Raw genomic sequence first — 56,052 nt, 5'->3', positions numbered from 1 at the left:
GCCGTACAGGAAAGCGATGTGTGCGCCGTGGAAGGCCGCGAGCAGGGCCATGAGCGCGCACTGGACCCACAGGGCCGTGAGGAGAAGGCGCCGTCCGTCGAACCGGTCCGCCGCCGCGCCCGCCGAGAGCGAGACCAGCAGCCAGGGAAACGTGCCGAAGAAACTGACGCCGGCGATCAGCTTCGGATCCTGGGTGAGCGTGGTGGCGAGCAGCGGAAGCGCCGCCAGGAAGATGCCGTCCCCCAACGCCGAGATGGCGCTGCCGCCCCACAGCAGGTACCAGTTCCGCCCCATGCCGCACCTTACGTGCCGCACCGAAAACGCCCGCAGCTCAGGCCCCGCCCTCCCAGGGGGCTGACCACCTACCTCCACCCAACCTAACGACGATTCGGGCGTGTCAACCCACCGCTCACCGATCTGTGGACAACTCGCCGGGGGAACGGCGAAGTCCCCTCCTCAAGGTGGAGGGCTTCCCAGGAGAGAGCGGCCTGGCTCGCACACGGCAAGGTCGTCTGTCCGGAATGGGTAGGCGGTGTGGCCCATCATGTCGAGGTCCCCCGACGCGGAGCGGTCGCCATGCGCTGCGCGTGGACAAGGCGGGTTGTCAGTCGTGGAAAGGCGGCCCGCGCGCATGGCGAAGAACGTTCTTCCGCCGTGAACCGGTAGCCATGCACGGCAAAGGCTGTCGAGGCGCCCCAGCGCACGTTTGCCCAACACCGTCCCCGCAAGGAGACGACCCGCGCGGCAAAGGCCGACTTTCCGGCGCGAGGAGGCCGCCGAAACCCCGCACACGGCGAAGGCCGCCTCCCCGAAGCGGGGAAGCGGCCTCAACCGTCGATCAGATCAAGCTCAGTGCTGCGGTGCCGCCCGGCGCGGACGACCCGCGCCGCGCTCGGTTCGACCGAACGTGCGACCACCCTCGGAACGCTCCGAACGGCGCGGTCCACCGCGGAACTCGCCGCCCTCGGTGCGCCGGCCGGAGCCACCGCGGTAGCCACCGCCACCGCTGCTGGCCGCGGCGGGAGCGCCGAAGCGGCGACCACCGGAGCCGCCACTGCGGCGGGCTGGCTTCTCGCGTTCGATGATCGGCTCGCCGCTCGGGATGCGGGCGCCGGTGATGCGGACCAGGTCGTCGTCGCCGGGGCGCACCTTCGTGCTCTCCGGACGGATGCCCGCGCGTGCGGCCATGCCCTGGACTGCGCGGCGCTGGTCGTGCGTGACCAGGGTGACGACCGTGCCGGACTGCCCTGCGCGGGCCGTGCGGCCTGCGCGGTGCAGGTAGTCCTTCGGGTCGGCCGGCGGGTCTACGTGGACGACCAGTGAGACGTCGTCGACGTGGATGCCGCGCGCGGCGACGTCCGTGGCGATCAGGACCGGCATGGTGCCGTCGCGGAAGTCGCCGAGCACGCGGGTGCGCGCGCTCTGCGCCTTGCCGCCGTGCAGCGCGCCGGCGTTGACGCCCATCGAACGCAGCTTCTTGGCCAGGCGGTCCACGTGGTGCTTGGTGCGCACGAACATGATCGTGCGGCCCTCGCGCGCGGCCACCTCGTTCACCACGTTCTGCTTGTCCTCAGCGGACACGAATAGCAGGTGGTGCTCCATCGTCGTGACGCTGGCGGTGGCCGGGGCCACCGAGTGCGTCACCGGGGAGTGCAGGTACTGGCGGACCAGCTTGTCCACGTCGCCGTCGAGCGTCGCGGAGAACAGCAGGCGCTGCCCGTCCTGCGGGGTCAGGTCGAGGATCGCGCGGACCTGGGGCATGAAGCCCATGTCGGCCATCTGGTCGGCCTCGTCCAGCGCGGTGATCTCGACGGAGCCGAGGTCGCACGTGCCCTGGCGGACGTGGTCGGACAGGCGGCCCGGCGTCGCGATCAGCAGGTCGACGCCGCGGCGCAGGTGTTCGATCTGGCGCGGGAACGACGTGCCGCCGACGATGACGCGGCACCACAGGCCCAGCGAGCGGGCGTGCGGCGTGAGCGCCGTCTCCACCTGCATCGCGAGCTCGCGGGTCGGAACGAGGATCAGGCCACGCGGCTTGTTCGGCATGGAGCGGCCGCTCGCGAGGCGGGTCAGCATCGCGAGACCGAACGCCAGCGTCTTGCCGGAACCGGTCTGGCCCCGGCCGAGAATGTCGCGGCCGGCCATGGCGTCGGGAAGGGTGGCCGCCTGGATCGGGAACGGCTCGGTGATTTCGTTGGCGACGAGCGACTTGATCAGCGCGTCTGCCAAGCCGAGTTCAGCGAACGAGGGCAGCGGGCCTTCCGGCAGCGTGCTCTCGAAGACCTCGGCGACGATCGGTTCCTCGACCCGCTGCTGCGGACGCGAGGAGTTGCCCTGGCGACCCGAGCGACGCCGCGGTGCCCTGCGACTGGTGGAACGCTCGGAACGGCCTTCGGACATTGATGGCAAAACAAACCTCCGGGACATGGCACGTCTCGAGGCTGCCCCGCGAGCTACCGCGGTGCCGATCACAAGGACGGGCCCGGCGTGATGGTCACGCCGCTGATGAGTGGGTGGAAACACCGGTCAACGGCCGTCAAGCCTGCATCGGTGTACAGCACAGTCTAGCTGATCTATCGCGAAGCCTTGCGCGCCCGGCAGTGTCGTTGGACACGGCCGGGCACGCAACGTGGGTCAGGCCATACCCGCCACGTCCAGCAGCGTCGTCACCAGCGCGGACGGGTCGCCGATCTCGTGCGGCAGGCCGCGCGAGGCGAACCAGCCGCAGATGTTGCGGACGTCGCGGTCGAGAAACTCCGGGCCGCGGGGGTTCGCGACCAGGTCGACCACCTGCGGCAGGTCGATCATGACCAGCCTGCCGTCGTGGACCATCAGGTTGTACGCCGAGAGGTCGCCGTGCGTGATGCCCGCCTCGGCGAGCGTCATCAGCGTCGCGACCAGCTGGCGCCACAGGTCGAGCAGCTCGTCCTCGTCGGGACGGGCCTGCGCGAGCCGCGGTGCCGCGGTGCCGTCGGCGTCCCCGATGAACTCCAGCAGCAGCTCGGTGCCACTGCGTTGCACCGGATACGGCACGGCTGCGCCGATCTGCCACAGCTGGGAGAGCGCGGCGAACTCCGCGACCGCCCACTGCTCCGCGATCAGGTTGCGCCCGAACGCGGTGCGGTTCGCGATCGCCCGCGTCTCACGGGACTTCTTCATGCGACGACCCTCGAGGTACCCCGCGTCGCGGTGGAACATCCGGTGGTCGTTGCTGCGGTAGCGCTTCGCGGCGAGCAGGGCCGACCTGTCGCCGATGGCACGTTCCAGCAGGAAGACGTCCGCCTCCTTACCGGTCTTCACGATGCCCAGCTCGCGGTCGACCGCGGCCAGTTCCGTGATGAGCCAGTCGGGGTGCGGTTTCGGGCCCTGGTCGGCGTCGCCCCACGTGGACCAGCGGTCGCCGTCCTCGGGGGTGTCCGCGGTGCTGAGCTGGTCCTCGCGCAGTCGCGAGACCCGCAGCTTCTCTTCCTCGGTCATTCGGCCGCGACGCGTCGGTCCCGCGTCGTCGGCGATCCGGTTGGTGCGCTTTCCCTTGCGCCGCATGGTGTCGTCGGCGCCATCGAAAGCAGATTCGTAACGTTCGAAAAGATCGTGCTCGCGCACGGTGGGGTCTCCCAAAGGATGAAGGTGACCGCCCCACTGGCGCTCTGCGATCAAACGGTGCTGATCAGGCGCGAGAGGCGGCTGGACGGGTCGCGAACGCGGTGCCACGTCCAAAGACAGGCTCTGACATCACGCACCTCCTCGATCCAGCTTCGTCGTCACGCTTCGAAGGAAAGCTTGCCCTGCGGGTCCGGAGTCCGCAACCGAATTAACCGGTGATCAGGTCCGCCGTCTTCTCGCCCGTCGGCACCATCGTGAGTCCGGCCTTCTGCGCGAGCCTGACCAGGCCTTTCAGGTCGCCGGGCTCCGTGCTGGACGTCGCGATGGCGCGCGCGAGCAACCCCTTGTGCGCCTTGTTGAAGTGGCTCACGACCTTGCCCTCGCTCGTGATCACCCGGATGACGACGGCGTGCGGGATCCGCGCCAGGCTGGAGTACGCACCGGAACGCAGGTCGACGACGAACTCGCCGGTGTCCTTGAACAACGGCTCCAGAGCGGGCTTCCACAACGTCCGCAGGCTGCCGTGGCCGGGCAGCGTGCTCCCGCCGGACAACCGGTACGCGGGCACGGGATCGCCGCCGCGAACAGCCCCGAACAGCGCCGACGCGACCGCGAGCCGCTGGTAGGCGCGTTCCTTCGCGGCTTTCTTGAGCGACGGGAAGTCCAGGTTGTCGTAGAGCACGCCGGTGTAGCGCAACAGCGCGGGCGTGGTCTCCGACGTGCGCAGCGCCGCGTTGCGATGCACCTCGTCGACCTGGCGTTCGGAGATGTCGAGCGCCTTGAGGCTCGCCGGGACGTCCTGCGCGAGATCGGCCAGCGCGGACACCAGCTTGTCGCGCACCGGGTTGAGCTCGGGGAACGACAGCGCGTCGAGGTCGAGCGGCGCGCCCTCGCCGCCGATCGCCTTGGTCTCCGACGGGGGAAGCAGCACCAGCACGGTTGAAAAGGGTAGGGCAAAGCCGGAAAACAGCTGGACAGGGCGTGGCGATCCGGAAGGCGTGGACGCACTCGACCCCCTGTACCGTCGAGCGGCAGGCGCTGCCGTCGCTCAAGCGACGCGAGCGTGCGGTGATCAACGAAGTCGCGGCGCACGCGTCCCGTTGGCACGGCTTCTCCGGGATGAGCGACGACCACGCCCGCCCGGTCGGCGCCGCGCGGCAGGTCGCGGCCACTCGTCGCACGTTCGAAGTGGACGACGCGGTCGACGCCGAGGACCCGCTGCCGGGCTGGAGTTCGCGGCGCCGGCCGGTGCCGGCATCGGCTTCGACCCGGAGCACGCGGACTTCCTGGCGGACCGGCTGAACCGCGACGCCCGCGCCGCGGCGGGAATCGAGCTGTCGAAGCGGCAGTACAACCGCCGCTTCCGCGTGCTGCGCAGGCTGTCCGCGCAAGCCGATCGGCTGGGGCGCGCCCAGGAACCGCGCCGCGCGACGGTGCTCGCGTCAGCGGGGCTCGTGGGTGTGATCGACCGCGACCGCTTCCGGGCGGACCCCGCTGCGGCCTGCTTCGTCGCGTACTTCACGGCACGACGCAAGCTGCGCCGCGAGTTCAGCCTTGCGGGCCGCGAGAGCCCGTTCGACCAGGTCGCCGACGTCCTCTTCGAACGGTGCCGGAGCCGCGTCCGGCACCGACTGGGGCGATGATCGCGCTCGCGCACCCGGCGTGGGAGGTCCTGCGGCACCTGTCCGCCGAGCAGTTCGGCGAACTGCTCGGCCGCTGGCCCGCGGTGACGAGGTCGATCGCCACCGTGCTCGCCGGGCTGTGGCGGACGTCCGACGTGGACAAGACCGCGATGATCGTCCGCTCCGGCGTCGACTCGTCGACCTGGAACGCCTACGCCGCCGCCTACAACTCCGCCCGCCCGGCGTGGATCGCCTGCCTGCACGCCGCAGGCCTCACGTCGTTGCTCGACGACGCCTGGCCGGGCAAGACGATGCGCGTGATGGCGGCGGACCTGGCGTGGTGGCACGAGCAGACCGGTGGCGGGCCGCACCCGGACACCGCGTGTGGGCGAGCGTGCCGCTGCCGTGGGAGGTGCTCGACGGCACCGCGGCGTGCACGCGTTCGCACGTCGAGGACGCATGCCTCTCGCAGGGCGTGGACCCGGAGCGCGCCGGCTGGACCGCGCCTCGCAAGCACGGCCTGATCGCGCGCTTCCGGCCGACCCCGGAACTCGTGCACGGCGTTGCCGTGTCGGATCCGTTGTGGGCCATGGCTTTGTGGCGTGCGCACGCGTTCAGCGGCATGCCACTGCGCACCGAGGTAGTCGGTGGACAGAACCTTCCGGCTGAGCAGGCTGTAGCGCGTCCGGCGGCAGCTCAGTGGGTAGAGCGCCCGGCCCTGGGACCGGGTGGACGTCGGTTCGAGCTCGGCCCGCCGAACGCACTGGGAACACGTAGCTCAGTGGTAGAGCTCCGGCTCTTGATCCGGAGGGACGCCGGTTCGAGCCCGGCCGTGTTCCCCGGCGGAGGTACGGTGCGCGTCGGCCTCGTCCGTGACTGTCGCGGACGAGGGTCACCGGACACGGTCTAAGGCGCCTGGAGCGTCAGGTAGGCCAGGCCGAGCGTGCCGCGCCACCCCCGCAGCCGGTAGGTGCGGGCGGTGTCGGCCTTCGCCCTGATCTCCGGTGCGTGCTCGGAGCCCGGGTTGTCGCGCAGCCAGCGTTCCCAGGCGAGGCCGTGCCCGTTCTCGAACACGTCCCACTCGTCGAGGCTCGCCTGTTCGACCGCGAGCATGCGGTAGCCGTGAGCGTGCGCGAGGTCCACCAGGCCGGCCACCGAGCCGTACTGGTCGCGTGGCACCGGCATCGCCGCCAGCTGGTCCTCGGTGGGCTCGCGTTCCCAGAAACCCTCGCCCAGCAGGAGCCTGCCGCCCGCGCGCAGCAGCTGTCTCGCCGCCGTGAGCGCGTTCGCCGTGTGCTGCAACGGGTCTCCGCCCCACACCTGGCTGGCGCCGTTGACGATCACGACGTCAGCCGGCCGGTCCGGGTGCCATTGAGCGACATCCGCCACCTGCAGACTGACGCGGTCGGTCAGGCCTCTGGCCTCGGCGTTGGCCTGGCCGTGCGCGATGTCCGCGGCGTTCAGGTCGACTCCGGTACCGGTGGCCGTGGGAGCGGCTTCCAGGGTCCGCAGGAGGAACTCCGCCCAGCCGCAGCCGACGTCCAGCACGTGGGCGTCGTCCAGCGGCAGGAGTGAGCGGATGAGGCGGGCTGCTCGTTGTTCGGACAGGGGCCCGTGGAACGTCAGGTCCTCGTGCAGCGGTGCGATCTCTGGTGGCGTCATCGCTCGCAGGATGGCCCCGGTGGCTCATCGCGGGCAACGCGTTATTCGGTTGTTGGCGGTATCCCCTCCCCGTAGCGTCGTTCGACGTGGAACTCGTGTGGCGCCCGCTCACGACAGCGGACATCCCGGCGGTGGCCGCGCTCTACAACGCGGCCGAGGCGGTCGACGACACCGGCGAACTCTTGTCCGAAGAGGACTTCGCCGGGTCGTTCGGCAAGGCCGACCTGCCCGGTGGATCGCTGGCCGTGCTCGTGGGCGGAAGGCTTGCGGCCTACGGGCTGGTCGCGTTGCGCGACAACCCCGTGGGAACGCACCGCGTCCGGCTCGACGGAGCGGTCCACCCCGAGTTCCGGCGCGAGGGCATCGGGCGGCAACTGCTGCCACGACTCGCCACCCTGGCGCACGACCTCCACGTCGCTCGACACCCGGACCTGCCGCTCGCCGTGTGCACCATGGTCGAGAGCCGTGTCGAGGGACACGTCGCGCTGGTCGAGAAGCTCGGCTTCGGCGCCGACCGCTACTTCTACGAACTGGAGGTGGCACTGGGCGAGTCACTCGCCCAGGTCCCGATCCCGTCCGGCTACGAGATCGTGCCGTTCTCCGCGGCCCGTGACGAAGAGGTCCGCCTGGTCTGCAACGCGGCCTTCGCCCAGCACTGGGGGTCGGTCGAGCGCAGCCCCGAGGAATGGGCGGCGTCGTTCACCGACAGCAAGCGGTTCGTTCCGGAGTCCTCCTTTCTGGCGCTCTCCCAAGGCGCCGTAGTCGGGTTCGTGCTCGCACGGCACTACCCGGTCGTCGAGGAGATGACGGGCGTCCGCGAGTTGTGGATCGGGGACGTCGGCACCCTGGAGGAGCATCGCGGGCGTGGTGTGGCCGCGGCCTTGCTGAGCCGCACGCTGGCTCAGGGCAGGACGCAGGGCTACCACCGCGCCGGGCTCTCCGTGGACTCGGCCAACTCGACCCGTGCGCTCGGCGTGTACGAGCGCGCCGGGTTCGAGGTGGCGCGGACCTGGGTCGACTACGGGCTACCGGTCGCGCTGTAGTGGCGTGCCCAGGCCCGCCGGCGAGCGAATCCACGCTCAGCGGGGCACCACGACGCACCCGTCTGACCGCGAATCCGCCCGGCGACGTGCCGAGCCACTGGTCGTGATGTCCAGGGAGGCCAGCCATCACCCGGCCGACCAACCTCCCCGGACATCACAACTAGAGCTCTTCGCCGGCCTGACCGACGCAGAACTCGTTGCCGTCCGGGTCGGCGAGCACGGTCCAGACGAGACCGGGAACGCTGTGCACCGCGACCTCCGTGGCGCCGAGCGCGACGAGGCGGGCCACCTCCGCCAAGCGGTCCGGCACGTGCGAGTCGAAGTGGACTCTGTTCTTGCCCGGCGTCACGTCCGGCACCTGCTGGATGCCGAGCGCGGGACCGGACTCGGTGTTCGGCGCGAGCACGATGAACTCACCCCAGTCGTTCTGGATCGTGGTGCCCAGAGCGGCAGTCCAGAACTCCGCGAGCTTGCGCGCGTCGCCCGTGTCGATGGTGATCATGGCAATGGTCAGAGGCATGGATCGGACGCTACTCAGGGGGTCTGACAATTCCGGTCGCCGCAGGTCAGAGCCCAAACGAAGCACCGCGCGCGATTTCGGGGAACGCCCAACCAGTACGCTGTTTCAACTGCCCGTGAACGAGGAATACCCACCGTGATCACCAGGAGGACGCCTTCGGCGCGCAGGAGATCCAGTTCCCCGCGCTGCTGCCCAAGGAGCCCTACGAGGCGACGAACCGGTGGGAGGAGTACGGCCCCAACCTGTTCCGCCTCAAGGACCGCAAGGGCGCCGACTACCTCCTCGGCCCCACGCACGAGGAGATGTTCACCCTCACCGTGAAGGGCGAGTACAGCTCCTACAAGGACTACCCCGTCACGCTGTACCAGATCCAGACCAAGTACCGCGACGAGGCGCGTCCCCGTGCGGGCATCCTGCGCGGCCGCGAGTTCCTGATGAAGGACTCGTACTCGTTCGACCTCACCGACGAGGGCCTGAGCCAGTCATACAAGGACCACCGCGACGCCTACATCCGCATCTTCGACCGGCTCGGCCTGGAGTACGTGATCGTCTCCGCCACATCCGGCGCGATGGGCGGCTCGGCGTCCGAGGAGTTCCTCGCCGTCGCCGAGACGGGCGAGGACACGTTCGTGCGCAGCACCGAGTCCGGTTACGCGGCGAACGTCGAGGCCGTCGCGACGCCCGTGCCCCCCGCGCAGTCGATCGACGACAAGCCCGCGGCGCAGGTGCACCACACGCCGAACACGCCCACCATCGAGACGCTGGTGGACTTCCTCAACGCCAACACCGACCGCAAGTTCACCGCGGCGGACACGCTGAAGAACGTCCTCGTGAAGGTCAAGCAGCCCGGCAAGGACTGGGAGCTGCTCGCGATCGCCGTCCCCGGAGACCGCGAGGTCGACTTCAAGCGCCTCGAGGCAGCCCTCGAACCGGCCGAGGTCGCGATGCTGGAGGCGGCCGACTTCGCCAAGAACTCGTTCCTGGTCAAGGGCTACATCGGCCCGGGAGCCGTCCAGGCCAACGGCATCCGCTTCCTCGCCGACCCCCGCGTCGTCACTGGCACCGCCTGGGTCACCGGCGCGGACAAGGCCGACCACCACGTCGTCGACGTGGTGGCGGGCCGCGACTTCACCCCCGACGGCGTCATCGACGTCGCCGAGGTCCGCGAGGGCGACGCGTCGCCGGACGGCAAGGGTGTGCTGGTCGCCGCGCGCGGCATCGAGATCGGCCACATCTTCCAGCTCGGCCGCAAGTACGCGGACGCGTTCTCGCTCGACGCCCTCGGCCCGGACTCCAAGCCCGTCCGCATCACCATGGGCTCGTACGGCGTCGGCGTCTCGCGGCTCGTCGGCGTCATCGCGGAGCAGTCGCACGACGACCGCGGCCTGATCTGGCCCCGCAACGTCGCCCCCGCCGACGTCCACGTCGTGGTCGCCGGCAAGGACGAGACGCTGATGAACGCCGGTGAGGACTTCGCGAAGCAGCTCAGCGCCAAGGGCCTCAACGTCCTGCTGGACGACCGCAAGGCGAGCCCCGGCGTGAAGTTCGCGGACGCCGAGCTCGTCGGCATCCCGACGATCCTGGTGATCGGCCGCGGCCTGAAGGACGGCACGGTCGAGGTCAAGGACCGCCGCTCCGGCGAACGCGTCGAGGTGCCGGTCGCGGAGGCCGTCGACCACCTGGTGCAGGTCGTCACCAGCTGAAGCAGGGACTGAACGCCGGGCAGCGCGCTGGGGGGTGGGGCGCGCGGCCCGGCGTTCAGCGTTTCACCAGGGGAGCGATCAGCCCGCCCGGCGGTCGGTGAGGTCCAGCGCCGGCTCCTCCAGCCACGCCTGCGCCCGTTCCCGCCTCACCGCACGTTCGGCGCGGGGCAACTGGTCGGCCACGACGTCGCGCACCAGCAGATGCCGGAACCCGTACTCGATCTCGCCCGTCTCGCTGTTGCGGCCCTGACGGCGCAGGAAGTCGCGCTGTTCCAGCAGTTCCAGCGCCTTGGCGACCTCGAGCGCGTCACGCTGACCCGTCGCGGCCACCGCTCCCGGTGACACCAGATCACCCGCGACAGCGGCGTCCTGAAGCACCGCCTTCACCTCGAACGGCAGCGAGTCGACCTGAGCGGTCAGCACTCCACGCACTGAAGGCGGGACCGGAAGCGAAGCGTCGTTCTGCAAGCACGGCATGCGCGGGTCGGCGACCATGCGGGCGTACTCGGTGGCGAACAACGGGTTGCCACCGACGCACGTCACGAGTGCCTGCCACAGTTCGGACGACAGCTCGCGAGTCTGCAGCAACGAGTTCAGCATGCTGCGCGTCCCGTTGTGGGACAACGGCTCCAGGCTGATCGTGGTCGCGTTGCGCTTGCCGCCGAACCACGCGGGCCGGCGCTGCAGCAACTCCGGCCGCGCGGTGGCGATCACCAGCAACGGCACGGAACCGGCGTGCTCGCTCAGTTCCTCCACGAAGTCGAGCACCACGTCGTTCGCCCAGTGCACGTCCTCCAGGAAGACGACCAGCGGATCGGACTCCGCGACCTCCTCCAGGAACCGCCGCCACGCCGGGAAGTCGGCCCGCACACCAGGGCCGGGGTCGGCCAGGCAGGCGAGGCTCCCGTGCAGCCGATCCGCGAGCTCACCGACGCCGACCAGCGACGCGAGTGCGGCCCGCAGGGTCTCGAAGGAGGAGAAGCCACTCACGACGTCCGACAGCGGCCCATAACCGTGGTCGTCGCCGAAAGCCGTTGCGGTTCCACGGAATGCGGTCGAACAAGAAGACGTGAGTTCGTTGACGAGCCGTGTCTTGCCCACGCCCGCCTCGCCGAGCACGGTCACGAAGTGCGGGCGTCGGCGCGTGCGGACCTCGTCGAGAAGCCCTTGCAGCACCAGCAACTCACGCTCACGTTCCACGAACGGCACGGCGGCCTGTGAACGGCGGGTCGCACCGCGCGGTGACACGCACGAGACCGCCTGCCAGCCACCGGTCGGGGCGCCATCGGCCTCCCATGTCACGGAACCGGCGGCCTCACGGGTCGCGGAGCAAGCGCGAACGGCACCCAGCGGGGACAACGCCATGAGCTGACGGCACTGGTCGAGCAGCACGCCCGTGGCAGTGGGCGCACCAGACGAAGGCAGACGCACGAGAGAGTCGCCGGTCGCCACGCCGATCTGCACGTCCGCGACGGCAGCCAACCGGTCGCGGATGGCCAACGAGGCACGCACGGCACGATCGGCGTCGTCCTCGGCGGTCTTGGGCACACCGAACAGAGCCAGGAACACGGAACCGACGTTGCCGCCGACGACGCCGCCCAGGCGGGAGACCTCGGCGGAGACGACGGAAGCGACTTCCTGGTGCACCGCGTCGACGTCCTCCGGGTCACCGTCGCCGGCCGCGAGACCGGGCTGGGCGGACACCATCACGACGCTGACGAGCTTGCGTTCCACCGTCATCACGTTCATCGCGGCCACCGGAGCGACGGGTTCCGCCACAGGTGGCGTGATCACGACGGGAGCGGACACGGGAGAGGCCTGGCCGACGGAGAGCAGGTGCCTGCGCTGCACCGACGGCGGAAGGTCCAGCACGGGGGCGTGGTCGAGGATCGCGCGCTCCAGTTCCTGGAGCTCGCGGCCCGGTTCGAGGCCGAGTTCCTCCACCAGCGCCGCCCTGGTACGGCGGTAGACGCTCAGCGCGTCCACCTGCCGGCCACACCGGTACAGCGCGAGCATCAACTGCCCGTTGAGTCGTTCGCGATACGGCTCCACCTCGATCAGCGACTCCAGCTCGCCGATGATCTCGTAGTGCCTTCCGCAGGCGAGTTCTGCCTCGAAGCAGTCCTCCTGCGTCGCCAGCCGCCCGTCTTTGATGGCGGTCAGCTCCGGCCAGTTGATGCCGGTCTCCGCAAGATCCGCGAGCACCGGGCCGCGCCACAAGCTCAGCGCCTTGCGGAGCACGATCGCCGCGGCGGGCCAGTTGCCGGTGGACAGTTCACCTCGTCCCTGTTCGGTCAGCTGCTGGAAGCGCGACAGGTCGAGGGAGTTCTGGTCCACGCGCAGCAGGTACCCCGGCGCGTGGGTCAGCAGCAGTGCGGACCCCTCGGGGTTGCTGCCGTGGGGAGTGAGAACGCCTCGCAGCCCTGAGACGGCGTTCTGAAGCATCTTGCGCGCCGTGGGCGGGACGTCCCGTGACCACAACGCCTGGAGCAACTTGCTCGTCGCCACCACTCGGTTGGCGTGCAGCAGGAGGAAACCCAGAGCCGCGCGCTGCTTGACGCCGCCCAACGGCACGGGCAGGTCGTCGTCGAGGACTTCCAGTGAGCCCAGCAGGTGGAATCGCATGGTTCTGGCCTCCTTGGGTGACTATCCGGACGGAGGGGGGAGAGATCAGCCCCAAGGAGTGTCGTCGCCCCACGGGGTGTCGCCGTCGGCCGGAAGCGTCGGGAGCGTGATGGACCGTCCCCACGGGGTGTCGTCCGAAGTGACTGTGCCCCAAGGGGTGTCGCCGTCGTTGACGATCTGGCTCCAGGGGGTGTCACCGCCCACGCCCTTGCCCCACGGGGTGTCGTCGTCGGCCTGTGCGGTGCCGGCGAAGAACGTCATCGCCAGGGCCGCCGGGATGGCGGAGAGAACCAGAGCGGCAGCGGTCGTCCTGCGGATCATGTCGGCCTCTTTCTTCTTGGTCTGTCCTTGGCTTCGAGTTGTGCTTCAGACACCTTCGAGCGGGTCTGAGAACGAAGTTAGAAGTGCCGCCCATCGCCGCTCTATCGCGCACCCACCGCGTATCAATCGGCCGCGATGGCGGAGCCGGCGCAACCAATTGAGACGCTTCAATAGCTGACCCACCAGTCAGCACACAGCTGTTACTACGCAGGGTGGCCGCTTATCCGGAGAATTAGGTGCGGTGTACCGCAATGGTTGGGTGCGGTTAGCGATCCGAACGAACGGCTTGTGCCGCTCGGAGTAGTCCCGATGAGACGTTCAGGCTGCTTGGCGGCATGCCGTAGGATCGTCGTGAAGTCCGCCGCCACTACGATGAATTCTCGGGTTCACGTACTCGTTGATCTGCCATGATGCCCCGGATCTGATCATCTCCAAATGAGATGCCTATTGAGATCGAGCGCATTATGGTGGATCGTGTAGTCATGCACAAGAAGGATCTTGACAGTTTTCCCCGCCGAGGCTAACTTCGGAGATCATCACCCATCGGAGTAGCCGCCTGCAGTTGATGCAACCGGAGGTCAAACACGAGATGCGAAGGATTTTCATCTTGAACCGATCTTGAGATGACGTCCTGGAAGTGCCTTTTCCTCGTCTTCGGCAAATGTGATTCGGTAATGGTGAAAACGACCGGGGCGTGAGGTGCAGGGGCATTGCGGGAAATAGAGGCGCGAGGGGTCGTCCGTCATGAGCTCCGCCCCTGATGAGGAACTGATTTTCAAACTGCTCGGTCCGATCGAGGTGATCGGAGCGGAGGAGCAGGTACAGGTGCCGCCGGGACGTCAGCAGACGATCCTGGGCGCATTGCTGCTCGAAGCCAATCGCGTTGTCAGCATGGACCAGCTGATCGACCTCGTTTGGGAACACACCCCGCCGTCGACCGCACGGGCGCAGATTCAGATCTGCGTGTCCGCGCTCCGGCGGGAGTTCGCGAGAGTCGGCGTCGACGCCCAGATCGAGACCCGTCAGCCCGGCTACCTGCTGCGCGTCGCCGCGGACAAGATCGACACCTTCCTCTTCGAACGCCGCGTGGCCGACTCCGACGCCGCCGTCCGGCAGGGCCGCATGGAAGACGCGTCGACGGTGTTGCGCGCGGCATTGGCGTTGTGGCGCGGACCCGCACTCGGTGGCGCCGGAGCCACGTTGCAGAACAAAGCGTTGCGCCTCGACGAGAAACGCCTGTCGGTGCTGGAGAACTGCGTCGACATCGAGTTGTTGCTGGGCCGCCATCACGCACTCATCGGTGAATTGCAGAGCATGGTGACGGAACATCCGCTGCGAGAACGCCCGCGCGGCCAGTTGATGCTCGCGCTCTACCGCTCCGGCCGGCAGTCCGAGGCGCTCGACGTTTACCGCGCCGGCCGCGATCTGTTCATCGAACACCTGGGCCTCGAACCGAGCGACCAGTTGCGCAAGCTCGAGACCGCGATCCTGACCGACGACGAGGTGCTGCGCCTCGATCAGGAGAAGCCGGTTCCGGTCACCGTGCAGAACGTCGTGTCACCGCACCAGCTTCCGGCCACCATCTCGGACTTCATCGGCCGCCAGGACGTCGTGGCGCGCGCCGAGAGCATTCTCGCGGGCGACCACATGACCATGCCGGTGGTGAACATCTCGGGCAAGGCGGGCATCGGTAAGAGCGCTCTCGCGGTGCACGTGGCCCATCGCGTCGCAGCCGAGACCTACCCGGACGGCCAGCTGCACTGCGACCTGCGCGGTACCCAGGCGAAACCGGCCACACCCGCCGAGGTGCTCGGCCGGTTCCTGTCCGCGTTGGGCGCCGTGGGCTCGACCTTGCCCGACGGCGTGGACGAGCGCGCGGACATGTACCGCAGCATGCTCGCGAACCGCCGCGTGCTCGTCGTCCTGGACGACGCGGGCAGCGAGTCGCAGGTGCACCAACTGCTTCCGGGCTCTCCCACGTGCGGTGTGGTGGTCACGAGTCGCACCCGGCTGACCGGTCTCGCCGGATCTCATTTGGTCGACGTCGACTTCATGGACTCCGATGATGCGCTGGAGTTGTTGGGGCGCATCATCGGCACGCAACGCCTGCAGGGCGAACCGGTCGCCGCGGCCGCGTTGGTGGACGTCGTGGGAGGGCTCCCACTGGCGTTGCGCATCATCGGCGCCCGTCTCGCCGCACGCACGCACTGGAGCCTCGCGTCGATGGTCGGCCGCCTCGCCGACGAACGGCACCGCCTCGACGAACTGGTGCACGGCGACATGGTCGTGCGCGCCAGCCTGTCGCTGACCTACGACGGCCTGGAGCCCGACACGTGCCGGGTGATGCGGCTGATGTCGTTGCTGGAAGCGGAAAGCCTGCCCGTCTGGACGGCCTCCGCGCTCACCGACGACGACCGCCACCGCGGCTTCGACCTGCTGGAGCGCCTGGTCGACGCCCAGTTGCTGGACGTGGTCGGCAGCGACATCACCGGCCTGCCCCGCTACCGCTTCCACGACCTGATCCGCCTGTTCGCCAAGGAACAGCTCGTGGTGCACGAGGCCCCGGCCACGCAACTGGCCTCGGTCGAACGCGTGGCCGGCGGCTGGCTCGCGATGGCCGAACAAGCCCATCAACGCCTCTACGGCGGTGACTTCACCGTGCTGCACGGCACCGGCCGGCGCTGGCAGCCCAGCGCCCCGTACCTCGACCAGGTGCTGCAGGACCCGTTGGGCTGGTTGGAAAGCGAACGCCCGAACATCTGCGCCGCCGTTCTGCAGGCAGCCGACGCCGGCCTGGACGAGCTGTGCTGGGACCTCGCCACGACGCTCGTGACGTTGTTCGAGACCCGCAGCTACCTCGACGACTGGCAGCAGACCCACGAACGAGCCCTGGACGCCGTGCGCAGGGCGGGCAACAAGCGCGGTACCGCGGCCCTGCTGTGCTCGCTCGGGTCGCTGCACCACAGCCAGCGCCGCATGGAGGCGTCCCGCACGGCGCTGGAACCCGCTCTGGAGCTCTTCATGGAGCTCGACGACACCCACGGGCTGGCGTTGGTGCGCCGCAACCTCGGCCTGCTGGAGTACAACGAAGGCCGTCCGGAGATCGCGCTGAGGATCTTCGAGCAGTCGCTGGCGGGCTTCAAACGCGTCGGCGACGTCGTCGGCCAGGCCTACGTGGTGTCGCAGCTCGCGCAGTTGTCGCTGGACCGCGGCGAACACGAGCTGGCGGTCGGTCAGCTGCGCGGCGCCCTGGGCATGTGCCGCGAGATCTCCAGCCCGCGCGTCGAGGCCCAGGTCCTGTACCGGCTCGGCAGCGCGATGCTGGTGCAGGGCCGGTACGAGCAGGCGCAGCAGCTCATCACGTCGGTGCTCGGCATGGTGCAGCGCTCCGGCGACACCGTGGGGGAGAGCTACGCGCTGCACTCGCTCGGCCTGATCCACGGCCGCATGCGCATGTTCGCCGAGGCGGGGCGGCTGCTGCGGCGCGCGATCCGGCTCTGCGAGGAGAACCTCGACCGGGTCGGGGCCGCGCGGATCCGGCTCGACCTCGCCCAGCTCGTGTCGCAGCGCGGGGAGACGTTCCACGCGATCGCGATCGTGGAGCAGGCGATGATGACGTTCCAGGAGCTGCGGCTCGAGCTGTGGGAGAGCAAGGCGCTGGCGGTGCTGGAGAAGATCACCGCCGAGAACCCGTTGCCCGCCGCCGTCACGTCCAACGGCGGCGCACGGTAGATCCGCAGAGCCTGGGGTCCTAAGACGTCGGCGTCAGCGAGTCGACCATCTTCTGCAGGTCGGACTCCTTGAGCAGCGGCGGGTTGGTGCCGCCTCCGCCGCCCTCCAGGTCGCCGTTCACGGCCAGCACGTGCAGCTTGTTGCTGCCGTTGAGCACCACGACCTTGACCATGCCCTTGCTCGCCAGGCACTTGTTGCCGGTCTGGGTGACCGTGGCGTCGATCTGCACGCCGTCGACGACGACCTTCTTGCCGTCCTTCTGGGTGTGCTGGATCTTCACCTGCTTGGGCTCCGCGGTCGTCACCTTGGGGTCGCCGCCCGACGAGTAGTACTGCGCGGCGAGGGCCTTGGTGAAGTCGGTGGCCGCCTTGGTGATGTCGCCGCTCTTCGGGAGCAGGGTGCCGCCGTTGGTGCCCTTGGTGAACGGCTTGCCCTCGCAGGTGTAGTCGCCGTAGGTGGTGATGCCGGACAGCTGGACGCCCTCGAACCCCTGGACCGGGATCTTGACCTCGGCGATGACGTCCCAGTTCTTCGGGACCACGTAGTTGTAGCCGAGCCCCGTCTCGATGCACTGCTGGCCCTCGTTCTTCGGGCACGCGGTGTCGGTCGGTTGCGCGGAGGTGCTGTTCGAGGTGGACGGGTCGGGCTGCGCCGTCGTGTTGTCCGGGCGCGTGAGCAGGAACCAGGTGAGGCCACCGCCCACGAGCAGGACGAGGACGACGGCGCCCATCACGAGCCAGAGCGTCTTCTTGTTCTTCGGCGGCTCGTTGTCGAAGCCCCCGTACACGCCGAGGCCGCCGTACCCGCCGTAACCCTGCTGCGGGAACTGACCTTGCTGCGGGAACTGGGGCTGCTGCGGGAAACCACCGGTCTGCGGGTAGCCGCCGGTCTGGTAGCCGCCGGTCTGATAGCCACCGCTGGGGTGGTCACCCTGTTGCTGCTGGCCCCAGCCCTGCTGGTCGTTCCAGCCGCCCTGTCCGCCGCCACCTGGGTAAGTCACGGGCAAACGGTACCTGGTGGGTCCGACAGAGTCTTAATTCATCACGCGTTGACTTCCAGAGCGCGTGAGGCGTAGCGTGCCCGTTAAATTCAACGGACGATGAACTTCGAGGAGCAGATGATGCGCACCGCGCTGGTCACCGCCGTCGCAGGCGCGGTGGTGGCGTTTCTCCTGGGCCTGCTGACCTTCGGCGTGCAGGCGACCGTGCACCCGCACGACGTTCCGCTCGCCGTCGTCGCGCCTCCGCCGATCGCGGAGAAGGTCGGAGCGGCCGACTCGGCCGAGGTCGACATCCGGGTCGTGTCCGCGGACGAGGCGCGGAACCTCCTGCGGGACAAGGAGGTCTACGGGGTTCTGGAGATCGCGCCCGGCCAGGCGACGATCCGGCTGAACCCCGCGGTCAACCCGTCCGGCACGCAGGTCGCGCAGCAGGTGCTGACCGGCGTCGCCCAGGGTGCCGGGCTGCCGGTCAAGGTCGACGCGCAGACGCCGTCGGCCGCCGAACGCACCGCGCCGCTCGCCGCGTCGGCACTGCTCTGGGTCGGCGGGATGATCGCCGGACTGCTGTTCGTGGTGCTGAAGGGCAAAAAGCTGAGGTGGCTGTCGGCGCTGGCCGCGGCCGTCCTGGTCACCGGCTCGACCACGGGGCTGCTGGCGTGGTGGGGCGTCACGTTCACCGCCGAGGCGCTCGCGTTCATGCTCGCCGTCGCCGTGTCGTTCGCGCTGCTGCAGGCCGGACTGTTCAAGCACCTCGGCATCCGCGCGATGGGCGTCCTCGGCCTGCTCTACCTGATGGCGCCCGCCGTCGCGGGACAGGTGCCGGAGCTGCTCAACCCGGCCTACCGGGCCGTCCTGTGGTCGTGGACGCCGTTCCGGTTCTCGGCGGAAGGACTGCGCAGCCTCATGTACGACGGGTCCGTCAGCACCGAGTGGTGGGTGTTCGGCGGGATCGCGCTCGTCGGGCTGGTGCTGCTGGCCATGAACAAAGCTGGACTAGCCGGCAAGAAAGCTCAGACGGACCGTGCGGACGGGGTTGTCGACGTTGGTGTCGACGAGGCAGATGGACTGCCACGTGCCGAGCGTCAGCACACCGCCTAGCACCGGGATCGTCGCGTAGGGCGGCACCAGCGCGGGCATCACGTGGTCACGGCCGTGGCCAGGGGTGCCGTGCCGGTGCCGCCACTTCACGTCGCGGGGCAGGATGCGCTCCAACGCGGTCAGCAGGTCGTCGTCGCTGCCCGCGCCCGTCTCGATGATGGCGACGCCCGCGGTCGCGTGGGGCACCCACACGTGCAACAGGCCGTCGCCGTTCTCGCTGTCGAGGAACCGCTGGCATTCCCGGGTCAGGTCGTGCACGACCTCATCGGCACCGGTGCGGATCTGGATCTCCTCGCTGCGCATGACTCAGATCTTACGAACGACCCGTGCCGGGTTGCCGACCGCGAGCACGTGAGCAGGCAGATCACGCGTCACGACACTCCCTGCGCCGACCACCGTGTTGTTGCCGATGGTGACGCCGGGACAGACGATCACGCCGCCGCCGAACCACACCTCGTCCCCGATGACGATCGGCGCGGTCGTCTCCCAGCCCGCGATCCGCGCGTCGTGGTCCTCGATGGGGTGCAACGCCGTCAGCAACTGCACGTTCGGACCCATCATCACGTGATCGCCGATGGTCACCGGGCCGCAGTCGAGGATGACGCCGCCGTAGTTCATGAAGCTGTTCGCGCCGACGCGGGTGTTGTAGCCGTACTCGATCTGCAGGCGCTGCATGAACGTCGAGTTCTCGCCGATCTCCGCCACGAACCCCTTGAGGATCGCGTACATCCCGTCGAGGTCCTCCGGGTCGTGCGCGTTGAACCGGGCCATTTCACGCCAGCCGCGGCGCCTGTCCGCGTCCAGTTCGGGGTCCGCCGACATGTAGGGCTCGCCGTTGATCATCTTCTCGCGGTTGGTTCCCATGAGGACTCAGTATCGTCAGATCATGCGCGTGCTCTTCGCCAGCATGGCCACCGTCGGCCACACCTATCCGTTGATCCCGCTGGCGTCGGCCTTCCGCGCCGCCGGCCACGAGGTGCACTACGCGGTCGGTGAGGAGATGCACCCGGTGCTCGGGAAGCTCGGGCTGCGGCCGTTCCGGCCTGGGCTCGTGTTCGGGGAGATCTACGCCGAGGACATCGCGCCCGAGTTGGAGCGGTTGCTGCCCGACCTCGTGATCGGTGAGTGGGCGGTGCCCGAGGTCGTGTCCGAGGCCCGGCGCCGAGGGTTTCCGGTGCTGTGGCACGGGTTCGGGCGGATGTTCCCCGAGGGCATCGGCTTCGTGCGGCCCACCGGCGGACGGCATCTCGACATCTGCCCACCGTCGTTGCAGGACGCCGCCTTCCTGAAGGAGGGCCGGATCTCGCTGCGGCCGGTGCCGTTCTCGCCTCCCGGTGACGTGCCGGTGCGCACCGCGGGGAAGCTGATCTACCTCACGCTCGGCACGGCGTTCGGCACGCGCGAACTGCTCGCCGAGGCGGTCGTGGGGCTCGGCAAGATCTCCGAAGCGCAGGTGATCGTGGCCGCGCCGCGGGTGGGACTCCGCGACGTGCCGCCGAACGTGACCGTGTACCCGTGGCTGCCCCAGGCGGAGGTGCTGCGGTACGCGGACGTCGCCGTTCATCACGGCGGCAGCGGCACGATGCTGGGCGCGCTCGCCGCGGGGGTTCCCCAGGTCCTGCTGCCGCAGGGGGCCGATCAGTTCGGCAACGCCGACGCGCTCGTCGCGGCTGGTGCGGCGCTGCGTCCGGCCGCGTTCAGTGCGGGGCCGATCGCGGACTGCGTGCGGCAGCTGTTCGCGGACTCCTCCTACCGCGAAGCCGCTGGTCAGATCACCCGGGAGATACGTCACATGCCCTCGCCGGAGGAAGTTGCGGACAGTCTGGCGAGTGTTGTGTAACACTGTTTTTTATGAAGGCAAGCCGCCTGCGCTTCGGGATGAACCTGTGGCCGCCGTTCCTGTTCGCCGGCATCCGCGTCGTGGAGATCTCACCGGACTACCGGTACGCACGGGTGCGGATGCGTCTGCGCCCCTGGAACCGCAACTTCTTCGGCACCCACTTCGGCGGTTCGCTGTTCGCGATGACCGACCCGTTCTGGGTGTTGCTGCTGTTCAACCAGCTCCAGGGTGACCACGTCGTGTGGGACCAGGCGGGCGAGATCGAGTTCGTCGCTCCCGGCCGTGGCACCGTGTACGCCGAGTTCCGGCTGACCGACGAGCACGTCGCGCAGGTGCTGGAGCAGACCAGCGGTGGCGAGAAGGCCTTGATCTGGTTCGAGACCGACGTCGTCGGGCAGGATGGGACCGTGATCGCACGGGTGAAGAAGCAGGTCTACGCGCGACGTAAGCGCGGCAAGCAGCTCGCGCATGCGTGAGGCCTTCGGAGCGGTCTTCGACGTCGAGCCCGGTTATCTGAACACGGCGTCCATCGGTGTGCCCCCGCGACACGTCGCCGACGCGGTGACGGCGTCGCACGAACGGTGGCGGCGCGGCCAGGACACGTCGTCCACGTTCAACGAGGCCGTCGAGACCTCGCGCGAGGCGTTCGGACGGCTGATCGGGGTGCCTTCCGCGTCGGTCGCCTGCGGCGCCACGGTGTCGCAGTTCGTGTCGCTGGTCGCGCAGTCATTGCCGACCGGCTCGAAGGTCTTCGTGGACCCCGGCGACTTCACCAGCGTCACGTTGCCGTTCGTCGCCGCCGGGCACCAGATGGTGTCCACAGTGGACGAGTGCGACCTCGTCGCGATGAGCGTGGTCCAGTCGGCCGACGGGAAGATCGCGGACCTCGAAGCGTTGAGGGCGTCCGGCAAAGCGATACTGCTCGACGTGTCGCAGGCCGCCGGGTGGAGGCCGTTGTCGTTGGCGTGGGCCGATTTCGTCGTCGGCGTGGCCTACAAGTGGCTGATGGCGCCGCGCGGCGCGGCCTGGATGGCCGTGCGGCCGGACCGGATGCCGTCGCTCAAGCCGTTGGCCGCCAACTGGTACAGCACGGGCGAGAACTACGGAACCGATCTTGTGCTCCGTTCGGACGCACGGCGGTTCGACCTCTCGCCGACGTGGTTCTCGCACGTCGGTGCGGCGGCCGCGCTCCCGTGGGTGGCCACACTGGACCTGGAAGCCGTGCGCGCGCACTGCGTGAAACTGACGGATCGCCTCCTGAATGGACTGGGCCTGCCGCCCAACGGCTCGGCGATCGTCTCAGTCGGCAGGCCACCCGTTCAGGGTGTTGTTTCCTCGGTTCGTGCAGGTCGCACACGGTATGCGTGTCACATGTACAACACGATCGAGGACATTGACCGGGTGCTCGAAGCGCTCGCGTGACTGCCGTCCGTTACCGTGGGTCCTTGTGTCGGAACCACGCCAGTCACCTGAAGAGGTGACCCAGAACATGCCTCGCTTCCCACCGAGGCCCACCGACACCGCGCCGTTGTACCCGGCCGACGAGCTCGTGAAGCTGCAGTCGATCATGGACAACCGCCAGGGGCACTTGCCCGCGCCGCCGCCTCCGCCCCAGCGCAAGTCGACCTGGGTGGGCAAGGCGCTGGCGCTCGTCGGCGTCGCGGTGGTGTCAGGGTTCGTGTGGTGGGTGCTGCAGCCGTCGGACCCGATCGACCAGCAGGTCGCGCAACCGCAGAAGACCGCGGGGGAATTCGAATTCACCACCGTGCCGGAGTTGCCGGAACCGGTGAAGGACAGCGACTGCGCGGCCCACGCGACGAGCCAGACGCAGGCCTTCTTCAAGACCACGCCATGTCTTCAGCTGACGCGTGCCTTCTACACGGCCAAGCTGCCCAGCGGCAGCACCGTGTACTCGTCGGTGTCCGTGGTGAAGATGAAGACGGCGGACGAGGCACGGCAGCTGCGCGAGCTGACACAGAAGGACGGCACCGGCAACGTCAAGGACCTGGTGCTGGACAAGGCCATCAACGTGCCGCCGCTGACCACGCTGGCCAACGGCGGGTACGCCTCCGAACAACGCGACCAGCTGGTCGTGATCGTCGAGTCCGACTCGCCGACCAGGGGCGCCGACGCGCTCGCGCACAACAAGGAGATGAAGCGGGTCTCCGCGGACGCGATCAGACTCGCGTCCTCCTTCGGCGGATAGGGGCGTGGCTCGGAACCTCGGTTGGTTGGTTCACGCTCGGCGGGGCACCCGTCTGACCGCGAATTCGCCCGGCACCGTTCCGAGCCGCGCCACCGGCTCCGTCAGCCAGAGGCGACGCCCGGCATCGTGATCGACGCCGGGGTCGTCCCCGCGGTCCGGCGCCAGCGGGTCGCACGGACGGCGGCCGTCGTCAGGGCTTCCAGCGCCGACGTGCGCAGCCCGGGGTCGTCGGTCCGCTCCAGCACGCCGTGCCACGCGGCACAGGTGTCCTGCTCGACGGCCACCAGCGCGGCGAGCGCCGACGGCCCGTCCGAGACCGGCGCGGGCGGCAGGTAGGCGGCGGCGGGCGGGTTCGGGGTCGAGCCGTGGTCACGCAGCCACCGCTCGGTCGTGTCCCGGCGCGCCCGGTGCAGGTTCGCGCCCTCCGCGACGGCGGCGGCCTGGTCGCCCAGGAACGCCGACACCATGCCGTAGGTCCACAGCGCCGCGTGCTCGGTGCCGAGCGCGGTCTGCACGGATTCGACGCTCATGCGAGCACCTCCCGCAGCGAGGCGCAGCCGGCGGCCACCGAGCCGACGAGGCCGGCGCGGTGGGCGGGCAGCGAGGCGACGGCGGCGGAGGCCTCCCGGACGGACTCGTCGAGCGCGGTCCGCAGCGCCGCCAGCGGGTCGGGAGGCGTGGGCGGCGAGGTCGGGGCGGGCGGCGCCGTGGACGACAGCGGCGGGCGTTCGCGGTCGACCTCGGCCTGCAACAACGTGGCGTGCGTCTCGCGGGCCTTCGCGATCTCCGCGGCCGCGGGCACCGTCGTCAGCGCCTGGGCCAGCTTGGCGTCGGCACGCGCCTGCGCCGCGAGGGCCGACAGCGGGTCCGGCGGTGGTGGTGGCGGAGGTTCTGTGGTGCACGCAACGGCGAGCGGTGCGGCGGCCACCGCGAACAGCACACGGCGGCGGCTGACCGATTCGGAGATCACGCGAACCCATATTGCCAGCAGCCGTGCGGCGCGGTGGGAGCCGGGCGAACGAGATAGTCTGGTCGTCCACGGCCGCCGAAAGTACCGTCGGCCGGGGTTTTCATGCGTTCGAACTGAAGGAGACACCACGTGTCCAGCCCGCCGCGCGGAGAGCTTTCCGCGCAGCTAGCACCCGTTGTGCGGGAAGCTCTCGAAGCCGCCGGCTTCGACCTCGACGCGCTCGACGTGAATCAGGCTGGGCGCCGCCGTCTGGTCAAGGTCGTCGTGGACGGTGAGGACGGCATCGGGCTCGACGAGGTCGCCGAGGCGAGCCGTGTGGTCTCCGCCGCACTCGACGAGCACGACCACATCATCAACGGGCCGTACACCCTCGAGGTCACCTCGCCGGGTGTCGACCGCCCCCTGACGCGCCCGCGCCACTGGAAGCGCGCTCACCTGCGTCTCGTGAAGATCAAGCAGCCGGAGAAGGCCGAGTGGTTCGGCCGGGTCGGCGAGTGCGACGAGACCGGGGTCGAGCTGCTGCACAAGGACGAGCTGCGGCGCGTGGAGTACCGCCATATCGAACGCGCGGTCATGGAGATCGAGTTCAAGCAGCCGCCGGTCGAGGAACTGGCTCGGCTCACTCGGAAAGCACCGAAGGAGGAGCCGAGGTGAACGTCGACATCGCCGCCCTGAGGGCGATCGAACGTGAAAAGGACATCCCCTTCGAGACGGTCCTGGAGGCGATCGAGTCAGCACTGCTGACCGCCTACAAGCACACCGACGGGCATGCCACGCATTCGAAGGTGGAGATCGACCGCAAGACCGGTGTCGTGCGCGTGATCGCGCAGGACATCGCGCCGGACGGTGCGATTCGGGAGGAGTGGGACGACACTCCGGAAGGCTTCGGCCGCATCGCGGCCACCACGGCGCGGCAGGTCATCCTGCAGCGCCTGCGCGACGCCGAGCACGAGCGCACGTTCGGTGAGTTCGCCGCCAAGGAGGGCGAGATCATCGCGGGTGTCGTGCAGCGCGACGCCCGTGCGAACGCCCGTGGCATGGTCGTCGTGCAGGTGGGCGACACCGAGGGAGTGCTCCCGCCGGCCGAGCAGGTGCCGGGCGAGCAGTACAACCACGGCGAGCGCATCAAGTGCTACGTCGTGAGCGTGTCCCGCGGTGCGCGCGGGCCGCAGATCGCTCTCTCGCGCACCCACCCGAACCTCGTGCGGCGGCTGTTCGCCCTCGAGGTCCCGGAGATTGCGGACGGCACCGTGGAGATCCCCGCGGTGGCACGTGAGGCAGGTCACCGTTCGAAGATCGCGGTGAAGACTACGGTCGCCGGAGTGAACGCCAAGGGCGCCTGCATCGGCCCGATGGGTGCCCGTGTGCGCAACGTCATGCACGAGCTCGGTGGCGAGAAGATCGACATCATCGACCACTCGGACGACGCCGCCACGTTCGTCGGGAATGCCTTGTCCCCGGCCAAGGTTGTGTCTGTGCGAGTGCTCGACGAGCGCGCCAAGACGGCGCGTGTCGTGGTGCCGGACTTCCAGCTCTCGCTGGCGATCGGCAAGGAGGGGCAGAACGCCCGCCTGGCCGCCCGTCTGACGGGCTGGCGCATCGACATCCGCAGTGACGCGGAGGCTCCGGCAGCCGGTGCGGTCACATCCGGTTCGGCTGAGTGAGCTCCAGGGGATAGAATTATCAACGGTTCAACGTCGGGATCGGTTTCCCAGCACATCGGCCCTGTTCGTACGTGCATTGGATGCCGTACCCGGACGTTGCCGTCTGAGCTGCTGCGTGTGGTCGCGGTGGACGGTTCGGTGGTTCCGGACGTCCGTCGGCGGCTTCCTGGTCGAGGTGCTTGGTTGCATTTCGATCTCGAATGTCTCCGCAACGCCGAGCGGCGACGGGCGTTCTCGCGGGCCTTCAAGGTCCAGGGAGCACTCGACGTCGCTTCGCTGCGCGAGCACGTGGAGCAGCAGCAAGGGAACTTGGCCTCGGGACAGCCCCGCGGCCAACAAGCAACAAGGAAGCAGGTCGACCCGTCATGAGTCAGCCGTGAAGCTGAAGACATGAACGCGCGACGTTAAGACGAGGTCGATGGGACTTGCCCGCCGGCCTCACGACCTAGGAGACCAGTGGCAGGCAAGGCCCGCGTGCACGAGCTCGCAAAAGAGCTCGGCGTCACGAGCAAGGAAGTTCTCAACAAGCTCGCCGAACAGGGCGAATACGTGAAGTCCGCGTCCTCGACCGTCGAGGCCCCCGTGGCCCGGCGGCTCCGTGACGCCTACGAAGCCAAGTCTTCGAAGCCGGCTCCCAAGCCGTCCGCTCCGAAGCCCAAGGCACCCGCACCCGCTGCAGCAGCGCCCGCCGCACCGGCGGAGCAGAAGCCCGCAGCTTCCGACAACCAGTCCGGCGCGCAGAAGGGCTCTCCCGGACCGCGTCCGGCCGCCCCGCGCCCGCCGGCGCCCAAGCCCGCTCCGGCAGCTCCTGCCGCGCAGGCTCCGGCTCCCGCGGCTCCCGCAGCCGCAGCGCCCGCACCTCAGCAGCCCCAGGCTCCGGCCGCCGCACCGGCACCCGCCGCGTCGGCTCCGGCCGCCCCCAAGGCTGCCCCGGCTCCCGGCGGCTCCAAGCCGGGTGGCGGTCCGCGTCCGGGCCCGCGCCCGGCTCCGCAGCAGGCGCCCCAGCAGTCCCCGCCCCAGCAGCCGCAGGCTCCGGCCGCGTCCGCTGGTGCGCAGTCCCCGTCCGTGGTTCCGCCGCGCCCGCAGTCTTCCAAGCCTGCCGGCCCGCGCGCCCCGCGTCCGGGCAACAACCCCTTCGGCGTCGGTGGCGGCAACGCTCCCTCGCCGCGTCCTGGGCCTCGTCCCGGCCCGCGTCCGGAGCAGGGCGAGCGCCCCTCCGGCCCGAAGCCCGGCGACCCGCGCCCGGCGAACCCTCGTCCGAGTGGTGCGCCCGGCCAGGGTGGTCAGCGTCCGGCTGCCGCACAGGGCGGTCGTCCCGGCGGTCCCGGCCAGGGCGGTCCCCGTCCCGGTGGGCCCGGTCAGGGCGGTCCTCGTCCCAACCCGGGCAACATGCCCCCGCGTCCGAACCCCGGCATGATGCCGGGCAACCGTCCGGCCGGTAACCGGCCTGGTCCCGGTGGCGGCGGCGGTGGCGGTCGTCCTGGTGGCGGCGGCGGTGGCGGCGGTCGTCCCGGTGGGGGCGGCGGCGGTGGCGGCGGCTTCCGCGGAGGCGGCGGTGGCGGTGGCGGCGGTGGCGGCTTCCGTCCCGGCGGTGGCGGTGGCGGCGCTGGTGGCGGCTTCCGTCCCGGTGGCGGCGGCGGTGGCGCTGGTGGCGGCTTCCGTCCTGGTGGCGGCGGTGGCGGTGCCCCGGCCGGTGGCGGCGGTTTCCGCGGTCGTCCCGGTGGTGGCGGCGGCGCTGGTCGCGGCGGTACCGCTGGTGCCTTCGGTCGTCCGGGTGGTCCGGCGCGTCGTGGACGCAAGTCCAAGCGGCAGAAGCGCCAGGAGTACATGGACAACATGCAGGCGCCTTCGGTCGGTGGCGTCCGCCTGCCCAAGGGGCAGGGCGAGACGATCCGCCTGCCGCGCGGTGCCTCGCTGACCGACTTCGCCGACAAGATCAACGCCAACCCGGCGTCGCTCGTGCAGGTGCTCTTCCACCTGGGCGAGATGGTCACGGCGACCCAGTCGGTGTCCGACGAGATCTTGGAGCTGCTCGGCACCGAGATGAACTACGTCGTGCAGGTCGTGTCCCCCGAGGAGGAGGACCGCGAGCTGCTCGAGACGTTCGACATCACCTACGGCGAGGACGCCGGTGGCGAGGACGACCTGCAGATCCGTCCGCCGGTCGTGACCGTCATGGGTCACGTCGACCACGGTAAGACGCGCCTGCTCGACACCATCCGCAAGGCGAAGGTCGCCGAGGGCGAGGCCGGTGGCATCACCCAGCACATCGGTGCCTACCAGGTGCAGACCGAGCTCGAGGGCAACCCGCGGCTCATCACCTTCATCGACACCCCGGGTCACGAGGCGTTCACCGCCATGCGTGCTCGTGGTGCGAACGCGACCGACATCGCGGTCATCGTCGTCGCCGCTGACGACGGCGTGATGCCGCAGACGGTCGAGGCCATCAACCACGCGCAGGCAGCTCAGGCGCCGATCGTGGTCGCGGTCAACAAGATCGACAAGGAGGGTGCGAACCCCTCCAAGATCCGTCAGCAGCTGACCGAGTACGGCCTGGTCGCCGAGGAGTATGGCGGCGACACGATGTTCGTCGACATCTCCGCGAAGCAGGGCATCAACATCGACAGCCTCCTCGAGGCCATCCTGTTGACCGCCGACGCCTCGCTGGACCTCCGGGCCAACCCGGACATGGAGGCCCAGGGTGTCGCGATCGAGGCTCACCTCGACCGCGGTCGCGGTCCGGTCGCCACGGTGCTCGTCCAGCGCGGATCGCTCCGCGTGGGTTCCTCGATCGTCGCGGGTGACGCCTACGGTCGCGTCCGCCGCATGGTCGACGAGCACGGCGATGACGTCACCGTCGCGACCCCGTCGCGTCCGGTGCAGGTCATCGGTCTGACCTCGGTGCCGCGCGCCGGTGACTCGTTCCTCGTCGTCGACGAGGACCGCGTCGCCCGCCAGATCGCCGAGCGTCGTCAGGCCCGCACCCGCAACGCCGCCAACGCGGCGAAGCGCAAGCGCGTCAGCCTGGAAGACCTGGACGCAGCGCTCAAGGAAACCAGCGCTCTCACCTTGATCATCAAGGGTGACAACTCGGGTACCGTCGAGGCCCTCGAGGACGCGCTCATGAAGATCGAGGTCGGCGACGACGTCGAGCTGCGCGTGATCCACCGCGGTGTCGGTGGCATCACCGAAGGCGACATCAACCTCGCCGTGGCCGGTTCCGCCATCGTCCTGGGCTTCAACGTCCGGGCCGAGGGCAAGGCGACCGAACTCGCGAACCGCGAAGGTGTGGACGTCCGGTACTACACGGTCATCTACTCGGCGATCGACGAGATCGAGGCGGCCCTCAAGGGTCTCCTCAAGCCGGAGTTCGAAGAGGTCCAGCTCGGCCGCGCCGAGGTCCGCGACGTCTTCAAGTCCTCCAAGGTCGGCACGATCGCGGGTTGCATGGTCCTGTCGGGCGAGATCCGCCGCAACGCGCGTGCTCGCCTGATCCGTGACGGCAAGGTGATCGCGGAGAACCTCCCGATCAGCTCGCTCAAGCGGTTCAAGGACGACGCCACCGAGGTCCGCGAAGGTTTCGAGTGTGGTCTCACGCTCGGCAACTACAGCGACCTGAAGCTGGAAGACATCATCGAGACCTTCGAGATGCGCGAGAAGCCGCGCGCCTAGTCGGTAGGTGAAGGGTGCGGAGCCGTTTAACCGATGGCTCCGCACCCTTTTCTTCTGGAGGATCTTGCCCATGTACGTGGGTGCTCTGGAACTGGACGTGCTCTTGGGCGACGTCCACTCGTTGAAGGAGAAGCGCTCGGTGGTGCGGCCCCTCGTGGCCGAACTGCGCAAGCGCTTCGAGGTCGCTGTCTCCGAAGCCGGTCATCTGGACCTGCATCGGCGCAGCTTGATCGGGGTCGCGGCCGTCGCCGCAGACCTGGAGCACGTCAGGGACGTTCTCGCCGGCTGTGAAAGGCTGGTCGCCGGACGTCCCGAACTGGAACTGCTTTCAGCACGGACAAGACTGGTCGGGCCCGAGGACGAGTGACCGCGGCTCGAACTGGCACTGCACTGTGCTTATTGCCTTTCGGGCCCGGACGCGTTTCGTCGGGCCGGAGGACGACTAGGAAGGGGAGGCTCGTGGCCGACACGGCACGTGCCCGCAAGCTCGCCAAGCGGATCTCGCAGATCGTGGCTTCGGCTCTGGAGCACGAGGTCAAGGATCCGCGGTTGGCTCGGGTCACGATCACCGACACCAAGGTGACCGGGGATCTGCACGACGCGACCGTCTACTACACGGTGCTCGGTGAGCGCCTGAACGTGGAGCCCGACTACGTCGGTGCCGCTCTGGCACTGGAGAGCGCCAAGGGTGTGCTGCGGTCGATGGTCGGAGCTCAGACGGGGGTGCGTTTCACGCCCACGCTGACGTTCATGACCGACACCGTGCCGGACGAGGCTCGGAAGATGGAAGAGCTTCTCGCCAAGGCGCAGGCCTCGGACGCCGAGGTGGCTCGGCGCGCGGTGGGAGCTGCTCCCGCCGGCGAGGCCGACCCGTACAAGGCTCCTCGTGAGGACGAAGACGAGGACTGATGAGTGCTGACCAAGGCGGGACACGTGCGAACGTGTCCCGTTTTCGTGTTGCCCGGCCGTTCGTCCACATGGCACACAGGCGCGGAAACCGGATGGAAACTGTCTTGTCTGAGGGTGCCGTACAACATTTCGAGACGGTGAGCGGCTAACGTCTCCCTGTGGCAGACGACCTGAGCACCACCATTGCCGAGGCCGCGCGGTTGCTGGCCGGCGCCCGTGATGTGACCCTTCTCAGTCACATCAACCCCGACGCGGACACGCTCGGGAGTGCCCTCGCGGTGGGACTCGCGTTGCACCGGCGCGGAGTGACGGTGCGGGTGGCCTTCGGCGAGCCAGAAGGCGTGCCTGAAAGCCTGAAGGCGCTGGACACGGCGGGGTTGCTGGTGCACCGCGACGAGGTGCCGCAGCAGCCGGAGTTCCTGGTCGTCATGGACACGGGAAGCCTGCAGCGGCTCGGACCGCTCGCCGGTCGCGTGGCCGCCTGTACCGGGCCTGTAATCGTTGTGGACCACCACGTGTCGAACACGCGGTACGGAACGGTGCACTGCGTCGACGAGCACGCGGAAGCCACGGCGCTCATTGCGCTCAAGTTGCTCGACGAGATGGACGTCGAGATCGACGAGCCCATTGCCCGGTGCATCTACGCCGGACTCGTGACCGATACCGGGGGCTTCCGGAAGGCCGGTCCCGAGGCTCACCACACCGCCGCGCGGTTGCTGGAGACCGGAGTGGACGCGTATGCCGTTACGCGGCCGTTGATGGACGCGCATCCGTTCGCGTACCTCGGCATGTTGTCGCGGGTGCTGGCCAAAGCAGAGCTTGACCAGAACGCCGCACACGGTCTGGGACTGGCGCATGCGGTCGTGAGTCTCGATGACGCGCGTGGCGTGCGTAGTGAAGAGGTGGAGAGCGTGATCGACGTCGTGCGCTCCGCCTCCGAGGCCGAGGTCGCGGCCGTGTTGAAGGAACTGCGGCCTGGGTTCTGGTCCGTGTCGCTGCGGGCCGTGAGCCGGGTCGACGTTCGTGAGGTGGCGCAGATCCTCGGCGGCGGTGGGCATCGGCTGGCGGCCGGGTTCACGTTCGACGGGGCCGCTGAGCAGGTCGTCGCCGCGCTGAAGGGCGCGTTGGAGCGGGTGGAGTCATGACACGGACAGGGAGCCCGCGGCTGCTGCGGGAGATCAACGACCGGGCCGCGATCGAGACGCTGTTGCGCAGTGGGGCGATGACGCGGGCCGAGCTGGAGGAGGTCATCGGGCTGTCCAAGCCCGCGACCGCCCAGCTGCTGGCGCGGCTCGAGGAGGACGGCATGGTCGTCCGCACGGGGTTGCGCGGCGGCGGGCGTGGACCTCGGGCGCAGATGTGGGCCGTCAACGGCGGCGTCGGGTACGTGGCCGCGGTGGCGCTGACGGCCGAGCTGATCGACGTGGCCATCGCGGACATCACCGGGTCGCTGCTGGCCGAGCACAGCGCGCCGATGCCCAAGGAGAACACCCTTCAGGTCTTCCGGGAGACGGTGCAGAAGGCGACGGCGCTGGCCGGGCTCAAGCTCGACGCGCTGGCGCACGTCGTCGTCGGCACGCCGGGCGCCGTGGATCCGTCCACCGGCCACCTCGGGTTCGCGCCGCACCTGCCGGGACTGACGGATGTCGACCTGCCCTCGACGTTGCGCGAGCTGTTCGGCACGTCGGTGTCGATCGAGAACGACATCAACCTCGCCGCGCTGGAGGAGATGAGCTCCGGCAAGGCGGCCGGTGTGCGCAACTTCGTGCTGTTCTGGCCCGCGGACGAGATCGGGTCGGCGGTCGTGGTCAACGGCGTGCTGCTGCGCGGCGTCACGGGCGGCGCGGGCGAGATCGACTCCATGCAGGTGCCCGGTGGGCGCTACGGCGACCAGGTCGACAGCGACGCGATCGTGCGGCTGGCGGCCGAGTACGGCATCAAGGAGTCGTCGGGGCTGGAAGCGGTGGCGCACGCGCTCAACGCCGGCACCGAGGGACGGGCGTTCCTCACGGCTCTCGCGCACCGGATCGCGCTCGGGCTCGCGAACGTCGTGTGCGTGCTCGACCCGGAGCTGGTGCTGCTGTCCGGTGGGGTGGCGCACGCGGGTGGCGAGACGTTGTGCGATCTCGTGGCCTCCGAGCTGTTGAAGCTCGTGGTGCCGCGGACGCCGGTGTACCTCGCGCAGATCACCGCGAACCCGGTGCGGGCAGGAGCGTTGCACTCGGCGCTGGCCGTGGCGCGCGAGCAGGTGTTCGGGTTGCCCCAACGGTCGTGAGTGGCCGCCGTCACCGCACGACCGTGCCCTTGGGAGCATAGGTTCGTCCGGTGGAGGATCGGGTTCCCGCTCGGCGGGTGATCGGGCTGGCGGTGCCCGCTCTCGGGGTGCTGGCGGCCGAGCCGTTGTACGTGCTCGTCGACACGGCTGTGGTGGGGCATCTGGGGGCGTTGCCGCTCGCCGGGCTCGCGCTCGGTGGTGTGCTGCTCACGCAGGTGTCGACGCAGCTGACGTTCCTCTCGTACGGCACGACGGCGCGCACGGCTCGGTTGCACGGGGCTGGGCGGCGTCAGGAGGCCGTCGAGGAGGGCGTGCAGGCGACGTGGCTGGCGCTGGCGGCCGGGGTGCTCGTCGTGCTTCTGGGGCAGCTGTTCGCGCGGCCGCTGGCGGAACTGCTCGCCGGTGGCGGTGCTGTGGCGGACGCGGCGGTGGAGTGGGTGCGCATCGCGTTGTTCGGTGCGCCGTTCATCCTCGTCACGATGGCCGGCAACGGGTGGATGCGCGGTGTTCAGGACACCAAACGGCCTCTGAAGTACATCCTGATCGGCAACGGCATCAGCGCGGTGCTGTGTCCGGCGCTCGTCTACGGCGCGGGCTGGGGGCTGGAGGGCTCCGCGGTCGCGAACGTGGTGGCGCAGGTGCTGTCGGCCGGGTTGTTCTTCAAGGCGCTCTTCGCGGAGCACGTGTCGTTGAAGCCGCAGTGGACCGCCATGCGCGCGCAGCTCGGCATGGGGCGTGATCTTGTGTTGCGGAGCCTGGCGTTCCAAGCGTGCTTCATCAGTGCTGCCTCCGTGGCGGCGCGATCCTCCGTAGCCGCCTTGGGTGCGCATCAGGTCGTGTTGCAGTTGTGGACGTTCCTCGCACTTGTGCTCGACTCGTTGGCCATCGCGGCGCAGTCGCTCGTGGGCGCGGCGCTGGGGGCGTCGAAGCGCAGGCAGGCGGAGAAGCTCGCCTGGCAGATCACGCGGTACGGGCTGGTGTTCGGCATCGGGCTCGGGGTCGTGTTCGCGGCGCTGTTCCCCGTGCTGCCGCGGGCGTTCACGACGGACGCCGGGGTGCTGGGTGAGATTCCGAACGCGTGGTGGTTCTTCGTTGCGCTGCAACCGATCGCGGGTGTGGTGTTCGCGTTGGACGGTGTGCTGCTCGGCGCGGGCGACGTGAAGTTCATGCGGACCGCGACGCTCGGGTCGGCGGTGATCGGGTTCCTGCCGCTCGTGTGGGCCTCGTACGCGTTCGGGTGGGGGCTAGCCGGGATCTGGACGGGGCTCTCGGCGTTCATGGTGCTGCGACTGGTCGCCGTCGTGTGGCGCACGCGGTCGGGGGAGTGGGCGGTCGAGGGCGCGGTCCGCTAGGCCGTGTGAGCAGCCCCACGGGGTGGACGCCCCGATCGGACGCTGTGTCCGACCTCACGGCATGAAATCGTTACCAAGAAGGTTGTTTAGGCGATGTAACTAATGTCTGCCTGCCTCCGACCTGGGAGAGTGCCGCCTTGCCACCGGTCCGCCAGAATGATTTTGGCAGCGCCACCGCGGCCTCGTGGCTGATCTGGACCACCGCCGTCTTCGTCTACTTCGCCGCCCTGTTCCACCGCACCACGCTCGGCGTGGCCGGACTGGAGGCGAGCGAACGCTTCGGGCTCGGACCCGCTCAGCTCGGTGTGTTCACCGTGCTGCAGATCGGTGTCTACGCCCTCATGCAGATCCCCACCGGCCTGCTGGTGGACCGCTACGGGCCGCGCCGGGTGCTCACCGTCGCCGCCCTGCTCATGGGCACCGGCCAGGTGCTCTTCGCCATCGCCGACTCCTACGGGCTCGGACTCGTCGCGCGGGCCGTGCTGGGCATGGGCGACGCGATGACGTTCATCAGCGTGATCCGGCTCGTCGCGACGCACTTCCCGCCGCGCCAGTACTCGCTGGTCGTCGCGGTCACGGCCGCGATCGGTGGCGTCGGCAACCTCGTCGCCACCGTGCCGCTGACGCTCATGCTCGGCTCGATCGGGTGGACGTGGGCGTTCCTCATCGCCGGTGGAGTGACCGCGCTGTACTCGGTCGTGGCGTTCTCGCGCGTGCGGGACGTGCCGGCCGGATTCACCGCGCCGAAGCCGGAAGTCGTGCCGGTGCGCAAGATCTGGCCGAAGGTGCGGCAGGCGTGGCGCGTGCCCGGCACCCGGCTCGGGTTCTGGGCGCACTTCAGCACCATGTCGACACCGGCTGTGATCGGTCTGCTGTGGGGCTATCCGTACCTCGTGCAGGCGCAGGGGATGTCGCCGCGCGCCGCGTCCTCCACGCTCGGGCTGCTCGTCATCGGCGCGATCGTGGCGAGCCCGATCATCGGCGGGATCTTCTCGCGCAACCCCGAGTGGCGCATGCCGATCTCGGTCGGGTTCCTGGCGTTCGCGTTCACCGGGTGGGGCGTGCTGCTGCTGTGGCCGGGCGGGCACGTGCCGGCGCCGGTCATCGCCGTGGTGTTCCTCGTGCTGACCGTGGGCGGGCCGATCTCGGGCGTCGCGTTCGCGCTGGCCCGTGACTACAACCCGTCGCATCGCCAGTCCACCGCGAGCGGCCTGGTCAACGTCGGCGGCTTCCTCGCGGTGACCGTGACCGCGCTGGGCGTCGGCGTGCTGCTGGACCTCGTCGAGGGTGTGCTGGCGCCCGTCACGGCGTTCCGCGTGGCGTTGAGCTTCTGCGTGCTGGTGCTCGTTCTGGGCGGCTGGCGGATGCTCGTGTGGTGGCGTCGCGCGCGTGCCGCCGTGTTCGAGGCGGAGGAGCGTGGCGAGACGGTTCCGGTCCAGATCCGGCGTCGTCGTTGGGACGCTCTGCACGTCGCTTAAGCTTCTGCGCCGTGAAACCCTCTGTTGCACCGGGCCTGGTCGTCGTCGACAAGCCGGACGGCATGACCTCGCACGACGTGGTGGCGCGTGTGCGCAGGATTCTCGGCACCCGCAAGGTCGGGCACGCCGGCACGCTGGACCCGATGGCGACCGGCGTGCTCGTGCTCGGCATCGAACGGGCGACGAAGCTCCTCGGCCACCTCGCCCTCGACAGCAAGGCCTATCTGGCGACGATCGTGCTCGGCGCGTCCACCACGACGGACGACGCCGAGGGCGAGGTTCTGTCCACTGAGGACGCTTCCGACGTCGCGGACGACGCCATCGCGGCCGAGATCGCGAAGCTGACCGGCCCGATCCAGCAGGTGCCGTCGTCCGTCTCCGCCGTGAAGATCGACGGCAAGCGCGCCTACGCACGGGTACGCGCCGGTGAGGAAGTCGAGATCCCCGCGCGCCCCGTGACCGTGCACCGGTTCGACGTGCTGTTCTCACGCCGTGAGGACAAGAAGGTCCTTCTCGACGTGATGGTCGAATGCTCGTCCGGCACCTACGTGCGCGCGCTGGCTCGCGACCTCGGCGCCGCACTGGGCGTCGGCGGTCACCTGGGGGCGTTGCGGCGCACCAGGGTCGGCCCGTTCGACCTCCGCGTCGCCAAGACGCTGGCGCAATTGGAGGAGACGCCCGGTCTGTCGCTGGACCTGGACTCCGCGGTCGCGACGGCGTTCCCGCGCCGGGAGATCGACCCGGCCGAGGCCTCCGCGCTGTCGCACGGGCAGCGGTTGCGCGCGGGCGGGATCGACGGGACCTACGGGGTGTTCGGGCCGGACGGGCACGTCATCGCGCTGGTCAAGGACGAGGGCACCGCCTGCAAGCCGATCGTCGTGCTGAGCCCGGCTGACTGACGGTGTGCCCGAGTTCGGACCGTCTTGCGAGGTGGGCGGGCATCAGGCGGGGCAGGCGCCGTAGGCTGATCACCGTGCAACGCTGGCGCGGACTAGATCACCTTCCCGGCGGCTGGGGCCGCTGCGTAGTGACCATCGGCGTGTTCGACGGTGTCCACAAAGGCCACCAGGCGCTCATCGGACGTGCCGTCGAACTCGCGGAGCAGCGCGGCCTGCCGAGCGTGCTGATGACCTTCGACCCCCACCCGTCCGAGGTGGTGCGGCCCGGTAGCCACCCCGCGCAGCTCACCACGCTGCGGCGGCGGGCAGAGCTGGTCGAGGAGCTGGGCATCGACCACTTCGTGGTGGTGCCGTTCAGCCTGGAGACCAGCAGGATGCCCGCCGACCAGTTCGTGCACGAGGTGCTGGTCGAGAAGCTGCACGCGGCGGCCGTCGTGGTGGGGGAGAACTTCACCTTCGGGCACAAGGCGTTGGGTACCGTCGCGATGCTGCGCCAGCTCGGGCAGCGGTTCGGATTCGTGACCGAGGGGGCTGATCTGGTGTCCGCAGAAGAGGTGACGTACTCGTCCACCTACATCCGGGCGTGCATCGACGCCGGCGACGTGAAGGCGGCGGCGGAGGCGCTGGGCCGCCCGCACCGGCTCGAGGGGATCGTCGTCAAGGGCGACGGGCGGGGCAAGGACCTCGGGTTCCCGACCGCCAACCTGTCGACGCCGAAGTTCGCGGCCGTTCCGGCGGACGGCATCTACGCGTGCTGGTTCACCGACGCCAAGGGCAAGACGTTGAAGGCCGCGGTCTCCGTGGGCACCAACCCGACTTTCTCCGGCAGGGAACGCCGGGTCGAGGCGTTCGTCCTCGACGTCGACGAGGACTACTACGGGCAGCGCGTCGCCCTGGACTTCGTCGACAGGCTGCGCGAGATGGAGAAGTACGACTCCGTCGAGGCCCTGCTCGAACAAATGCATCGAGATGTAGACCGAACGAGGGAACTGCTCACCGAGTCGTGACCGCCAGATTGAGCGAAGCGGACGTCTGTGCGGTCGCGGGCTGGCAGGATGCGGGTCGGAGTGCGTGCTACTGGAGAGGGCGACGTGGAGGACCACAAGATCGTTCAGCGCAACCTCGCCCTGCAAAGGGAGTGGTACGGGGAGCCTCTGGGTGACCGCGTGCGCCGGTTGGTCGTGGCCTTCAACGTGTCCCAGGCCCAGCTCGCGGACGTGCTCGGGATCAGCGCGCCGATGCTCAGCCAGGTGATGAGCGGCCGGCGCGCCAAGATCGGCAACCCCTCCGTGCTCGCGCGGATGATCATGCTGGAGCGCAAGATCCTCACGCCGGACGTGGCGACCGGGGCGCCGGAGGCGTTGCAGCGGGCCCTCGACGACGTGCGGGAGTCCAAGCCGACGGTGTCGCGTGACTCGTTGCCGGTCAACGGGGACGAGAGCGTCGCGTACCCGGTGCTGCGCCGCGTCGCGGACCGCGTCGAGCTCCAGCAGGCCGCGGACCTGCTGCACGAGGACTTCCCCGCGATCGCCGAGCTGTTCCGCCGCGCCATCCGCGCCGCGGGTTATCCGGTGAAGTGAATTAATTCGGTTGGCACGGCCGCCGGTGCGCACGACAATGGGTGAGCGCGCCGCACGGTGGCGCGAAACAGCGCTCGTGAGCAGCGCCGACGGTGCCCGCACACCCGTGAATCAGGTGGGGTTGCGCACGTCAGCGCGCCGCTGAGCACTGTGCCTGATAGCCTTCGCAGTTGGGTCTGGCTGCGGTCCGTGGCGGCCAGTACCGGCTACCCCGGCCAGCAATTCGGCGGACGGGGCCGCACGGACCTGAACAAGTAGGAGAAGTACCTAGTGGCACTGTCCACGGATCAGAAGAAGTCCATCCTCGGTGAGTACGGTCTGCACGACTCGGACACCGGCTCCACCGAGGCCCAGGTGGCCCTGCTGAGCAAGCGCATCGCCGACCTCACGGAGCACCTGAAGCAGCACAAGCACGACCACCACTCCCGCCGTGGTCTTCTGCTGATGGTCGGCCGTCGCCGCCGTCTGCTGAACTACCTGACCAAGGTGGACATCAACCGCTACCGCGCGCTGATCCAGCGCCTCGGTCTGCGCAGGTGATACCTGCCGAGGGGGAGTGACCGGCCGGTCACTCCCCCTCGGCGCACAACCGGGTGTATACAGATCCCTGGTTGCAAAGAGGAACGAAACATCAGGACCCGCATCGCGCGAAGCAGTTATCGCCGGTCCTCGGTAGTGGCCTCCTGGTTGCCAATTGGATGTTGGCAGTGCCCCAGGGGACTTCGATCGAAGACCGGCCTCGTCAAAACGCGTGAGCGGTGTCCAAAAGACGAGGAGTAACAAGTAAATGACGGACATCGAGGTCCACGAGGCGACTGCCGTTATCGACAACGGCAAGTTCGGCTCGCGCTCCATCCGCTTCGAGACCGGGCGCCTCGCGCGTCAGGCCGCCGGCAGCGTGGTGGCGTACCTGGACGACGAGACCATGCTTCTGAGCGCCACGACGGCGTCGAAGCACCCCAAGGAGCACTTCGACTTCTTCCCCCTCACGGTGGACGTCGAGGAGCGCATGTACGCCGCGGGCCGCATCCCCGGCTCGTTCTTCCGGCGTGAGGGCCGTCCCAGCACGGACGCCATCCTCACCTGCCGCCTGATCGACCGTCCGCTGCGCCCGTCCTTCGTGGACGGTCTGCGCAACGAGATCCAGGTCGTCATCACGGTGATGAGCCTGAACCCGAAGGACCTGTACGACGTCGTGGCGATCAACGCCGCGTCCGCGTCGACGCAGCTCGCGGGCCTGCCGTTCTCCGGCCCGATCGGTGGCGTCCGCGTCGCTCTGATCGAGGGCCAGTGGGTGGCGTTCCCGACCTACGAGCAGCTCGAGAAGGCCGTGTTCGACATGGTCGTCGCGGGTCGTGTCGTCGAGTCCGGTGACGTCGCGATCATGATGGTCGAGGCCGAGGCCACCGACAACGTGATCGACATGATCGCCGAGGGTGCCACCGCCCCGACCGAAGAGGTCGTGGCCGCGGGCCTCGAGGCCGCCAAGCCGTTCATCAAGGTCCTCTGCGAGGCCCAGGCGCAGCTCGCCCAGGTCGCCGCGAAGGCCACCGGCGAGTACCCGACGTACCCGGCCTACCAGGCCGACGCGTTCGAGGCCGTCGAGTCCTCCGCCTCCGGTGAGCTGGCGCAGGCGCTGACCATCGCGGGCAAGGCCGAGCGCGAGTCCAAGCTGGACGAGGTCAAGGCCGCCACGCTGGAGAAGCTGGCCGAGCAGTTCGAGGGTCGCGAGAAGGAGGTCGGCGCCGCGTTCCGCTCGCTGACCAAGAAGCTCGTGCGCCAGCGCATCCTGCGCGACAAGGTCCGCATCGACGGTCGTGGCCTCACGGACATCCGTGACCTCGGCGCCGAGGTGGCCGTGATCCCGAGGACGCACGGTTCGGCGCTGTTCGAGCGCGGCGAGACCCAGATCCTGGGAGTCACCACGCTGAACATGCTGCGCATGGAGCAGCAGATCGACTCGCTGGCTCCCGAGACGCACAAGCGTTACCTGCACCACTACAACTTCCCGCCCTACTCGACCGGTGAGACCGGCCGCGTGGGTTCGCCGAAGCGCCGCGAGATCGGCCACGGCGCGCTGGCCGAGCGGGCGATCATGCCCGTGCTGCCCAAGCGCGAGGAGTTCCCCTACGCGATCCGCCAGGTGTCCGAGGCGCTGAGCTCCAACGGCTCGACGTCCATGGGCTCGGTCTGCGCGTCGACGCTGTCGCTGCTCAACGCGGGTGTCCCGCTGAAGGCGCCGGTCTCCGGCATCGCGATGGGTCTCGTCTCCGACGAGGTCGACGGTGAGACCCGCTACGTGGCGCTGACCGACATCCTCGGTGCCGAGGACGCGTTCGGCGACATGGACTTCAAGGTCGCGGGCACCAAGGAGTTCGTGACGGCGCTGCAGCTCGACACGAAGCTCGACGGCATCCCGTCCGAGGTGCTGGCGGCGGCGCTGGGCCAGGCCCGCGACGCGCGCTACACCATCCTGGAGGTCATGGCCGAGGCCATCTCCGACCCGGACGAGATGAGCGCCTTCGCTCCGCGCGTGACGTCGGTCAAGATCCCGACCGACAAGATCGGCGAGGTCATCGGCCCGAAGGGCAAGATGATCAACTCGATCACCGAGCAGACCGGTGCCGACATCTCCATCGAGGACGACGGCACGATCTACGTCGGTGCGGCGGACGGCCCCTCGGCCGAGGCCGCGATCGGCATGATCAACGCGATCGCGAACCCGCAGCTGCCGAAGGTCGGCGAGCGCTTCCTGGGCACCGTGGTGAAGACCGCGGCGTTCGGCGCGTTCGTCTCGCTGCTGCCCGGCAAGGACGGCCTCGTCCACATCTCGAAGCTGGGCAACGGCAAGCGCATCGCGAAGGTCGAGGACGTCGTCTCGGTCGGAGACAAGCTCCGCGTCGAGATCGCCGACATCGACCAGCGCGGCAAGATCAGCCTCGTCGTCGTGAACGAGGACGACGCCGCGAAGCCGGCTGACGCACCGGAGGCCGCCGCGGCCACCGAGGCCGCTGAGGCGGCTCCCGCGCAGTGAGCACGACAGACAACAACGTGACGGCCGCGGGTGCATCCACCCGCGGCCGTCCGCGTACCGGAACGCTGGGGCACCTTCAGCGGCCGGGCAGCACGCGAGTGCTCGAGATGTCCGCGGGGTCCGAGGTGCGGCGCAGCATGCTGCCCTCGGGCCTGCGGGTCATCACCGAGCGCATCCCGAGCGTGCGGTCCGCGTCGGTCGGGCTGTGGGTGCAGGTCGGGTCCCGTGACGAACGGCCCGAGGTCGCGGGTGCCGCGCACTACCTGGAACACCTGCTGTTCAAGGGAACGGCGCGACGCACGGCGGCGGCCATCGCGGAGGAGATCGACGCGGTCGGCGGCGAGCTGAACGCGTTCACCGCGAAGGAGCACACCTGCTACTACGCGCACGTCCTGGACGAGGACCTGCCGCTCGCGGTGGACCTGGTCGCGGACGTGGTGTTCGAGGCCATTTGCGGTCCGCGTGACTTCGAGACCGAACGCGGTGTCGTGCTCGAAGAGATCGCGATGCGCGACGACGACCCCGAGGACCTGCTGCACGACGCGTTCATCGAGTCGTTGTTCGGCGGACATGCGTTGGGGCGCCCGGTTCTCGGCACCGAGAAGTCCATTCAGGACATGGAACGCGACGCGCTCTACTCGTTCTACAAGAAGCGGTACACGTTGCCGCGCATGGTGTTCTCCGTCGCGGGCAACATCGAGCACACGCACGTGATGCGCCTGGTGCGCAAGGCCGTCGGCGACCGGCTGTCGCGGGAGGGCAGCGCGGTGGTGCCACGGGCAGGTCGCGCGCGCATCGCCGACGCCCGCAAACTGGTGCTGCACACCGACGACACCGAGCAGGCGCACCTGATGCTCGGCATGCGCGGTATCGACCGCCACGACGAGCGCCGCTTCGCGTTGAACGTGCTGAACGCGGCCATCGGCGGTGGCATGAGCTCCCGGTTGTTCCAGGAGGTCCGCGAACGGCGAGGCCTGGCCTACCAGGTCTACTCGTCCGTCGGCCTGTACGCGGACACCGGCACGTTCGCCGTCTACGCGGGCTGCCAGCCGGACCGGCTCGGCGAGACCGCGGGCGTCATCCGCGAGGTGCTCGTGGACGTCGCGCGCGGTGGCCTGTCGGACGCGGAAGTGGCGCGCGGCAAGGGACAGCTGCGCGGCGCGCTCGTGCTGGGCCTGGAGGACACCAGCTCCCGGATGTCGCGCATCGGCAAGTCCGAACTGAACTACGGCGATCACCTGAGCGTCGAGGACACGCTGGCGCGGATCGACGCCGTGTCGGCAGACGAAGTGGCGTCGCTCGCACGTGATCTGCTTCGCCGTCCCGTCGCCGCGGCGGTGGTCGGCCCTTACGATCACGTCGACGATCTGCCGGACCAGGTACACGAGGTGATTGCATGATTCGCGTCGGAGTTCTCGGCGCGCGGGGCCGCATGGGTTCCGAGGTGGTCCGCGCGGTCGACGCCGCGAAGGGCATGGAGGTCGTGTCGGCCATCGACGCCGACGACCCGTTGTCCGCGCTCGTCGACGCGGGCGTTCAGGTCGTCGTCGACTTCACGCACCCCGACGTGGTGATGGGGAACCTCGCGTTCTGCATCGCCAACGGAATCCATTGCGTCGTCGGCACTTCTGGTTTCGACAACGCGAAGCTCGCCGAGGTCGAGGCACTGCTCGCGGACCAGCCTTCGGTCGGTGTGCTGGTGGCGCCGAACTTCGGCATCGGTGCCGTGCTGCTGATGCGCTTCTCGGAGATCGCCGCCCGCTACTACGAGTCGGCCGAGATCATCGAGCTGCACCACCCGCGCAAGGCAGACGCCCCGTCGGGCACGGCCGCCCACACCGCCCGCCTGATCGCGGCCGCGCGTGAGGGCATGGACCCGATGCCCGACGCGACCACGCAGGAGGAGCCGGGCGCGCGCGGTGCCGTCGTCGACGGCGTGCGGGTCCACTCGCTGCGGATCTCCGGGATGATCGCGCACCAGGAGGTCGTGTTCGGTGGCGAGAGCGAGACCCTGACGATCCGTCAGGACTCGTTGCACCGCACCTCTTTCATGCCCGGCGTGGTGCTGGGCGTGCGGGAGATCGTCGGTCGTCCCGGGCTCACCGTCGGCCTAGACAAGTACCTGGACCTGTGAAGGTCCGCGTCACCGTCGGGGTGCTGATCGCGGCCCTCGCGGTCTACTTCGTCCTGCTCACCGGCCGCGCTCTGGCGTTGTTGCAGACCGGCGAGGTGGTCGGCGTGCTGCTGGGCGTCGGCGTGCTGATCCTGCCGCTGCTGGGCGTCTGGCTCGTGTACTCCAACCTGCGCTTCGGGTGGGAGACCGAGAAGATGGCCCGCGAACTCGACGCGGACGGCCTGCTGCCGGACGTGTCGCACCTGCCGCGCCGCCCGTCGGGGCGAGTGGATCGGGACGCCGCCGACGAGTGGTTCGAGGAGCGCCGGGCCGAGGTCGAGGCTTCACCCGACGACTGGCGCGTCTGGTTCCGGCTCGCTTACGCGTACGACATCGCGGGGGACCGCGGCCGGGCGCGCGAGACGATGCGCAAGGCCATCGAACTGCATGCCTGATCTTGTCGGTGGTGCCGAGTACGTCCACCGCCTGGTTGTTGTGGCATCTGCGAGCACCACCAACTCTTGATCGGATCGCCCGGCTGAAGGTCTGGTGGTCTTGAGTTGGTGGTACTCGCAGACGCCCTTGCCGCGTGGTGGCGAAGCTGCGGAAACCGTCAGACCCACTGAGCACGGTGAAACGCAGGGGTTCCCGATCAGGGGGTACCCCTGCGTCAGCGTGAGCACGGGGGCGGCATGGGGCCGGACTGGTACTGCGACGAGATCATCCCGGGCAGGACCGAGGTCGAGGTGCTCGTCCGGACCGGGAACACGCTCGCCTTCCGCCCGCCTCTGCCGGGTTTCGGCACAGACCACGTCATCGTGATCCCCACCCGGCACGTCTCGTCCCTGCTCGACCTCGACGACGACCTCGCCCTGGAACTGCTCGCCACCGTCAAAACCGTCGCCGCCCAGGCAGTCGAGCAGCACGGCGGCTGCCAGGTGCTCACGACGCTGGGCAGCGAGCAGCACAACAGGCACCTGCACTGGCACGTCGCGGTCGGCAGGGGAGTCGCCCGGTTCGTGAAACCGGACTGACGTGAAACCGGTCAGCCGTTGAGCACGGCCGCGATCAGGTCCGCCGCCAGATCCCCCTTCTGCACCACCAACACGTCCTCCAGCCCCAGCCAGTCGGCCATGTGCCGCAGCTCCGCGGCCAGCTCCGAAGCGACCCGCCCGCGCTCCACGCCTTCCTCGGCCCACGCCGACTGCACCCGCAGCACCCCGGCCGCGCGGTCCGCCTTGATGTCCACGCGGGCCACCAGCGCGCCGTCCAGCAGGAACGGGAACACGTAGTAGCCGTGCACGCGGCGCGGCTCCGGCACGTAGATCTCGATGCGGTACCGGAACCCGAAGATCCGCTCGGTGCGCGCCCGCTCCCAGATCAGCGGGTCGAACGGGCAGAGCAGCGCGCGGCCGACGACCCGGCGTGGGGCGCGCGCGTCGACGTGCCGGTAGCCGACGCCGCGCCAGCCGTCGACGGCCACCGGTTCCAGCACGCCCTCCTCCACCAGGGAGGCGACGGCGGCCTGGGAGCGGCGCGGGTCGAGGCGGTAGTAGTCGCGCAGGTCGGGTTCGGTGGCCACGCCCAACGCGACGGCGGAGCGCAGGACCAGTTCGCGGGCGCCCTCGTCCGCGGTCCACTTCTGGCCCAGGACTTCGGCCGGGATGACGCGTTCGGTCAGGTCGTACAGGCGCTCGAACGAGCGGCGGGTGCCCGTCGTCAGGACGCCCACGCCGAACAGGACTTCGCAGATGCGCTTGACCTCGGACCAGTCCCACCACGGGCCCTTAGCGCGGCCTGAGTCGCCCATGAGGGCCTTCTCCAGGGTTCCGGCGCCGATCGGGCCGAGTTCCTTCACCGCGGCCAGCACGTCGTCGACCAGCTGGGGGGAGCGTTCGAGGATGGTCTGGTAGTTCTGCCACCAGCCACGCTTCTTCGCGCCCGAGTGGAACAGGGGCCAGTCGAGCACCGGTACCAGGGACGCCTCGTGCGCCCAGGTCTCCACCAGCATGCGGGGCTTGCGCGTGGAGTGCGTCCAGGCGGCCTCGTCCAGCAGCGTGGGCTCGTAGGAGCCGAGGCGGGAGAACAGCGGCATGTAGTGCGCGCGCACGGCCACGTTCACCGAGTCGATCTGCAGCAGCTGCACACGGGACAGGACGCGTTGCAGGTGTCTGCGGGTGGCCGCCGACGGCCGAAGGTCGGTGAAACCCTGGGCGCCCAGGGCGATTCGACGGGCGACGTCCGCACTCATCCTCTGCACGTCGCCGATGTTGCCACGCACCCCTGACAATTCCGCGACGTGCCGTCGATAGGCTGCGGTTATGGCCGACGCCGGCGTGCACATCGCCACCGCTGCTGACCTTTCGGAGATCGTCCGCATCCATCGGGAGACGTGGCGGCTCGCCTACGCCGAACTGCTGCCGCCCGAGGTCCTCGACACGCTCGACGCCGACGACGCGTGGGCGCTCGCCGTCCAGAGCGGCGCGGTGCTCAAAGCGACCGAGGGCGAGTGGACCGTCGGATTCGTCGTGGCCAGCAAGGCGCCGGACGGCGAGGTGGCCAAAGCGGACGGAACGCTCCCGGACGACGCGGCGACCACGGCGCTGCTCAGCGTCCTGGTGGAACCCCGCTGGGGACGGCGCGGGCACGGCACGCGGCTCGTCGCGGAGGCGGCGAGGAGGCTTGACGAAACGGGTGCCACGCGCGGCATCGCGTGGGTGCCGGAAGCCGACAAGGCGTCGCGGAACTTCTACGAACGACTGGGCTGGACGGGGGATGGCACCGTGCGCACGTTGGACGCAGGCGGTCGTCCGTTGCGCGAGGTCCGGGTGTCCGGTCCGCTGACCGTCCGACTCGGCGACTGAGATCTGTGTAACCTCGGCCGGGTGCTCGCCCTGGTTGGCCTCACCTTCGGGGTCGCGCTCGGCTCAGCCATCGTTCCCCTGATCAGCATCGAGATGTTCGTCCTGGGACTTTGCGCGCGCTGGCCCGACACGTCTTTCTGGATCGTCGGCCTTTCGGTGGCGGTCGGCCAGGTGCTGGGCAAGCTGCTGTACTTCTACGCCGCGCGGGGCGACATCCACCTGCCGAAGTTCCTGCACCGCAAGCCGAGTGACAAGCCGTCCAAGCTCAGGCGCTGGTTCGGACCGGGCACGCGCATGCACCGCTGGGGCGACTGGATCAACGTGAAGTGCAAGGCGCACCCGAACTGGATGGCCGGCACGCACGGGGTGAGCGCCCTGGTCGGGGTGCCGCCGTTCATGGCGACGAGCGTGCTCGCCGGCCTCGCGGGCATGTCCACCACGATGTTCGTCGCGACCGGCCTGGTGGGCCGCTTCGCGAGGTTCAGCGTTCTCGCCGCCTCACCGGCGATCGTGATGGCCTGGATCTAGTAGCTGAAGAGGATCGACGCCGTCACGGAGAAGGCGATCAGGACTGCGGCGACGGCGATGCGCGCTGACTCGAGCACGACCCTGAAGCTATCGAGCAACGACCGACGAAAACCAGGCGCAAACGGGTGAGAGCCGGATGATCTGGCTCTCACCCGCCCGTTTCGCACTCGATTATTCGAGGACGAGAACGCCGTCAGGCACACCGGGGATGTCGAACGAGTGCCACATCGGACGCCAGCCGGGCAGTTCCAGCATGCGGCGCAGGTCCGCGAACCCGGACAGCCAGCCCATCCACGGCCCGTAGGGAGGGGGGGCCGTGTCGAAGCCGCTCTGCACGAACGTCAGCCGCGTCCTGCCCTCCGAGCCCTTCAGCTCCCAGGACGTCACCATCCCGCCGGGGAACTCCAGCGCGAGGTTCGCCTCGTCCAGTGCGATGACCTTCGCGGGGTTCTCCTCCTCCGCGAGGCTCCCCATCGCCCACCGGCCGCCGACGTGCGGCTCGATCTCCATCCGCGCTCCGAACCACCGCGCGAACACGGCAGGATCGGTCAGCGCCTCGATGATGGCCGCCGGCGTCGCCGCGATGTCGAACTCGAACCGCTGCTCGGGCGACGTGAAGTCGCAGAACCCCAGCACCGGCCGGCCCTCCACGAGTTCGACCAGGTTCCCCAGCGCCAGCGGCCAGAACGTCTGGAGGACCTCCGACTGGTCGTCGCCAACGCCCCAGGTCGGGTACGGGGACTGCGTCACCGCGATGAGCGTCTCGCCGTCGCTCTCCTCCACAGCGAGCTCAAGGGTGTACTCGGTGCCGTACAGCAACCACGAGTAGCGCACCGACCTGTCGTCGAATCCCAGCAGCTTCTGCCGGCCGCGTTCGCCGTCCGGCGTGTAGCGCCCCCAGAACTCGTACTCGCCGCCCTCCAGATCCACGTGGGCGTGCTCGGCCAGCCACACCCGCAGGTCGCCGGCGGTCGTCAACGCCCGGTAGATCCGCTCGGCGGACGCGGACGTGCGGACGCGGATGGTTCCGGTGCTCATCGGTCTTCTCCTTTTGGGTAGCAGGCGAGCGCGATGCGGAACGCATCCCCCTCCGCGCCGCCATAACGGGTGAAGAGGTCCTGCAACGTCGTCTGCAGCTCGGCCAGGAACTGCTGCCGCTCCTCTGGACGCACCCGGATCTCGCCGGACACGCCGACGGACGGCAACTCGCTGGAGCGGTCCAGCGCCGCCACGTCCGCCTGCACCTGCTCGGCGAGGTCGACGAGGTGGCCCAGCACGAGCTCGTCGCGCGACCCGATCCGGCCGACCAGCCGCGGCGACAACCAGTACGACCGCGCCGCGGCCTGATAGAGGCCTTCCTGGACGCCACGCACCTTGCGTTCGGACACCTGGGTCGCGAGACCGGCCTTGACCAGCTGTTTCACGTGGTAGTGCACACGTTGCGGCGTCTGGTCGAGCACCTCGGCGACCTCGGTGCACGAACGCGGCGCGGCGAGCTGCCGCAGCACCTCCACGCGCTGCGGCTTGAGCAGGGTCTCGGCCTGCTCCATCCGGTCCAGATAGATCACGTCTCTCATCGCAAAAAAGACTTTGAACGTTCAAAACTCTTTTGTCAATGGACCGAACAACTATGGACTGACAGATATTGAAATCTGTCAGTCCATCGGGCATGGTGGAGAGACCGAAGAGACGAAGGGGTTCGAAATGCAGAAGCGTCAGCTCGGAGCCACCGGCCCGGTCGTGTCCGCCATCGGCCTGGGCTGCATGGGCATGTCCAACGCCTACGGCCCGGCCGACCGGGACGAGAGCATCGCGACCATCCACACCGCCCTCGACGCGGGCGTCACGCTCCTCGACACCGGTGACTTCTACGGCCAGGGCCACAACGAGATGCTCGTCGCCGAGGCCATCAAGGGCCGTCGCGACGAGGTGCAGCTCAGCGTCAAGTTCGGCGGCATGCGCGACGCCGACGGCGCGTTCATCGGGTTCGACACCCGGCCGGTCGCCGTGGCCAACTTCCTCGCGTACTCGCTGGAACGCCTCGGCACCGACCACGTCGACATCTACCGGCCGGCGCGGCTCGACCCGAGCGTGCCGATCGAGGACACCATCGGCGCCATCGCCGAGCAGATCGACAAGGGCCGCGTCCGGCACATCGGCCTGAGCGAGGTCGGCGCCGAGACCATCCGCCGCGCGCACGCCGTGCACCCGATCGCGGACCTGCAGATCGAGTACGGCCTGCTGGAGCGCGGTGTCGAGCGGGAGATCCTGCAGACCACCCGTGAACTCGGCATCAGCATCACCGCGTACGGCGTGCTGTCGCGCGGCCTGATCTCGGCCACGCCGCTCACGCTCGACGCGAGCGACTGGCGCGGTCACGCGCCCCGGTTCCAGGGCGACAACCTGACCCGCAACCAGAGCCTGGTCGAGAAGCTCGACGAGATCGCGAAGAGCAAGGGCGTCACGGTCGCGCAGCTCGCGATCGCGTGGGTCGCGTCACGGGGTGAAGACGTGGTGCCTCTCGTCGGCACGACCAAGCGTGCGAGGCTGAACGAGGCGATCGGTGCCGTCGACGTGACGTTCACCGAGGCAGAATTGCGGGAGATCGAGGCCGTCGCTCCGCTCGGAGCCGCCGCGGGCACGCGTTACGCGGCCGAGCAGATGGCCATGCTGGACAGCGAGAGGTGAGATGAAGTGGCGGAGGCGTTGACCTCGGAGGCGATCCTCGCGGCGACCGAAGAGGTCCTGCGCAGGTACGGCCCCGCCAAGGCGACGGTGGTCGACGTCGCCAAGGCGCTCGGGGTCAGCCACGGCAGCGTCTACCGCCACTTCGCGACCAAGGCCGCGCTCAGGGAGGCCGTGACCCGGCGCTGGCTCGACGCGATCCACGAGGAGATGGAGAGGGAGTTCGAGCCGTCCCTCTCCGCCTCCGACATGCTGAGGGACTGGCTGCAGCGGCTCTTCGACAAGAAGCGGCTCTCGCACACCGAGGACGTGGAGCTGTTCACCACGTTCCGGACGCTCGTGGGCGAGAACAGCGCCGTCATCGAGTACCACCTGGAGCACCTGGTCGGTCAGGTCGCGCGCATCATTCGCGCGGGAGTGGATACCCACGAGTTCGTGACCGACGACGTCGACAGGACGGCGCAGGCGGTGTGGGACGCGACGCAGGTGTTCCACCACCCGGCGCACGCCCAGGAGTGGGGGAATCCTCACATTCAGGACGCGTTCGACGCCGTCGTCTCACTGGTCGTAGCTGGACTGCGGTACAACCGAATCCCTAGTGCCACAGGCGATGCTTGAGGGTCACGGAGGTGAACGGTGCCGCCTGACGAGTGGATCGATCTGCTGGGAGCGCCCGAGAGGCGGCCCGACCCGGTCGACTGGGACGCGGTCAAAGGCCGGGCGGGCACGGCGTTGCCCAGCGATTTCGTGCATCTCGCCGAGGCCTATCCGCCTCTGATCGTCGGCGGTTACGTCCGGATCCTGCACCCGACAGCACGTGCCGGTTTCATGAACTGGATGTCGCTGGCGCCCAAGATGCTGCGTGCGCTGCGGCGCCAGCCGGGCCTGCGCGTGCACCCGGACGTGCCGGGCCTGCTGCCCTGGGGCATGACCGTCAACGGCGACCACTGCCTCTGGTACAGCAAGGGCGAGCCGGACGAGTGGACCGTGGTGATCACGGACATGATGCAGAGCTGGTCGTACGGCGGGAACTTCTCGAGCTTCATCAGGAAGTTCCTGACCGGCGAGATCCGCTGCCCGCTCTTCCCGGACGACGTCCCCGGCGGCTCCAAACCGTTCCAGGAGCCCTAGCCGGAGACGTCTTTTCCGACCCCCCGGTCAGCTTGAAGCGGCGGTCACCAGAGCGTTGCCGCTGCCCGTGCGGCCCGTGACCGACAAACTGGCGTCACCCAGCGGCGCGGACGAGACGTCGAAATCGCTGCGGGCGGTGCCGGACGTGGACACCAGGTCGATGCGCGCGAGCGTGCCCTGCCGGATGCCGACGCGGATGTGGCCAGAGCCGGTGCCCAGGTGGATCTCGCCGGACGCCGCGTCGGCCACGGTCAGATCACCGCTGCCGGTGCGGACCTGGACGTTGCCCTGCACCGCGCCCAGCCACACGTCGCCGGTCCCGGTGATCAGCGTGGTCGTACCGCCGACCGACGACACCTCGACGTCACCGCTGCCCGTCTTGGCCTTCAGCGACGAGAGCATCGTGCCCAGGCGCACGGTGCCGGCACCCGAGTTCACGTTGGCCTCGCCGGTCGCCCGGTCCGCGGACACGCTGCCCGTGCCGGTGTTCAGGTCGAGACGACCCGCACCGCCCGTGACGATGACGTCAGCCGCACCGGTCCGTGACGACACGTGCGACCCCATAGGAGCCGTCACCACCACGGAGAGCGGTACGGCACGCAACGGCAGCGCCTTGGACGACTCGATGCGCAAACGGTTGCCCAGCAGCTCGATGCGTGCGTCGCGCACGGCCTCCTCCGGGCCCGACGGGGGAGTCGCCTTGTCGGCGCCGAACTGGCCGCTGACCCAGCTCAGCACGCTCGACAGACCCTCGGTCCACGAGTTGCCCGCGTTCGGGTCGTGCCGCACCTCGACGTGCACACCGGGCCCGTCGACGAGCTGCACCTGCACCCGGCCGCTGAGCAGCGAGATGTCGATCTCGGCGACACCCGCGAACTCGAAGCTCTGCCGGCGCACCACGCCTGCGGGCTCCGCAGGCTCGGAAGCCGGTTCCGGAGTCGGTTCGGTCGGTTCTGAAGTCGGTTCGGTCATCGCGCTCACCCCTGCACCCATCCGCGGACGCGCGAGCCCGAGCCGGCGTTTCCGCTCCACCCCTTGTGTCCGTGATGCTTGTGCTTGCTGTGCACCGCGCCGCCCACGGCCTGCTGGATGAACGAGTTCAGCGACACGCCCTGAGCCGCGGCGGCGGCCTCGGCCTTCGACTTGAGCTCGTTGATCATGCGCAGCGTGATGCGGCTGATGTCACCCGTGGCGTCACCTGCGCCAAAGTTCGGCACCTCGTGCCGCGGGGCCGGTTCCGGCTCCGGTTCGGCCGAGCCGGTGACGACCACCTGGACGTCACGGCCTGCCAGCCGGACGTCCACGACCTGGCCGTCCAGGGAGGCGGTGACCTCCGCGGCCAGGTCGGACAGTGCGTTCATGATTGCCAGTCGCGCGGCTGGCTCGAGCGCTGCGGACAACGCGGCGGCCGTTCGACGGGTGTTCTCGTCCCCCGCTGATGCGGCCGTCGCCAGGTCCTCGCGCAGTGACGCGATGTACGGCGACAGATCCATGACACCACTATGACGTCACTTCCGACATCGTGCAACCACCACCTGATGTCAGGGCTAATCTCGGCCCATGCCGAGAGTGCGTTTGGTGGCTAAGACCGAGTTCATCCCGCCGGACGACGTGCCGTGGACGACCGACGCGGACGGCGGCGCGGCGCTCGTCGAGTTCGCCGGCCGGGCTTGCTACCAGTCGTGGGACCGCTCGAACCCCATGACGAACACCAACGCGACGTTCCTGCACCACCTGCTCGACGTCGGGCACCTCGCCGCGTTCGAGCACGGCAGCGCGTCGCTCTACCTGACCGAGCTGTCCCGTTCGCTCACCCACGAGCTGATCCGGCACCGGCACTTCTCGTACTCGCAGCTCTCCCAGCGCACCGACCCGACCGACGTCGTGGAGCCGGACCTGATCGCGAAGGACCCCGAGCTGCACGCGCGGTTCGTCGCCGCGACGGAGGCGAGCCTCAAGGCCTACGAGGACCTCGTGCAGAGCCTGGAGAAGACCGTCAACGGCCGGCGCGCGCGGCAGATCGCACGGTCCGTGCTGCCCAACGCGACCGGCACCGAGATCGTCGTGACGGGCAACTACCGCTCGTGGCGGCACTTCATCGCGATGCGCGCCACCGAGCACATCAACGTCGAACTGCGTGAGCTCGCCATCGCCTGCCTGCGCGAACTGACCAAGGCCGCGCCGAACGCGTTCGCTGACTTCGTCATCTCGACACTCCCGGACGGCACAGAAGTTGCCTCCAGCCCACTGGTGGTTGAAGGCTGACGCCCATGAAGCGGCTCATCGTGGACGTCCGGCCCGGCGAATACGCGGTCACGCGCCTGGCGGCGGACGCTCCCGTCCCCGCCGGGCTGCTCGACCTCACCGACGTGCTGGTGTCCGTCACCAGGACGCCGGCCGAGTTGTCGATCATCGCGCCGGCATCGTTCGCCGTGGACGGTGACACCGCGGAGAAGGGCTGGCGGCTGCTCACCGTGCGCGGGCCGCTGGAGTTCACGCTCACCGGCATCATGGCCGCTCTGGCCGGTGAACTGGCGGCCGCGGGCGTCTCGCTGTTCGCGTTGTCCACTTACGACACGGACCACCTGTTGGTGAAGCACACAGATCTGGAGCGTGCGGTGCTCGCTTTGCGTGCCGCAGGTCACGAACTGGTTGTAGCGCCGGAAGCCTAGGAACCGATCCTCCATTAGGCGGGTCTGAAGTACCGTCAACGACCCCGGTTCCGAGGTAGTAGGAGCGCACGTTGCACGGACAGGCTGTCGAACCACGCGTCATCGCGGGCAGGTACGCCCTGATCGCGGAGCTCGGTCGTGGCGGCATGGGCATCGTCTGGCGCGCCCAGGACCGTCACATCGGACGCTTCGTCGCGATCAAGGAACTGCACCTGCCGGACGGCATCGCGCACGAGGAACGCCGCGTGCTCGAAGAGCGCGCCCTGCGTGAGGCGCGCACCGCCGGCAAGCTCAACGACCCCGCCGTCGTGACGGTCTACGACGCGATCAACGAGAACGGCCTGACCTACATCATCATGGAGCTGGTCGACGCGGCGACGCTGTCGACGTTGATCAGCACGCACGGCCCGATGCCGCAGAATCAGGTCGTGTCGATCGCGCTGCAGGCGTTGTCGGCGCTCGAGACCGCGCACCAGGCCGGGATCGTGCACCGCGACGTGAAGCCCGGCAACCTGATGGTGCGCCCGGACGGCAAGCTCAAGCTCACCGACTTCGGCATCGCCCAGGCCGTCGACGACCCGCGCCTGACCACCAGCGGCAGCCTCATCGGCTCGCCCGCGTACATGGCGCCGGAACGCATCCACGGCCACGAGGCTGGCCCCGCGTCCGACCTGTGGGCTCTCGGAGCCACGCTTTGCTACGCCGTCGAGGGCTGGAGCCCGTTCGAGCGCTCCTCCACGGCCTCGACGCTGCACGCGATCATGAGCGAGACGCCGCGGCTGACCCGTGCGACGGGCGTGCTGAGCGCCGTCATCACCGGTCTGCTGATCGCGGACCCGAACGCCCGCCTGTCCGGCCCGCAGGCCCGCGCGATGCTCTCCAGCATCGGCAACCAGCCGACGCCGCCCACCGGCATCGCGCCGGCGCAGACCCAGCAGTACCAGCAGGCCGCGGCCGTCGATCCGGCGAAGAAGAAGCGCAACCGCGTCTTCGCGTTGGTCGGCGCCGTCGTCATCGCCGCGGCGGCGTTCACGGGCGGCATCTTCGCGCACAAGGCGTTCACGACGCCCGGAGCCAGCAGCGGCAGCCAGGCCCTCACCTACGGCGAGGGTGCCGAGGTGCCGGTGTTCGGGCTCTACGAGAACACGTGCGGCATCGGTGACGTCGCGCCGGCCAAGCTGCTCAACTCCGACACCCGCGAGGAGTGCGACAAGCCGCACGACTTCGAGGTGTTCGACGTGATCGACACGCTGCCCGTCGCGTCGAACCTGCCCGACGCCGCATATCCCGGAGTCGACTCCCTGAAGAGCCTCGGCGTGGCACGCTGCGAGATGACGCTGAACTCGCAGTGGGTCAAGGACGGATCGAAGCTCAAGCTCACCACTCTCGTGCCGAGCGAAAGCTCGTGGACCAAGGACAAGAGCGGTAACGCCGAGCGCAAGATCTGGTGCCTCGCCAGTGCCAAGGACAGCAGCAAACTCGACGGCTCGATCAGCGCGAAGAAGGACAACTGAACGTGAAGAGACGGATCATCTCCGCCTTGTTGGTCCTCGGCAGTGCGGCCGCCCTGACGGCGTGCGCCAGCAACGAGGACAAGTTCGTCGCCGAGCTCAAGGCCGCCGGTTTCAGCAACCCCGGCGAACCGAGCACGGAGACCGAGAAGAAGTCCAAGAAGGTCGGCAAGCGCACGATCAAGTCCTCGGAGAAGACCATCGAGGTGATGGTGCGGGTGAAGGGCTGCGACCTGGAGATGGCCAAGACCTCCGGGCAGTCCGGCTACTGGCTGGACGAGCTGCACGTCAACGGGCAGGAACCGGACTGGCCCGGTTACCCCGAGAACCTGAAGCGCGACCAGGTGGTCAAGCTGCTGGCCGACAACTCGTCCAAGCCCGACGGGTTCAAGAGCTGCTACAAGCCGAACGAGGCCTGACAGCCGGCTGTGGTGCAATAGGGGTGTGAGTCTCGCCCGTGACGAACGCAAGGCGCTCGTCGACCTGATGACCGAGCTCGGCCCGGACGCGCCGACCTTGTGCGGCACCTGGCTGACCAAGGACCTGGCCGCGCACCTCGCGATCCGCGAACGCCGCCCGGACACCGCGCCGGGCATCGTGCTGCCGGTCTTCGCGAAGTGGACGGAGAAGGTCCAGGAGGACTACACGCACAAGGCGTGGAGCGAACTCCTCGATCTGGTCCGCACGCCTCCGTTCTGGATTCAGCCGGTCGACGACCTGATGAACACGGGCGAGTACTTCGTGCATCACGAGGACGTGCGGCGTGCGCAGACCGATTGGGAGCCGCGGCCGTACGACGAGCGACGCGAAAAGGTCCTGTGGAAGCTGCTGCCGTTCACCGCGCGCATGACGTACAAGTCGTCGCCCGTGGGCGTGACGCTCGTACGGCCTGATGGCGAGCACATCGTCGCCAAGCAGGGCGCGAACGGAGTGGTGATCACCGGTGAGGTGTCCGAGCTCGTGATGCTCGCGTTCGGGCGCGATGAGGCCCGCGTGGAATACAGCGGTGACGCCGACGCGGTGCAACGGGTGCGGTCGTTGAACCGAAGTGTGTGAACTCGGGTAGTTTCTGCGCATGCCAGGAAGCCCGTACGCAGGGCCGGACCGCCCGTTCGGCCGCGTTCTCACCGCTATGGTCACGCCTTTCGACTCGCGCGGCGAGGTCGATCTCCCCAAGGCGCAGGAACTGGCGAAACACCTGGTGGACCTGGGCAACGACGGCCTGGTCGTGAACGGCACGACCGGCGAGAGCCCGACGACGACCGATCGGGAGAAGGCCGCGCTGATCACGGCCGTCGTCGAAGCCGTGGGCGACCGCGCGACCGTGGTCGCCGGCGCCGGCACGTACGACACCGCGCACAGCGTTCACCTGGCGCAGCAGGCCGAGAAGTCCGGAGCGCACGGCGCTCTGGTCGTGACGCCGTACTACTCGAGGCCGCCGCAGGAGGGCCTGCTGGCGCACTTCACCGCCGTCGCGGACGCGTCGGAACTGCCGGTGATGCTCTACGACATCCCGCCGCGCGCGGTCGTGCCGATCGAGGTCGACACCCTTCTGCGCCTGGCGGAACACCCGCGGATCCTCGCCGTGAAGGACGCCAAGGGCGACCTGCACGCGGGCAGCAGGGTGATCGCGAGCACCGACCTCGCCTACTACTCGGGTGACGACCCGCTGAACCTGCCGTGGCTGTCCGTGGGCGCCGTCGGGTTCGTGAGCGTCATCGGCCACCTCGCGGCGGATCG

At 69.1% G+C, this 56,052-nt stretch carries 58 protein-coding genes, 2 tRNA genes and 1 pseudogene (2 of these 61 cut by a window edge); 43 read left to right on the top strand and 18 right to left on the bottom strand.

The genetic code is table 11. The annotated features are described in order from the left end of the window. The 4 genes from ACIRG5_RS17500 to yaaA form a co-directional block, all read right to left on the bottom strand. A protein-coding gene (locus ACIRG5_RS17500; protein WP_402905710.1) for an MFS transporter crosses the window boundary here: on the bottom strand, positions 1–294 show its 5' portion. It extends 906 nt beyond the left edge of the window; 294 of the gene's 1,200 nt are visible here — the first part of the coding sequence; its start codon is at positions 292–294; the stop codon falls past the left edge of the window. 555 nt (positions 295–849) lie between these two features. Continuing rightward, entirely contained in the window at positions 850–2,400 is a 1,551-nt protein-coding gene (locus tag ACIRG5_RS17495; RefSeq protein ID WP_402905708.1) for a DEAD/DEAH box helicase, read from the bottom strand. Between the two features lie 234 nt (positions 2,401–2,634). Further along, entirely contained in the window at positions 2,635–3,603 is a 969-nt protein-coding gene (locus ACIRG5_RS17490; protein WP_402906194.1) for a serine protein kinase RIO, read from the bottom strand. 208 nt (positions 3,604–3,811) lie between these two features. After that, a complete protein-coding gene (gene yaaA / locus ACIRG5_RS17485) occupies positions 3,812–4,540 on the bottom strand; it encodes a peroxide stress protein YaaA (RefSeq protein WP_402905706.1) in 729 nt (242 codons plus the stop codon). Between the two features lie 44 nt (positions 4,541–4,584). On the opposite strand from yaaA, the gene ACIRG5_RS17480 reads away from it, so the two are divergent. The 5 genes from ACIRG5_RS17480 (at position 4,585) to ACIRG5_RS17460 (ending at position 6,064) form a co-directional block, all read left to right on the top strand. Further along, on the top strand, positions 4,585–4,905 hold the full coding sequence (locus ACIRG5_RS17480) for a hypothetical protein (protein ID WP_402905704.1): 321 nt from the start codon (positions 4,585–4,587) through the stop codon (positions 4,903–4,905). Positions 4,906–4,970: 65 nt separating this feature from the next. After that, entirely contained in the window at positions 4,971–5,246 is a 276-nt protein-coding gene (locus tag ACIRG5_RS17475) for a hypothetical protein (RefSeq protein WP_402905703.1), read from the top strand. After that, complete coding sequence (locus ACIRG5_RS17470; RefSeq protein ID WP_402905701.1) at positions 5,243–5,749, top strand: hypothetical protein; 507 nt, start codon at positions 5,243–5,245, stop codon at positions 5,747–5,749. The genes ACIRG5_RS17475 and ACIRG5_RS17470 overlap by 4 nt, the downstream gene beginning before the upstream one ends. 161 nt (positions 5,750–5,910) lie before the next feature. Then, a tRNA-Gln gene (locus ACIRG5_RS17465) sits at positions 5,911–5,984 on the top strand. A gap of 8 nt (positions 5,985–5,992) precedes the next feature. Next, positions 5,993–6,064 (top strand) — tRNA-Lys (locus ACIRG5_RS17460). A 67-nt stretch (positions 6,065–6,131) separates the two neighbouring features. Here ACIRG5_RS17460 and ACIRG5_RS17455 read toward each other — a convergent pair. Further along, positions 6,132–6,887: an SAM-dependent methyltransferase gene (locus ACIRG5_RS17455; RefSeq protein WP_402905699.1), complete on the bottom strand. Its 756-nt coding sequence runs from the start codon at positions 6,885–6,887 to the stop codon at positions 6,132–6,134. 86 nt (positions 6,888–6,973) lie between these two features. Here ACIRG5_RS17455 and ACIRG5_RS17450 point away from each other — a divergent pair, with 86 nt between their 5' ends. Then, on the top strand, positions 6,974–7,930 hold the full coding sequence (locus ACIRG5_RS17450) for a GNAT family N-acetyltransferase (RefSeq protein ID WP_402905698.1): 957 nt from the start codon (positions 6,974–6,976) through the stop codon (positions 7,928–7,930). Between the two features lie 160 nt (positions 7,931–8,090). On the opposite strand, the gene ACIRG5_RS17445 is transcribed toward ACIRG5_RS17450, so the two are convergent. Continuing rightward, on the bottom strand, positions 8,091–8,450 hold the full coding sequence (locus ACIRG5_RS17445) for a VOC family protein (RefSeq protein ID WP_402905696.1): 360 nt from the start codon (positions 8,448–8,450) through the stop codon (positions 8,091–8,093). Between the two features lie 149 nt (positions 8,451–8,599). Between ACIRG5_RS17445 and ACIRG5_RS17440 the strand changes: the two are divergent. Beyond that, positions 8,600–10,153: pseudogene (locus ACIRG5_RS17440) on the top strand (proline--tRNA ligase); the annotation flags it as partial. 78 nt (positions 10,154–10,231) lie between these two features. On the opposite strand, the gene ACIRG5_RS17435 reads toward ACIRG5_RS17440, so the two are convergent. Then, positions 10,232–12,778 (bottom strand): BTAD domain-containing putative transcriptional regulator, encoded by a 2,547-nt coding sequence (locus tag ACIRG5_RS17435; RefSeq protein ID WP_402905694.1) that lies wholly within the window; start codon positions 12,776–12,778, stop codon positions 10,232–10,234. A 45-nt stretch (positions 12,779–12,823) separates the two neighbouring features. Next, positions 12,824–13,099, bottom strand: coding sequence for a hypothetical protein (locus ACIRG5_RS17430; RefSeq protein ID WP_402905692.1), 276 nt, complete (start codon positions 13,097–13,099; stop codon positions 12,824–12,826). A gap of 744 nt (positions 13,100–13,843) precedes the next feature. Here ACIRG5_RS17430 and ACIRG5_RS17425 point away from each other — a divergent pair. After that, positions 13,844–16,831: a BTAD domain-containing putative transcriptional regulator gene (locus ACIRG5_RS17425; protein WP_402905690.1), complete on the top strand. Its 2,988-nt coding sequence runs from the start codon at positions 13,844–13,846 to the stop codon at positions 16,829–16,831. A 19-nt stretch (positions 16,832–16,850) separates the two neighbouring features. On the opposite strand, the gene ACIRG5_RS17420 is transcribed toward ACIRG5_RS17425, so the two are convergent. Next, the gene (locus tag ACIRG5_RS17420; RefSeq protein ID WP_402905688.1) at positions 16,851–17,831 is read right to left on the bottom strand and encodes a hypothetical protein; all 981 of its coding nucleotides are present in this window, start codon (positions 17,829–17,831) and stop codon (positions 16,851–16,853) included. 99 nt (positions 17,832–17,930) lie between these two features. Between ACIRG5_RS17420 and ACIRG5_RS17415 the strand changes: the two genes are divergently transcribed. Next, positions 17,931–18,929, top strand: coding sequence for an ABC transporter permease (locus tag ACIRG5_RS17415; RefSeq protein ID WP_402905686.1), 999 nt, complete (start codon positions 17,931–17,933; stop codon positions 18,927–18,929). Here ACIRG5_RS17415 and ACIRG5_RS17410 read toward each other — a convergent pair. Further along, entirely contained in the window at positions 18,825–19,232 is a 408-nt protein-coding gene (locus tag ACIRG5_RS17410; protein WP_402905684.1) for a YjbQ family protein, read from the bottom strand. The two genes, ACIRG5_RS17415 and ACIRG5_RS17410, sit on opposite strands and share 105 nt — an antisense overlap. A 3-nt stretch (positions 19,233–19,235) precedes the next feature. After that, entirely contained in the window at positions 19,236–19,793 is a 558-nt protein-coding gene (locus ACIRG5_RS17405; protein ID WP_402905682.1) for a sugar O-acetyltransferase, read from the bottom strand. Positions 19,794–19,815: 22 nt separating this feature from the next. On the opposite strand from ACIRG5_RS17405, the gene ACIRG5_RS17400 reads away from it, so the two are divergent. The 4 genes from ACIRG5_RS17400 (at position 19,816) to ACIRG5_RS17385 (ending at position 22,975) form a co-directional block, all read left to right on the top strand. Next, entirely contained in the window at positions 19,816–20,769 is a 954-nt protein-coding gene (locus tag ACIRG5_RS17400) for a glycosyltransferase (RefSeq protein ID WP_402905681.1), read from the top strand. A gap of 11 nt (positions 20,770–20,780) precedes the next feature. Then, positions 20,781–21,245, top strand: coding sequence for a DUF4442 domain-containing protein (locus tag ACIRG5_RS17395; protein ID WP_402905679.1), 465 nt, complete (start codon positions 20,781–20,783; stop codon positions 21,243–21,245). Next, on the top strand, positions 21,238–22,191 hold the full coding sequence (locus tag ACIRG5_RS17390; RefSeq protein WP_402905677.1) for an aminotransferase class V-fold PLP-dependent enzyme: 954 nt from the start codon (positions 21,238–21,240) through the stop codon (positions 22,189–22,191). The genes ACIRG5_RS17395 and ACIRG5_RS17390 overlap by 8 nt, the downstream gene beginning before the upstream one ends. Before the next feature lie 67 nt (positions 22,192–22,258). Further along, positions 22,259–22,975 carry a hypothetical protein gene (locus tag ACIRG5_RS17385; protein ID WP_402905675.1) on the top strand — a complete coding sequence of 239 codons (717 nt, stop codon included), beginning with the start codon at positions 22,259–22,261 and terminating at the stop codon, positions 22,973–22,975. A 101-nt stretch (positions 22,976–23,076) separates the two neighbouring features. On the opposite strand, the gene ACIRG5_RS17380 is transcribed toward ACIRG5_RS17385, so the two are convergent. Continuing rightward, positions 23,077–23,505 carry a ferritin-like domain-containing protein gene (locus ACIRG5_RS17380; RefSeq protein ID WP_330273214.1) on the bottom strand — a complete coding sequence of 143 codons (429 nt, stop codon included), beginning with the start codon at positions 23,503–23,505 and terminating at the stop codon, positions 23,077–23,079. Further along, positions 23,502–23,945: a hypothetical protein gene (locus ACIRG5_RS17375; RefSeq protein WP_402905673.1), complete on the bottom strand. Its 444-nt coding sequence runs from the start codon at positions 23,943–23,945 to the stop codon at positions 23,502–23,504. Before ACIRG5_RS17375 ends, ACIRG5_RS17380 begins: the two co-directional genes overlap by 4 nt. A 129-nt stretch (positions 23,946–24,074) precedes the next feature. On the opposite strand from ACIRG5_RS17375, the gene rimP reads away from it, so the two are divergent. The 19 genes from rimP to ACIRG5_RS17280 all read left to right on the top strand — a co-directional run bounded on the left by rimP (position 24,075) and on the right by ACIRG5_RS17280 (position 43,955). Continuing rightward, positions 24,075–24,599 carry a ribosome maturation factor RimP gene (gene rimP / locus ACIRG5_RS17370; protein ID WP_093597674.1) on the top strand — a complete coding sequence of 175 codons (525 nt, stop codon included), beginning with the start codon at positions 24,075–24,077 and terminating at the stop codon, positions 24,597–24,599. Further along, entirely contained in the window at positions 24,596–25,609 is a 1,014-nt protein-coding gene (nusA, locus tag ACIRG5_RS17365; RefSeq protein WP_319977446.1) for a transcription termination factor NusA, read from the top strand. The genes rimP and nusA overlap by 4 nt, the downstream gene beginning before the upstream one ends. 117 nt (positions 25,610–25,726) lie before the next feature. Further along, positions 25,727–25,978 (top strand): YlxR family protein, encoded by a 252-nt coding sequence (locus ACIRG5_RS17360; RefSeq protein ID WP_402905671.1) that lies wholly within the window; start codon positions 25,727–25,729, stop codon positions 25,976–25,978. Between the two features lie 87 nt (positions 25,979–26,065). Beyond that, positions 26,066–29,281: a translation initiation factor IF-2 gene (infB, locus tag ACIRG5_RS17355; protein ID WP_402905670.1), complete on the top strand. Its 3,216-nt coding sequence runs from the start codon at positions 26,066–26,068 to the stop codon at positions 29,279–29,281. A 70-nt stretch (positions 29,282–29,351) separates the two neighbouring features. Next, positions 29,352–29,648 carry a DUF503 domain-containing protein gene (locus ACIRG5_RS17350; protein WP_189153684.1) on the top strand — a complete coding sequence of 99 codons (297 nt, stop codon included), beginning with the start codon at positions 29,352–29,354 and terminating at the stop codon, positions 29,646–29,648. 92 nt (positions 29,649–29,740) lie between these two features. After that, a complete protein-coding gene (gene rbfA, locus ACIRG5_RS17345; protein ID WP_319977444.1) occupies positions 29,741–30,190 on the top strand; it encodes a 30S ribosome-binding factor RbfA in 450 nt (149 codons plus the stop codon). 158 nt (positions 30,191–30,348) lie between these two features. After that, the gene (locus tag ACIRG5_RS17340) at positions 30,349–31,335 is read left to right on the top strand and encodes a bifunctional oligoribonuclease/PAP phosphatase NrnA (RefSeq protein ID WP_402905667.1); all 987 of its coding nucleotides are present in this window, start codon (positions 30,349–30,351) and stop codon (positions 31,333–31,335) included. Continuing rightward, positions 31,332–32,465, top strand: coding sequence for an ROK family protein (locus ACIRG5_RS17335; RefSeq protein WP_402905665.1), 1,134 nt, complete (start codon positions 31,332–31,334; stop codon positions 32,463–32,465). Before ACIRG5_RS17340 ends, ACIRG5_RS17335 begins: the two co-directional genes overlap by 4 nt. Before the next feature lie 50 nt (positions 32,466–32,515). After that, positions 32,516–33,817 carry an MATE family efflux transporter gene (locus tag ACIRG5_RS17330; RefSeq protein WP_402905664.1) on the top strand — a complete coding sequence of 434 codons (1,302 nt, stop codon included), beginning with the start codon at positions 32,516–32,518 and terminating at the stop codon, positions 33,815–33,817. Between the two features lie 137 nt (positions 33,818–33,954). Further along, positions 33,955–35,295 carry a nitrate/nitrite transporter gene (locus ACIRG5_RS17325; protein ID WP_402905662.1) on the top strand — a complete coding sequence of 447 codons (1,341 nt, stop codon included), beginning with the start codon at positions 33,955–33,957 and terminating at the stop codon, positions 35,293–35,295. An 11-nt stretch (positions 35,296–35,306) separates the two neighbouring features. Further along, positions 35,307–36,194 carry a tRNA pseudouridine(55) synthase TruB gene (truB, locus tag ACIRG5_RS17320; protein ID WP_319977439.1) on the top strand — a complete coding sequence of 296 codons (888 nt, stop codon included), beginning with the start codon at positions 35,307–35,309 and terminating at the stop codon, positions 36,192–36,194. A 74-nt stretch (positions 36,195–36,268) separates the two neighbouring features. Then, complete coding sequence (locus tag ACIRG5_RS17315; RefSeq protein WP_402905660.1) at positions 36,269–37,201, top strand: bifunctional riboflavin kinase/FAD synthetase; 933 nt, start codon at positions 36,269–36,271, stop codon at positions 37,199–37,201. 84 nt (positions 37,202–37,285) lie between these two features. Further along, on the top strand, positions 37,286–37,774 hold the full coding sequence (locus ACIRG5_RS17310; RefSeq protein ID WP_319977437.1) for a helix-turn-helix transcriptional regulator: 489 nt from the start codon (positions 37,286–37,288) through the stop codon (positions 37,772–37,774). A gap of 270 nt (positions 37,775–38,044) precedes the next feature. Further along, positions 38,045–38,314 (top strand): 30S ribosomal protein S15, encoded by a 270-nt coding sequence (rpsO, locus tag ACIRG5_RS17305; RefSeq protein ID WP_045318466.1) that lies wholly within the window; start codon positions 38,045–38,047, stop codon positions 38,312–38,314. A 247-nt stretch (positions 38,315–38,561) separates the two neighbouring features. Then, positions 38,562–40,808, top strand: coding sequence for a polyribonucleotide nucleotidyltransferase (locus ACIRG5_RS17300; protein WP_402905658.1), 2,247 nt, complete (start codon positions 38,562–38,564; stop codon positions 40,806–40,808). A gap of 107 nt (positions 40,809–40,915) precedes the next feature. Further along, complete coding sequence (locus ACIRG5_RS17295; protein WP_402906192.1) at positions 40,916–42,208, top strand: M16 family metallopeptidase; 1,293 nt, start codon at positions 40,916–40,918, stop codon at positions 42,206–42,208. Beyond that, positions 42,205–42,942 (top strand): 4-hydroxy-tetrahydrodipicolinate reductase, encoded by a 738-nt coding sequence (gene dapB / locus ACIRG5_RS17290; RefSeq protein WP_319977435.1) that lies wholly within the window; start codon positions 42,205–42,207, stop codon positions 42,940–42,942. Before ACIRG5_RS17295 ends, dapB begins: the two co-directional genes overlap by 4 nt. Next, entirely contained in the window at positions 42,939–43,376 is a 438-nt protein-coding gene (locus ACIRG5_RS17285) for a tetratricopeptide repeat protein (protein WP_093597626.1), read from the top strand. Before dapB ends, ACIRG5_RS17285 begins: the two co-directional genes overlap by 4 nt. A gap of 237 nt (positions 43,377–43,613) precedes the next feature. Further along, complete coding sequence (locus ACIRG5_RS17280; protein ID WP_402905657.1) at positions 43,614–43,955, top strand: HIT domain-containing protein; 342 nt, start codon at positions 43,614–43,616, stop codon at positions 43,953–43,955. 11 nt (positions 43,956–43,966) lie between these two features. Here ACIRG5_RS17280 and ACIRG5_RS17275 read toward each other — a convergent pair whose 3' ends face one another. After that, on the bottom strand, positions 43,967–45,172 hold the full coding sequence (locus ACIRG5_RS17275; RefSeq protein WP_402906190.1) for a winged helix-turn-helix domain-containing protein: 1,206 nt from the start codon (positions 45,170–45,172) through the stop codon (positions 43,967–43,969). 70 nt (positions 45,173–45,242) lie between these two features. Between ACIRG5_RS17275 and ACIRG5_RS17270 the strand changes: the two genes are divergently transcribed. Continuing rightward, positions 45,243–45,785: a GNAT family N-acetyltransferase gene (locus tag ACIRG5_RS17270; RefSeq protein ID WP_402905656.1), complete on the top strand. Its 543-nt coding sequence runs from the start codon at positions 45,243–45,245 to the stop codon at positions 45,783–45,785. 21 nt (positions 45,786–45,806) lie between these two features. Continuing rightward, complete coding sequence (locus tag ACIRG5_RS17265; protein ID WP_402905655.1) at positions 45,807–46,313, top strand: hypothetical protein; 507 nt, start codon at positions 45,807–45,809, stop codon at positions 46,311–46,313. Positions 46,314–46,484: 171 nt separating this feature from the next. Here the strand turns inward: ACIRG5_RS17265 and ACIRG5_RS17260 are convergent, their stop codons facing one another. Both ACIRG5_RS17260 and ACIRG5_RS17255 read right to left on the bottom strand, forming a co-directional pair. Further along, a complete protein-coding gene (locus tag ACIRG5_RS17260) occupies positions 46,485–47,351 on the bottom strand; it encodes an SRPBCC domain-containing protein (protein ID WP_402905654.1) in 867 nt (288 codons plus the stop codon). Then, positions 47,348–47,890 carry a helix-turn-helix domain-containing protein gene (locus ACIRG5_RS17255; RefSeq protein ID WP_319977429.1) on the bottom strand — a complete coding sequence of 181 codons (543 nt, stop codon included), beginning with the start codon at positions 47,888–47,890 and terminating at the stop codon, positions 47,348–47,350. Before ACIRG5_RS17255 ends, ACIRG5_RS17260 begins: the two co-directional genes overlap by 4 nt. Positions 47,891–48,017: 127 nt before the next feature. Here ACIRG5_RS17255 and ACIRG5_RS17250 point away from each other — a divergent pair, with 127 nt between their 5' ends. From ACIRG5_RS17250 to ACIRG5_RS17240, 3 genes are read left to right on the top strand one after another with little or no spacing between them, the layout of a single operon-like run. Then, positions 48,018–49,001, top strand: a complete 984-nt coding sequence (locus tag ACIRG5_RS17250) for an aldo/keto reductase (protein WP_402905652.1) — start codon at positions 48,018–48,020, stop codon at positions 48,999–49,001. A 6-nt stretch (positions 49,002–49,007) separates the two neighbouring features. After that, entirely contained in the window at positions 49,008–49,616 is a 609-nt protein-coding gene (locus ACIRG5_RS17245) for a TetR family transcriptional regulator (protein WP_402905651.1), read from the top strand. An 18-nt stretch (positions 49,617–49,634) separates the two neighbouring features. Next, positions 49,635–50,129, top strand: a complete 495-nt coding sequence (locus tag ACIRG5_RS17240) for a hypothetical protein (RefSeq protein WP_402905649.1) — start codon at positions 49,635–49,637, stop codon at positions 50,127–50,129. 27 nt (positions 50,130–50,156) lie between these two features. Here ACIRG5_RS17240 and ACIRG5_RS17235 read toward each other — a convergent pair whose 3' ends face one another. Continuing rightward, complete coding sequence (locus tag ACIRG5_RS17235; protein ID WP_402905647.1) at positions 50,157–51,101, bottom strand: DUF4097 family beta strand repeat-containing protein; 945 nt, start codon at positions 51,099–51,101, stop codon at positions 50,157–50,159. 5 nt (positions 51,102–51,106) lie between these two features. Beyond that, positions 51,107–51,622, bottom strand: a complete 516-nt coding sequence (locus tag ACIRG5_RS17230) for a toxin-antitoxin system HicB family antitoxin (RefSeq protein ID WP_402905645.1) — start codon at positions 51,620–51,622, stop codon at positions 51,107–51,109. A gap of 67 nt (positions 51,623–51,689) precedes the next feature. Between ACIRG5_RS17230 and thyX the strand changes: the two genes are divergently transcribed. The 6 genes from thyX to dapA all read left to right on the top strand — a co-directional run. Beyond that, the gene (gene thyX, locus ACIRG5_RS17225) at positions 51,690–52,394 is read left to right on the top strand and encodes an FAD-dependent thymidylate synthase (protein ID WP_402905643.1); all 705 of its coding nucleotides are present in this window, start codon (positions 51,690–51,692) and stop codon (positions 52,392–52,394) included. A gap of 5 nt (positions 52,395–52,399) precedes the next feature. Then, complete coding sequence (locus ACIRG5_RS17220; protein ID WP_402905641.1) at positions 52,400–52,801, top strand: ACT domain-containing protein; 402 nt, start codon at positions 52,400–52,402, stop codon at positions 52,799–52,801. 71 nt (positions 52,802–52,872) lie between these two features. After that, positions 52,873–54,315: a protein kinase gene (locus ACIRG5_RS17215; protein WP_402905639.1), complete on the top strand. Its 1,443-nt coding sequence runs from the start codon at positions 52,873–52,875 to the stop codon at positions 54,313–54,315. Between the two features lie 2 nt (positions 54,316–54,317). After that, positions 54,318–54,731: a hypothetical protein gene (locus ACIRG5_RS17210; protein WP_402905637.1), complete on the top strand. Its 414-nt coding sequence runs from the start codon at positions 54,318–54,320 to the stop codon at positions 54,729–54,731. A gap of 25 nt (positions 54,732–54,756) precedes the next feature. Beyond that, positions 54,757–55,368 carry a TIGR03085 family metal-binding protein gene (locus tag ACIRG5_RS17205; RefSeq protein WP_319977417.1) on the top strand — a complete coding sequence of 204 codons (612 nt, stop codon included), beginning with the start codon at positions 54,757–54,759 and terminating at the stop codon, positions 55,366–55,368. A gap of 19 nt (positions 55,369–55,387) precedes the next feature. Then, on the top strand, positions 55,388–56,052 hold the 5' portion of the coding sequence (gene dapA, locus ACIRG5_RS17200; RefSeq protein ID WP_402905635.1) for a 4-hydroxy-tetrahydrodipicolinate synthase. 232 nt of this gene lie beyond the right edge of the window; only the first 665 of its 897 coding nucleotides appear in the window; its start codon is at positions 55,388–55,390; its stop codon lies off the right edge, out of view.

The organism is Lentzea sp. NPDC102401 (assembly GCF_044765805.1).
In the GTDB taxonomy this organism is placed as follows: Bacteria; Actinomycetota; Actinomycetes; order Mycobacteriales; family Pseudonocardiaceae; genus Lentzea; species Lentzea sokolovensis.
The sequence above is the reverse complement of the archived record's forward strand: the minus strand, read 5'-3'. Positions and strand labels throughout refer to the sequence as shown.

What these genes read in the sequence shown, in the direction of transcription:
- ACIRG5_RS17495 (WP_402905708.1), bottom strand. Translation starts at nt 2,400, where the DNA reads ATGTCCGAAGGCCGTTCCGAGCGTTCCACCAGTCGCAGGGCACCGCGG.
- ACIRG5_RS17470 (WP_402905701.1), top strand. Translation starts at nt 5,243, where the DNA reads ATGATCGCGCTCGCGCACCCGGCGTGGGAGGTCCTGCGGCACCTGTCC.
- ACIRG5_RS17455 (WP_402905699.1), bottom strand. Translation starts at nt 6,887, where the DNA reads ATGACGCCACCAGAGATCGCACCGCTGCACGAGGACCTGACGTTCCAC.
- ACIRG5_RS17445 (WP_402905696.1), bottom strand. Translation starts at nt 8,450, where the DNA reads ATGCCTCTGACCATTGCCATGATCACCATCGACACGGGCGACGCGCGC.
- ACIRG5_RS17435 (WP_402905694.1), bottom strand. Translation starts at nt 12,778, where the DNA reads ATGCGATTCCACCTGCTGGGCTCACTGGAAGTCCTCGACGACGACCTG.
- ACIRG5_RS17430 (WP_402905692.1), bottom strand. Translation starts at nt 13,099, where the DNA reads ATGATCCGCAGGACGACCGCTGCCGCTCTGGTTCTCTCCGCCATCCCG.
- ACIRG5_RS17425 (WP_402905690.1), top strand. Translation starts at nt 13,844, where the DNA reads ATGAGCTCCGCCCCTGATGAGGAACTGATTTTCAAACTGCTCGGTCCG.
- ACIRG5_RS17415 (WP_402905686.1), top strand. Translation starts at nt 17,931, where the DNA reads ATGAACTTCGAGGAGCAGATGATGCGCACCGCGCTGGTCACCGCCGTC.
- ACIRG5_RS17410 (WP_402905684.1), bottom strand. Translation starts at nt 19,232, where the DNA reads ATGCGCAGCGAGGAGATCCAGATCCGCACCGGTGCCGATGAGGTCGTG.
- ACIRG5_RS17405 (WP_402905682.1), bottom strand. Translation starts at nt 19,793, where the DNA reads ATGGGAACCAACCGCGAGAAGATGATCAACGGCGAGCCCTACATGTCG.
- ACIRG5_RS17400 (WP_402905681.1), top strand. Translation starts at nt 19,816, where the DNA reads ATGCGCGTGCTCTTCGCCAGCATGGCCACCGTCGGCCACACCTATCCG.
- ACIRG5_RS17395 (WP_402905679.1), top strand. Translation starts at nt 20,781, where the DNA reads ATGAAGGCAAGCCGCCTGCGCTTCGGGATGAACCTGTGGCCGCCGTTC.
- ACIRG5_RS17390 (WP_402905677.1), top strand. Translation starts at nt 21,238, where the DNA reads ATGCGTGAGGCCTTCGGAGCGGTCTTCGACGTCGAGCCCGGTTATCTG.
- ACIRG5_RS17385 (WP_402905675.1), top strand. Translation starts at nt 22,259, where the DNA reads ATGCCTCGCTTCCCACCGAGGCCCACCGACACCGCGCCGTTGTACCCG.
- ACIRG5_RS17380 (WP_330273214.1), bottom strand. Translation starts at nt 23,505, where the DNA reads ATGAGCGTCGAATCCGTGCAGACCGCGCTCGGCACCGAGCACGCGGCG.
- ACIRG5_RS17350 (WP_189153684.1), top strand. Translation starts at nt 29,352, where the DNA reads ATGTACGTGGGTGCTCTGGAACTGGACGTGCTCTTGGGCGACGTCCAC.
- ACIRG5_RS17335 (WP_402905665.1), top strand. Translation starts at nt 31,332, where the DNA reads ATGACACGGACAGGGAGCCCGCGGCTGCTGCGGGAGATCAACGACCGG.
- ACIRG5_RS17300 (WP_402905658.1), top strand. Translation starts at nt 38,562, where the DNA reads ATGACGGACATCGAGGTCCACGAGGCGACTGCCGTTATCGACAACGGC.
- ACIRG5_RS17295 (WP_402906192.1), top strand. Translation starts at nt 40,916, where the DNA reads ATGTCCGCGGGGTCCGAGGTGCGGCGCAGCATGCTGCCCTCGGGCCTG.
- dapB (WP_319977435.1), top strand. Translation starts at nt 42,205, where the DNA reads ATGATTCGCGTCGGAGTTCTCGGCGCGCGGGGCCGCATGGGTTCCGAG.
- ACIRG5_RS17280 (WP_402905657.1), top strand. Translation starts at nt 43,614, where the DNA reads ATGGGGCCGGACTGGTACTGCGACGAGATCATCCCGGGCAGGACCGAG.
- ACIRG5_RS17275 (WP_402906190.1), bottom strand. Translation starts at nt 45,172, where the DNA reads ATGAGTGCGGACGTCGCCCGTCGAATCGCCCTGGGCGCCCAGGGTTTC.
- ACIRG5_RS17270 (WP_402905656.1), top strand. Translation starts at nt 45,243, where the DNA reads ATGGCCGACGCCGGCGTGCACATCGCCACCGCTGCTGACCTTTCGGAG.
- ACIRG5_RS17260 (WP_402905654.1), bottom strand. Translation starts at nt 47,351, where the DNA reads ATGAGCACCGGAACCATCCGCGTCCGCACGTCCGCGTCCGCCGAGCGG.
- ACIRG5_RS17255 (WP_319977429.1), bottom strand. Translation starts at nt 47,890, where the DNA reads ATGAGAGACGTGATCTATCTGGACCGGATGGAGCAGGCCGAGACCCTG.
- ACIRG5_RS17250 (WP_402905652.1), top strand. Translation starts at nt 48,018, where the DNA reads ATGCAGAAGCGTCAGCTCGGAGCCACCGGCCCGGTCGTGTCCGCCATC.
- ACIRG5_RS17235 (WP_402905647.1), bottom strand. Translation starts at nt 51,101, where the DNA reads ATGACCGAACCGACTTCAGAACCGACCGAACCGACTCCGGAACCGGCT.
- ACIRG5_RS17230 (WP_402905645.1), bottom strand. Translation starts at nt 51,622, where the DNA reads ATGGATCTGTCGCCGTACATCGCGTCACTGCGCGAGGACCTGGCGACG.
- thyX (WP_402905643.1), top strand. Translation starts at nt 51,690, where the DNA reads ATGCCGAGAGTGCGTTTGGTGGCTAAGACCGAGTTCATCCCGCCGGAC.
- ACIRG5_RS17220 (WP_402905641.1), top strand. Translation starts at nt 52,400, where the DNA reads ATGAAGCGGCTCATCGTGGACGTCCGGCCCGGCGAATACGCGGTCACG.